At 45.9% G+C, this 57,671-nt stretch carries 42 protein-coding genes, 1 tRNA gene and 1 pseudogene (1 of these 44 running past the window's edge); 22 read left to right on the top strand and 22 right to left on the bottom strand.

The window, feature by feature from the left end:
• The 6 genes from J3491_RS07880 to J3491_RS07855 form a co-directional block, all read left to right on the top strand.
• Window positions 1–422: the 3' portion of an ABC transporter ATP-binding protein gene (locus J3491_RS07880; RefSeq protein WP_100749588.1), read on the top strand. Its footprint begins 466 nt before the window's first position; only the last 422 of its 888 coding nucleotides appear in the window; the start codon falls outside the window, past its left edge; it ends in the stop codon at window positions 420–422.
• Window positions 423–518: 96 nt separating this feature from the next.
• Window positions 519–2,201 (top strand): ABC transporter permease family protein, encoded by a 1,683-nt coding sequence (locus tag J3491_RS07875; protein WP_207969754.1) that lies wholly within the window; start codon window positions 519–521, stop codon window positions 2,199–2,201.
• Window positions 2,202–2,283: 82 nt separating this feature from the next.
• A complete protein-coding gene (locus J3491_RS07870; protein WP_207969753.1) occupies window positions 2,284–3,276 on the top strand; it encodes an ABC transporter substrate-binding protein in 993 nt (330 codons plus the stop codon).
• Window positions 3,277–3,341: 65 nt separating this feature from the next.
• Window positions 3,342–4,490 (top strand): TIGR03364 family FAD-dependent oxidoreductase, encoded by a 1,149-nt coding sequence (locus tag J3491_RS07865; protein ID WP_243456231.1) that lies wholly within the window; start codon window positions 3,342–3,344, stop codon window positions 4,488–4,490.
• Window positions 4,487–5,221 carry an HAD family hydrolase gene (locus tag J3491_RS07860; protein ID WP_207969752.1) on the top strand — a complete coding sequence of 245 codons (735 nt, stop codon included), beginning with the start codon at window positions 4,487–4,489 and terminating at the stop codon, window positions 5,219–5,221. Before J3491_RS07865 ends, J3491_RS07860 begins: the two co-directional genes overlap by 4 nt.
• 146 nt (window positions 5,222–5,367) lie before the next feature.
• On the top strand, window positions 5,368–5,646 hold the full coding sequence (locus tag J3491_RS07855) for a peptidylprolyl isomerase (RefSeq protein WP_207969751.1): 279 nt from the start codon (window positions 5,368–5,370) through the stop codon (window positions 5,644–5,646).
• Between the two features lie 117 nt (window positions 5,647–5,763).
• Here the strand turns inward: J3491_RS07855 and J3491_RS07850 are convergent, their stop codons facing one another.
• Window positions 5,764–7,995: a TonB-dependent receptor family protein gene (locus J3491_RS07850; RefSeq protein ID WP_243456229.1), complete on the bottom strand. Its 2,232-nt coding sequence runs from the start codon at window positions 7,993–7,995 to the stop codon at window positions 5,764–5,766.
• A gap of 295 nt (window positions 7,996–8,290) precedes the next feature.
• On the opposite strand from J3491_RS07850, the gene J3491_RS07845 reads away from it, so the two are divergent.
• The 5 genes from J3491_RS07845 to fecE are packed head-to-tail and all read left to right on the top strand — an operon-like array spanning window position 8,291 to window position 14,496.
• Entirely contained in the window at window positions 8,291–10,393 is a 2,103-nt protein-coding gene (locus tag J3491_RS07845) for a TonB-dependent receptor (RefSeq protein ID WP_207969750.1), read from the top strand.
• Between the two features lie 37 nt (window positions 10,394–10,430).
• The gene (locus J3491_RS07840) at window positions 10,431–11,525 is read left to right on the top strand and encodes an ABC transporter substrate-binding protein (protein WP_207969749.1); all 1,095 of its coding nucleotides are present in this window, start codon (window positions 10,431–10,433) and stop codon (window positions 11,523–11,525) included.
• Window positions 11,526–11,567: 42 nt separating this feature from the next.
• Complete coding sequence (locus tag J3491_RS07835; protein WP_207969748.1) at window positions 11,568–12,644, top strand: FecCD family ABC transporter permease; 1,077 nt, start codon at window positions 11,568–11,570, stop codon at window positions 12,642–12,644.
• 53 nt (window positions 12,645–12,697) lie between these two features.
• Window positions 12,698–13,729, top strand: coding sequence for a FecCD family ABC transporter permease (locus tag J3491_RS07830; protein WP_279380989.1), 1,032 nt, complete (start codon window positions 12,698–12,700; stop codon window positions 13,727–13,729).
• A complete protein-coding gene (gene fecE / locus J3491_RS07825; RefSeq protein WP_207969747.1) occupies window positions 13,729–14,496 on the top strand; it encodes a Fe(3+) dicitrate ABC transporter ATP-binding protein FecE in 768 nt (255 codons plus the stop codon). The genes J3491_RS07830 and fecE overlap by 1 nt, the downstream gene beginning before the upstream one ends.
• Before the next feature lie 233 nt (window positions 14,497–14,729).
• On the opposite strand, the gene J3491_RS07820 is transcribed toward fecE, so the two are convergent.
• The 3 genes from J3491_RS07820 to J3491_RS07810 form a co-directional block, all read right to left on the bottom strand.
• A tRNA-Arg gene (locus J3491_RS07820) sits at window positions 14,730–14,805 on the bottom strand.
• A gap of 71 nt (window positions 14,806–14,876) precedes the next feature.
• Complete coding sequence (locus J3491_RS07815) at window positions 14,877–15,680, bottom strand: hypothetical protein (protein WP_207969746.1); 804 nt, start codon at window positions 15,678–15,680, stop codon at window positions 14,877–14,879.
• A 119-nt stretch (window positions 15,681–15,799) separates the two neighbouring features.
• Window positions 15,800–16,345 carry a hypothetical protein gene (locus tag J3491_RS07810; RefSeq protein WP_207969745.1) on the bottom strand — a complete coding sequence of 182 codons (546 nt, stop codon included), beginning with the start codon at window positions 16,343–16,345 and terminating at the stop codon, window positions 15,800–15,802.
• 372 nt (window positions 16,346–16,717) lie between these two features.
• Between J3491_RS07810 and J3491_RS07805 the strand changes: the two genes are divergently transcribed.
• The 3 genes from J3491_RS07805 to recD all read left to right on the top strand — a co-directional run bounded on the left by J3491_RS07805 (window position 16,718) and on the right by recD (window position 28,185).
• Window positions 16,718–21,172 (top strand): exodeoxyribonuclease V subunit gamma, encoded by a 4,455-nt coding sequence (locus J3491_RS07805; protein ID WP_207969744.1) that lies wholly within the window; start codon window positions 16,718–16,720, stop codon window positions 21,170–21,172.
• A 96-nt stretch (window positions 21,173–21,268) separates the two neighbouring features.
• Window positions 21,269–25,876, top strand: coding sequence for a UvrD-helicase domain-containing protein (locus J3491_RS07800; RefSeq protein WP_207969743.1), 4,608 nt, complete (start codon window positions 21,269–21,271; stop codon window positions 25,874–25,876).
• 101 nt (window positions 25,877–25,977) lie between these two features.
• Window positions 25,978–28,185 carry an exodeoxyribonuclease V subunit alpha gene (gene recD, locus J3491_RS07795; RefSeq protein ID WP_207969742.1) on the top strand — a complete coding sequence of 736 codons (2,208 nt, stop codon included), beginning with the start codon at window positions 25,978–25,980 and terminating at the stop codon, window positions 28,183–28,185.
• A 75-nt stretch (window positions 28,186–28,260) separates the two neighbouring features.
• On the opposite strand, the gene J3491_RS07790 is transcribed toward recD, so the two are convergent.
• Complete coding sequence (locus J3491_RS07790) at window positions 28,261–28,821, bottom strand: hypoxanthine-guanine phosphoribosyltransferase (RefSeq protein WP_075100823.1); 561 nt, start codon at window positions 28,819–28,821, stop codon at window positions 28,261–28,263.
• A gap of 90 nt (window positions 28,822–28,911) precedes the next feature.
• Entirely contained in the window at window positions 28,912–29,580 is a 669-nt protein-coding gene (locus J3491_RS07785; RefSeq protein WP_207969741.1) for a hypothetical protein, read from the bottom strand.
• Between the two features lie 352 nt (window positions 29,581–29,932).
• Here J3491_RS07785 and J3491_RS07780 point away from each other — a divergent pair, with 352 nt between their 5' ends.
• From J3491_RS07780 to J3491_RS07770, 3 genes are all read left to right on the top strand, one after another.
• Window positions 29,933–31,612, top strand: a complete 1,680-nt coding sequence (locus tag J3491_RS07780; RefSeq protein WP_207969740.1) for a carbon starvation CstA family protein — start codon at window positions 29,933–29,935, stop codon at window positions 31,610–31,612.
• A gap of 126 nt (window positions 31,613–31,738) precedes the next feature.
• Window positions 31,739–32,050 (top strand): cory-CC-star protein, encoded by a 312-nt coding sequence (locus J3491_RS07775; RefSeq protein ID WP_207969739.1) that lies wholly within the window; start codon window positions 31,739–31,741, stop codon window positions 32,048–32,050.
• 82 nt (window positions 32,051–32,132) lie between these two features.
• Window positions 32,133–33,191 carry an ArsA family ATPase gene (locus J3491_RS07770; RefSeq protein ID WP_207969738.1) on the top strand — a complete coding sequence of 353 codons (1,059 nt, stop codon included), beginning with the start codon at window positions 32,133–32,135 and terminating at the stop codon, window positions 33,189–33,191.
• Between the two features lie 4 nt (window positions 33,192–33,195).
• Here the strand turns inward: J3491_RS07770 and J3491_RS07765 are convergent, their stop codons facing one another.
• Both J3491_RS07765 and J3491_RS07760 read right to left on the bottom strand, forming a co-directional pair.
• Window positions 33,196–34,809 (bottom strand): DUF3482 domain-containing protein, encoded by a 1,614-nt coding sequence (locus J3491_RS07765; protein ID WP_207969737.1) that lies wholly within the window; start codon window positions 34,807–34,809, stop codon window positions 33,196–33,198.
• 66 nt (window positions 34,810–34,875) lie between these two features.
• Entirely contained in the window at window positions 34,876–36,243 is a 1,368-nt protein-coding gene (locus J3491_RS07760) for a DUF2868 domain-containing protein (RefSeq protein ID WP_207969736.1), read from the bottom strand.
• Window positions 36,244–36,560: 317 nt separating this feature from the next.
• On the opposite strand from J3491_RS07760, the gene J3491_RS07755 reads away from it, so the two are divergent.
• The gene (locus tag J3491_RS07755) at window positions 36,561–37,025 is read left to right on the top strand and encodes a Rossmann-fold NAD(P)-binding domain-containing protein (RefSeq protein ID WP_243456225.1); all 465 of its coding nucleotides are present in this window, start codon (window positions 36,561–36,563) and stop codon (window positions 37,023–37,025) included.
• A 40-nt stretch (window positions 37,026–37,065) separates the two neighbouring features.
• Here J3491_RS07755 and J3491_RS07750 read toward each other — a convergent pair whose 3' ends face one another.
• From J3491_RS07750 to J3491_RS07705, 10 genes are all read right to left on the bottom strand, one after another.
• Window positions 37,066–38,589 (bottom strand): bifunctional 2-methylcitrate dehydratase/aconitate hydratase, encoded by a 1,524-nt coding sequence (locus tag J3491_RS07750; protein WP_207969735.1) that lies wholly within the window; start codon window positions 38,587–38,589, stop codon window positions 37,066–37,068.
• A gap of 150 nt (window positions 38,590–38,739) precedes the next feature.
• A complete protein-coding gene (locus J3491_RS07745) occupies window positions 38,740–39,339 on the bottom strand; it encodes a GNAT family N-acetyltransferase (protein WP_207969734.1) in 600 nt (199 codons plus the stop codon).
• A gap of 152 nt (window positions 39,340–39,491) precedes the next feature.
• A complete protein-coding gene (prpF, locus tag J3491_RS07740) occupies window positions 39,492–40,733 on the bottom strand; it encodes a 2-methylaconitate cis-trans isomerase PrpF (protein ID WP_100749609.1) in 1,242 nt (413 codons plus the stop codon).
• Between the two features lie 250 nt (window positions 40,734–40,983).
• Complete coding sequence (locus J3491_RS07735) at window positions 40,984–41,244, bottom strand: Txe/YoeB family addiction module toxin (protein ID WP_025646994.1); 261 nt, start codon at window positions 41,242–41,244, stop codon at window positions 40,984–40,986.
• A 20-nt stretch (window positions 41,245–41,264) separates the two neighbouring features.
• Complete coding sequence (locus J3491_RS07730) at window positions 41,265–41,576, bottom strand: type II toxin-antitoxin system Phd/YefM family antitoxin (RefSeq protein ID WP_025646995.1); 312 nt, start codon at window positions 41,574–41,576, stop codon at window positions 41,265–41,267.
• Between the two features lie 142 nt (window positions 41,577–41,718).
• On the bottom strand, window positions 41,719–44,364 hold the full coding sequence (gene acnD / locus J3491_RS07725; RefSeq protein WP_207969763.1) for a Fe/S-dependent 2-methylisocitrate dehydratase AcnD: 2,646 nt from the start codon (window positions 44,362–44,364) through the stop codon (window positions 41,719–41,721).
• 99 nt (window positions 44,365–44,463) lie between these two features.
• Window positions 44,464–45,594 (bottom strand): bifunctional 2-methylcitrate synthase/citrate synthase, encoded by a 1,131-nt coding sequence (gene prpC, locus J3491_RS07720; protein WP_100749610.1) that lies wholly within the window; start codon window positions 45,592–45,594, stop codon window positions 44,464–44,466.
• A gap of 112 nt (window positions 45,595–45,706) precedes the next feature.
• The gene (prpB, locus tag J3491_RS07715; protein ID WP_100749611.1) at window positions 45,707–46,600 is read right to left on the bottom strand and encodes a methylisocitrate lyase; all 894 of its coding nucleotides are present in this window, start codon (window positions 46,598–46,600) and stop codon (window positions 45,707–45,709) included.
• Between the two features lie 419 nt (window positions 46,601–47,019).
• Complete coding sequence (locus J3491_RS07710) at window positions 47,020–48,327, bottom strand: NRAMP family divalent metal transporter (protein WP_100749612.1); 1,308 nt, start codon at window positions 48,325–48,327, stop codon at window positions 47,020–47,022.
• A 279-nt stretch (window positions 48,328–48,606) separates the two neighbouring features.
• Window positions 48,607–49,680: a LysR family transcriptional regulator gene (locus tag J3491_RS07705; protein WP_207969733.1), complete on the bottom strand. Its 1,074-nt coding sequence runs from the start codon at window positions 49,678–49,680 to the stop codon at window positions 48,607–48,609.
• A 288-nt stretch (window positions 49,681–49,968) separates the two neighbouring features.
• On the opposite strand from J3491_RS07705, the gene J3491_RS07700 reads away from it, so the two are divergent.
• The 4 genes and pseudogenes from J3491_RS07700 (at window position 49,969) to J3491_RS07685 (ending at window position 53,740) form a co-directional block, all read left to right on the top strand.
• Window positions 49,969–51,015, top strand: a complete 1,047-nt coding sequence (locus J3491_RS07700) for a hypothetical protein (RefSeq protein ID WP_207969732.1) — start codon at window positions 49,969–49,971, stop codon at window positions 51,013–51,015.
• 1,174 nt (window positions 51,016–52,189) lie between these two features.
• Window positions 52,190–52,501, top strand: a complete 312-nt coding sequence (locus J3491_RS07695) for a VOC family protein (RefSeq protein ID WP_207969731.1) — start codon at window positions 52,190–52,192, stop codon at window positions 52,499–52,501.
• A gap of 66 nt (window positions 52,502–52,567) precedes the next feature.
• Window positions 52,568–53,210, top strand: a pseudogene (gene catB, locus J3491_RS12100) (type B chloramphenicol O-acetyltransferase).
• A gap of 65 nt (window positions 53,211–53,275) precedes the next feature.
• A complete protein-coding gene (locus tag J3491_RS07685) occupies window positions 53,276–53,740 on the top strand; it encodes an NUDIX hydrolase (RefSeq protein ID WP_207969730.1) in 465 nt (154 codons plus the stop codon).
• Between the two features lie 44 nt (window positions 53,741–53,784).
• Here the strand turns inward: J3491_RS07685 and J3491_RS07680 are convergent, their stop codons facing one another.
• The 4 genes from J3491_RS07680 to J3491_RS07665 all read right to left on the bottom strand — a co-directional run bounded on the left by J3491_RS07680 (window position 53,785) and on the right by J3491_RS07665 (window position 57,184).
• A complete protein-coding gene (locus J3491_RS07680; RefSeq protein WP_207969729.1) occupies window positions 53,785–54,459 on the bottom strand; it encodes a hypothetical protein in 675 nt (224 codons plus the stop codon).
• Between the two features lie 35 nt (window positions 54,460–54,494).
• Window positions 54,495–55,334, bottom strand: coding sequence for a DUF3658 domain-containing protein (locus tag J3491_RS07675; protein ID WP_207969728.1), 840 nt, complete (start codon window positions 55,332–55,334; stop codon window positions 54,495–54,497).
• A gap of 296 nt (window positions 55,335–55,630) precedes the next feature.
• Window positions 55,631–56,167, bottom strand: a complete 537-nt coding sequence (locus J3491_RS07670) for a hypothetical protein (protein WP_207969727.1) — start codon at window positions 56,165–56,167, stop codon at window positions 55,631–55,633.
• Window positions 56,168–56,197: 30 nt separating this feature from the next.
• Window positions 56,198–57,184, bottom strand: coding sequence for a hypothetical protein (locus J3491_RS07665; protein WP_207969726.1), 987 nt, complete (start codon window positions 57,182–57,184; stop codon window positions 56,198–56,200).
• Window positions 57,185–57,671 lie beyond the last annotated feature (487 nt).

The raw sequence follows: 57,671 nt of genomic DNA, 5'->3' as shown, positions 1-57,671 counted from the left end.
CCTTATCGGCACTAGATGGCGTAATTAAGGAAACCGTCAAAGCGCGTATTCGCGAGATTGCAAAGCGCTATCAGCTGACTACCTTGATCGTCACCCATGACCCAGAAGAGGCGATGACGTTATCGGATCGTATCTTGCTGCTATCAGAAGGCAAAGTGGCGCAGTTCGCTCAGCCCACTGACATCATACATAACCCTGCCAATGATTTTGTCACCAATTTTATTCTCAATCAGCTCAATATCAAACGCCGCAATATCTTAAGCTTATTTGCCGACGGAATCTCTGAAACCGACCCGCTAAGCAAATACACGCAAACTCAAAACTATGGCCATCATGAGGCTGATATTAGCTCCCGTCCTACAGACTCTCATACTCTCACCGCTCATGATAAACAACAGTCAAAAAACGCGGTAAAAGGCTAAGCTGATAAAAGCCTGTAGTAACTGTATTGGTGACTGAAAGACTGACGATAGATGTCATTTAGTAAAAACCTGACCATTTGATTGTTTTGGACGTTTATGAAGCTGAGTAACCCACCCCAAGCAAAAGCCATTTGGCTATTTGTGACGATTTTATTCATCGTTTTTTTATTTGTACCCTTAGGTAAGATGCTGGCGCTGTCACTAAATGTCGGCGATGGTATCGGCTTGGACAATTATACCGCCATCGCAAGTAGTGAGGGCTTTCAGCAAGTGATGCTTAATAGCTTTTTTGTAGCGACGATGAGTGCGATGAGCGCCACCGTGCTTGCTTTTATCTTAGCTTATACCGTGCACTGGACCAATTTACCAAAGGGTTTTAAAAAGGCCATCAAGGTTGCCGCCTTATTGCCCATGTTGTTGCCCACGGTGACTTATGGTTTTGCTATTATTTATACCTTTGGCAAGCAAGGTCTGTTGACTCAAATACTCGGCTTTCAGTTGTTTGAACATATATATGGCTTTCAAGGAATGTGGCTTGGCTATACCATTTATACCTTACCCATCGCCTTTTTATTACTCAATAATACCTTTCAGTATTTAGACAAAAAATTCGTTATCGTCTCAGAATTAATGGGCGACTCGTCTCTGCGCCAGTTTGATATGACGGTGATTCGCCCATTGATTGGTACTTTTGCCGCGGCCATGATTCAGTGTTTCTTTTTAGCCTTTACCGACTTTGGCATTCCGGCGTCCATTGGTGGGCAATATAAAGTCATCGCTACCGAGCTTTATACCCAAATATTAGGCGCGTCGCCTTCGTTTGAAAAAGGGGCAGTGGTTGCATTATTTATGCTTATTCCATCGATATTGAGTATTGCCATACTCTGGTATGTCGCGCGTTTTAATGTGCGTTATGATTCGGTTGAAAATATCGACCTGCCTTCTTCGAAAATCAAAGACCGAGTGTTAGCGCTATTGTCGAGCGCTATCTTGTTCTGCTTACTGATGGTCTTTGCGGTGATATTTATCATTCCGTGGATCAAGACATGGCCTTATCAAATGCAGTTCAGCACAGAAACCGTCAGCAAGGTCTTAGAGTCTGCCAATCTTATGCGCGTCTACAAAAACTCGCTCATCGTCGCGGTGTTGACGGCTGTCTTTGGCACCTTAATCACTTACTTTTCAGCACTGCTGTGCGAACGCTCTGGCTTATTTAACATCGGTAAATTCAGCATCCAGAGCTCAGCATTGGTGACCAATACCGTACCAGGGATGGTGGTGGGTATTGCGTATCTTATGATGTTTTCAGGCTCTGCTGTCGCCAACACTATTTTTATTATCGTGATAAGCAACATCATTCACTACTTTGCCACCCCTTATCTGATGAGTAAAAACGCGCTGGCTAAGATGAATCTAGGCTGGGAGACGACGGCGAGTTTATTGGGTGATTCGTGGTTTGCGACGCTGCGGCGCGTGGTGATTCCCAATTCATTCTTTACCTTAATCGAGGTGGCGTCCTTCTACTTTATCAGCGCCATGGTGACGATTAGCGCGGTTATCTTTATCTCTGGTGCCAAAACCATGGTGCTTACCACCAAAATTGTAGAATTACAGCATTTTGCGCGCTTTGATGAGATTTTTATCTTATCGCTGATGATACTGCTGACCAATATCTGCGCCTTGATCCTGTTTGCCAGCATTCGTCATCTATATAGCAGACGACTCTACGGTACATCGAAAATAATCACCGAAAAAGCTGTTACCGCAAAGGCTGTTTAATCTATCGCTAGTTGTTATGTAAGCCACTTTTAATAACTAAATTCTAATAATTAAACCTTCAATAAAATATATAGGATACACGATGTTTACACTCAAAACGTTAATGGTAGGTCTCACGTGCGGCATGATTTTGACTGGCTGTAGCTCAGCCGCTTCTAAGGACAATAGCGCAGACGAAGTCATCATTTATAGTAACGCCGACGAAGAAGCGGTCGAAGTCATCCAAGCGGTATTAGATCAAGCAGGCTATGAAGGTCAATATATCTTCCAATCCTTTGGCACCGGTGAGCTGGGCGGGCGTTTATTGGCCGAAGGTAAAAACACAGAGGCAGACTTGGTCACCATGAGCTCGTTTTATTTAGAGAGCGCGCAAGCAAAGCATTCGATGTTTAAGGATGTCAGCTTTGAGGTCAACCCGCAGATTGCAGTACCTAGCTACTATGCGCCCATCTTAAGTTTTACTGGCGCGATTATTTTAAATACCAAAGAGATGGCCGCGCAAAACCTGCCTAGACCAACCAGCGCCAAAGATTTGGCAAAGTCCATTTATAAAAACAAAATTGCGATGGTTGATCCCAATGGCTCGTCGACCGGTTGGTTATTTGTGCAAAACATCACCGCCACGTATGGCATGGATGCCGAAGGACAAACACTCATGAATCGTATTCGTGACAACGCCGGACCAAATTTAGAATTATCAGGATCAGGTCCATTGAAGAAAGTCATGGCAGGTGAGGTGCCCATTGGTTTTGGTATGCGTCATCAAGCCGTCGTTAATAAAGCAGAAGGGCTACCCATTGATTATATTGATCCTAGCGAAGGCAACTATACGCTGAGTGAGTCTGTCGCTGTCATCGATAAAGGCGATAAAACCAATCCGAATGCAATGAAAATGGCTGAAATCGTCGTCAAAAATGCGCGGCCTAAGCTGCTAGAGATATACCCAAATATCATCTACGACGGCGAGACGGTGGCATCTGAGAACCAAATCAAAAATGTAAAAACCTATGCTGAGCCGCTTACCGCTGAGCTATTAGATACGCATAGAGCGTTTTTTCACGGTCAAAAGCTATAAGTTAGACGGTGCTCGCTGAATATTAACATTTGTCAAATTATTCAAAGTACAAAGTAGAGAAAGTCATGATGGAATCAATAAAAAAGCTCTCTGAGAAAAAATACGATGTGGTAATCGTCGGTGGCGGCATCATCGGTCTTGCCAGCGCTTATGCTGCGGTGAAAAAAGGGCTGAGTGTGGCACTGGTCGAGCGTGAGTCACAAAACAAAGACGCGTCGGTGCGTAACTTCGGTTTTGTCACCGTCAGTGGGCAGCAGCGCGGGACGCATTGGCAACGAGCCATGCATACGCGTGATGTCTGGGCAGATATAGCCACCAAAGCAGATATCGAGGTGGTACATCGAGGCCTGCATATGCTCATTCAGCGTCCAGAAGCGATGGACGTGGCGGAGGCGTTTTTACAGACAGAGATGGGCACGGATTGTCGGTTACTGACGCAAACTGAAATAGCTAAAAATGCCCCTTATCTGAAAGACGGCTTGGGCGTGCTGTATAGCCCTCATGAGATCAGAGTCGAGTCAAAAACCGCTATCAGTAAATTGGCCAACTGGTTACATCAAGCACACGGCGTGGATTTTTATAATAAAACCACTGTGCAATCGATTGAGCTACCTATGATTTATACCAGCCGAGGTACGTTGCAAGCAGAGCATTGCGTGGTCTGTCCCGGTGCAGATTTTCATAGCTTGTATCCTGAGACGTTAGCGCAGGCGCAGGCCAAGCTTTGCACACTCAATATGATGCGCGTCATGCCAAAAAAACCATTTAAGCTAAATGCCGCGGTGATGTCGGATTTGAGCTTGGCTCGTTATGATGGCTTTGCCCAATTACCTGAAGCAAAAGGGTTGATTGCTTTATTAGACGATGTCCAGTCAGCTGAGCGCAAAGCAGGCATCCATCTGATCGTGGTGCAATCCTCCGACGGCTCTCTCATCATTGGTGATAGCCATGACTATAGCGATAGAGAATTGCCATTTAGGGATGTGCGTCTTGATGATTTAATTATTAATGAGTTCCATCAAGTGATGGCTATTGGTGAGATTGACATCGTCCAGCATTGGCTAGGCGTCTATCCCAGCGCAGACGATGTGGTGTTTAAAGCCACTCCAGAAAAAGGCGTGGTTGTTGGCTCTGTCACTGGCGGCACTGGCGCCTCGACAGGCTTTGCATTTGGTGAAGAGTTAATTGATCTAGTATTGGAGTCAAAACAATGAGTACAGATATAAATAGTATTAAAGAGAAATTCAATCATATTAAACTATGTGTGTTTGACATGGCAGGCACCACGGTCAATGAAGACAATTTGGTGTATAAAACGGTACGTGATGCGATCAATCAAGCGCTTAGCGATGAGGATAAAACTGCTCAAGAAGTGGGTCTGGATATTTGCTTGGCCTTCGGTGCTGGCAAGGAAAAACGCCAAGCCATTACTGACATACTAAATGAATTGAATATCGCGAAAGATGATGTTGAATCACTTACCGATACCGCATTTACGATATTCAAAACCCGATTGTCAAAGGCTTATACCGCAGAGACTTTGGCGCCTTTTGAGGGTATGCTAGAGCTGTTTGATCGGCTAAAAGCAACGGGTAGAAAGGTAGTCTTAAACACCGGCTACGATGCAATTACCGCCAATAACATCTTAGCTATTTTAGGATGGTCGGTGGGTAATGAGATTGATGCGCTGGTGACCGCCGATGATGTGACTAATGGTCGTCCTGCGCCAGATATGATTATGCTGGCGATGGGCAAGTTTGGGGTAAAAGATACCCCGCAAGTACTAAAAGCGGGGGATAGCGGTATCGATATTGAAGAAGGTAAAAATGCCAATTGTGGCTTATGTATAGGCGTATTAACTGGCGCGCAAACTCGTGCCCAGCTTGAGACGTCCTCACCAGATATCGTGTTGGATAAATTGACTGATTTGGCTCAGTTACTATAATAAAGCGCGACTGTCACAAAAAATCGCTCATATTTAGCCTAACATCTAAGTAAATGCTTGAGTGAGAAATGGCCAATGAGGTGATGAGTCCAGATAAGTGGTGATATAATGCCGCCATTATCGATATTTTATAAAGAGGTTGCAGGATGGCTCGTACCGCTAGCGCATTACATATTTTAGTAAAAGACAAAGAGTTGGCCGAAAATATCATTGCCAAGCTTAAAAAAGGCGGCCAGTTTGATGTGCTGGCCAAAAAGCACTCAACCTGTCCTTCAGGCAAAAAAGGTGGCAACTTGGGTGAGTTTAAAAAAGGTCAAATGGTAGGGCCCTTTGATAAAGTGTGTTTCACTGCTGAGCTTTTTACCCCGCATTTGGTAAAAACCAAATTTGGCTGGCATGTGGTGAAAATCCTCTATAGGACATAAATGTTTTGGCTTATAGAGCATGCTGCGCTTCGCTGTTTGGCCGTTACAACAAAAGCAGACCTGCAATAGGTCTGCTTTTATCATTATAAGGTGTGTAAGGATTTAGTTGCTATACGTTTAAAACTGATAGTTAAGACCTAGTTTATACGAGCGTCCTGGCGCAGGATAGCGACCGACAGGACTGGTATCGATACCGCGGAAATAATACTGCTCATCAAATAAGTTATAGATACCAAACTGCACAGACAGCTTTTCGTTGTCGGTATCTTGCAGTGTTTTTTGTAGGCTCAAATTCCACACTTGGTAAGCAGGCGTTTCTCCAGCCGCGCCGTCTGCACTTTCTGCCACTGTGTTGGCATTGTCGGTGTAGGCTTTGTCATAGTAGACCCCAGATAAGGTGGCGCTGTAGTCTTGATAATCGTAACTGGCATGCCAGCCCAACTGGTGCGGCGAGCTGTAGGGCAGCTGATTGCCTTTATTTGCGCCTTCTTGTAGCGTGGCATCGAGATAGTTGTAGCTCAGACCGACACTTAGATTGTCGTATTTTTTCGGGGTGTAGGTGATAGCCGTCTCTATCCCTTGGTGCAGCGTCTCTCCAACATTGTCAAAGCTTTGATCGCGGCTGTTCCATTGCAGCTGGTCTTTAAAGTCTATGCGATACAGTCCCAAGTTGGCTTGCAGATTATCGGTGGTATAGCGCGTGCCGACTTCATAGTTCCATGCAAGCTCACTGCCTTCTTCTCCATTGCCGCGAATATTGGCAATTTGCGGCGTTCTAAGCGACTTTTGCGCATTGGCGTAGACCAGCCAAAGCTTGTCATCAGACTTGGTGAGCGCATATGAGGTGGTCAGCCCAGGCAGCCATTCTGTGATGGTATTGTCTGTTTGTGTGTTATTGCCAGCGTCATTAAACGTCATTTTGGCATTCTCATAACGAATGCCAGGCGTCACCTTTAGGCGCTCATCCAAAAAGCTCAGCTCATCACTTAGATACGCCGCCCATGCATCGGTCTGTAAGTTCCAGTCGCGCGGTGTGCTTGTCGTACCATCCGCCAGCTTGGTTTGGGTGAGTTTATAATCGATGTCTTCATTGACGTAGCGCACGCCACTGATGAGGTGGTGCTTGATATTGTCATCGTCGCCAAGCTTTATAGAAAACTTTGGCTCCACGCCATATACGTCAAACTCACGCGGGGAGGTGCGTAGGCTGTCTGAGGCAACCGCTGGATCTGCCCAGTGCACGCCGTCATTGTTAAATTGTGAGTTAAACCCCCATTCAAAGTTACGCGTGGCATGATGGCCAAAGGTAGTGAGGTCTAACACTGCTTCGTCACCGATATTTAAGTAGTTTTTGTACTTAGCATGCCAGCGTGTTGATTTGCCTTGATAGGCTTCAAATGGACGCTGGCTTTGCTCGACATCTTGCTCGTAGGCGGCGGGCGAGAGTGCGCCTGGCATCTCTGTATCGGCATCATAATATTGCAAAAACCCTTCAAGCTCTTGGTTTTCGTCGATATACCAAAGCGCTTTGGCCTGCAAGTTGGTGACTTCGGTGTCTGAGTGGTCTCTAAAGCTGTCACCTTTGATACCATTGGCCTCTAACTGTACGCCAAAGTCATCATTTAACCAGCGGCTATGGCGGGCATATAAGCTGGTCAATGGCTTACCGTTTTGTTCAAAGACGGTCAAATCAGTACCAATCTCAGTTTGTGTCTCATTGGCAATCGGTTTGGTGACGAGGTTAATCACGCCGCCGACATTGTTGGGGCCATATTGGGTCGCCGCGCCGCCGCGTACCACATCGATACGCTCAATATTGTCGAGGGTCGCTGGAAATATAGACTGACCCGTATGACCATAAGGTGCCAAGGTCAACGGAATGCCATCCATCAAAAACTGCGCCTGCCCACTGCGGCTGGCATGCAGACCACGTATAGAGATGTTAGGTAGCACGCCTGTGCCTGTTTCGTCATCAATCTTAGCACCTGGGATAAACTGCAATGCACCGTCAATGGAGTTGCTCACGGTTTTTTTAATAAAATCGTTATCGATCACTGTGCGATTGCCAGCAAAGGCTTTTACCTGATTGGCACTAGAATCACCAAGCGTTTCTGCTGTGACGATGATGGGCGCTGCGGTAAAAGAGGGGGTCGCAGTTTTTGTTTTGTGATTAATAGTGCTGGCTGTAGGGGAGGCATCCAAATCTGAATTTAAGTCCGAATTTACGTCTAAGTCTGTGGGCGACTCAATACTCGCCTCCTTGTCAGCAGGCGTCATCTGGGCATAACTTTGCTGATAAATACAAAGCATCGCCAAACAAAGTGCCGAACGTTTAAAAAAAATAACCATATTTATTCCAAGTAGTTAGCGTTTATTTGCAGGGATTAAGAATTGACAGTGTTGCTAAAGCGTTGCAATTATAAACAGTAATAGTTATCATTTGCAAAATTATTATCATTAATGTATGCAAAAAACCCAGATTTATTGGCAATGGTTGTTCGCTAAATTGTTGGGGTGTTTTAATAAAAGAGATTAAAGTACCAATTATTGTTTAAAGACCATTATTTTAAAAAGTATGCCCTTACACGCTGCTTGCTAGGCGTTGGCACGCTCATTCATTTTTCACACAGTCTATGGCCTATATATGACGACTAACTCCCCTAAGCGGCTCGTAATCGCAGTTCGTACGCAACCTTGGCTCACCATCACCATGACAGCAGGTTTGACGATGGCGGTCAGCGCGTCATCGCTTGCGCAAGAAACAGCCAATCTGCCAGTAGATACTGAGCCAAACCCCCAGCCCTCTGTAACGCTAGCGCCCATCATGGTCACAGCAAAAAAATATGAAGGCTACGCCGCTTATAACCCCACATCAGGCACCAAAACCAATACCGAGTGGTTGGATGTGCCGCAGTCGGTATCGGTGGTCACCAAGACCGAGCTGGAGGATAGGGGCGCGGTACGGGTTTTGGACGCGGTCAAAGGCGTTGCTGGTCTCAATAACACGCTGGGTGAGGGCAGCCGAGATGAGTTTGTGCTGCGCGGGTTTAATGGCTTAAACGATGTGTATAGCGATGGCATGCGTGATGATGGCAAACTGCAGTCCTATCGTAGCCTCGCCAATGTCGAGCGCGTCGAGGTGGTCAAAGGCCCAGCAGGCGCTTTATATGGTCGCGGCAGTGCTGGCGGCATCATCAATCTTGTCAGCAAAAAGGCAGAAGGCGATGAGTTTGATAAGGTGCAAGCGCAAGTCGGTAGCGATGGTTTGGCCGTGGCGCGTGTCGATAGCTCGCATAAGCTCTCAGATACTCTCAACGCGAGGCTCAATGCTGAGTATCGCCGTAGTGATTCTTTTGTCGATCATGTGGATTCAAACGATGTGTTTATTGCGCCGACAGTTCGCTGGCAGCCAGATGATCAGCAAACGCTAGATTTCTCTTTTGATTTTACGCGTCAGCATCTTGTGCCTTATCGCGGCGTACCCGCCAAAGATGGCAAGCCTGTTGATGTGCCTGTCCATACTTTTTATGGCAGCACCAACGATTACCAAGATTCGGACACTTGGCATGCCAAGGTCAATCACGAGTTTGCGATCAATGATGAGATGACATGGACCAATCGCGCCTCATACAGCCATATTACTTTAGAACAAAAAGGCACTCGTCAGTCGCCAGCGAATGTAACTGACAACCAAGTTGGCCGAACCGTAAATAACTTTGGTTATGACCCACGCACCAGCAAGACGGTGCAATCTGAGCTGGCTTGGAATGCCGGCAATCATGAATTGCTCTTTGGAGCCGATTATAATGATATCGACATTGACTTGACCCTTGCCACGGATAAAAATGTACCGCCCATATCTGCCACCAATCCAAGCGCTGGTGCGACACCCAACCCAGGGTTTCCTAAATTTCGCAAAAACAGCACCCAAAGTGTCGGCGTCTTTGCCCAAGATGTCTATCATATCGGCGACTGGTCGCTGGTCGGCAACGTTCGCTATGACAATATCCAGCTGGATCAACGCTTTCAAGGTCAAGACAGCGAGCTAAACGACGATAAGTTCAGCTACCGCGCAGGTATCGTCTATAACTTTACCGATGCCACATCCGCTTATGCGACCGCCGCGCGCTCGTGGCAGCTGCCTTATTCAGGTATTTATATCAATCCAAAGCTTGCCGCGCTGTATCAGACTGATCTCAAAGAGATAGGTGTTAAGACGTATCTGCACAATGACGATATCATGCTCAACGCTGCCGTCTATCAGATTGATAAAGAAGACCCAAAAACCAATGACAACCGAGAAGTGATTGATAAAGATGAGTTTCGCCATCAAGGCCTAGAGCTGGAAGCGCGCGGCAAAATTCGGGACAACTGGGATATATCGGCAGGCTATAGCTATCTGGATGCAGAAGATAAAAAGACAGGGCTGGTGCCAAACGATGTGCCAGAGCAAACCTTCTCACTATGGAGCGCCTATCAGCCCACTGACCAGTGGCGCGTGGGCGGCGGTGTCAATTATGTCAGTGATCGCTACGCGGGCGACGCCGAGGCTGTCAAGCTGGATGGCTATACCACGGTGGATTTGATGGCCGCCTATAGCGCAGGCCAGCACAATGTACAGCTCAACCTAAACAATGCGCTGGATAAAAAATATGCCTTTGGGGCGACCAATGGCAGCTCAGGCAAAAACCAAATCGGCTTTGGCGCACCCAGAACGTGGCTGTTAACGTATAACTATGAGTTTTAACGCCCAACCCATTTTATGATAGTAAGACAGGTTATTTATGAATCAACGCCCAAAGCTCACGCTTATTCTGCCTTTATTGGTCATTGTATTGATTGTCGTTGGCGGTATTGTTTTTATTATCACTCAAAAAAACAATATGACGACAACGCCATCATTGAGTACTGATAATGACACATCGGTAGCAGCCACTCAGTCAAATGTCAGTAGCAGTAATAGCAGTCGCGCCGATCATGCGGTGCAACTACTAACCGACACAGAGATCAAAGCGCGGTTGCCCAATCTAAGCGACTATCCGAGTGAGCCAAAGCGCATTGTGGTTTTGGAATACTCATTTTTAGGGGATGCGTTAGCCTTAGGTCTGATGCCGGTTGGTATCGCCGATGATAATAAACCGGACAGCATTATTCCTGAGTTTACTCAGCAGCTATCTGGCTATACCTCGGTTGGTTCGCGTTATCAGCCAAGCCTTGAGGCCATTGCGGATTTACAGCCTGATCTTATCATTGCTGATGACGAGCGTCATACCGTCATCGCAGATGAGTTAAATCATATTGCGCCATCGATCGTACTAAAGAGCCGCGGTGAGAGTTATGCAGAAAATATCCAGACGGCGCAATTGGTCGGGCATATCGTTCACCAAGATAAAAAAATGACGCAAGTTATCAATACGCATCTAAAAAAGATGGCAGATCTACAGTCGCAGTTGGCAGCCACTCCGCTTGCTAGTCACAGCGTTCAATTTGCGATTATCAGTGATAAGGGCATGTGGCTGCATGGCCCAAGATCGTATGCTGGCAGCTTGCTTAATTATCTAAATATCAAAAGTCCCATTCCAGAGCAAACGGATGAGGCGTATATCGCAACCAGTCTTGAGCAGTTAATAGCGGCCGATCCCGATTGGTTATTGATTGGGCGTTATAACGAGCACACCATTTATGATGAGTGGAAATCCTCGCCGCTGTTTCATCAGCTAACGGCGGTCAAAAACGATCAAGTCATCGAAGTCGATCCAAACTATTGGGCGCTCAATCGCAGTATGCAGTCCGCTGAGCACATGGTAGCTGAGCTGCTTGAGATTGCGTCAAGCTCAGGCAAAGAGGGTTTAAGCCCTTCTATAAAAGAGTCCAATTAATGCGCCATTACAAGACTGTCTGTTTAAAACAGGGCGGCTTTTATGGTTGAGACAAAACTGAGCCGCTCCTCTTCTAGATCGCCAAAACCCTCTATTGCAAAGCGTCCGATAACACGGGCGCTATTGTGGTGCGGATTGTTCATTATTTTGCTAATAGGCTGTTGGCAAGGGTTGACGGCGTACTCAAAGTTTGACCTATCGCTGACGGATTTATTTTCGTTATTGACGCAGCACAATACTCAAGCCTCATTAGCCGCGCAATTATTAATAGAGATTCGTCTGCCGCGTGTATTGGTAGCGATGATAGTCGGTGCCAATTTAGCGGTGGCGGGGTTACTCATGCAGGTGATGACCCGTAACTCGCTGGCCTCTCCTGCGGTATTGGGTATCAATGCTGGGGCGGCGTGTGTGGTGGCTTTATCTTCCATTGGTTTGGGGTTTAGCTTTTTAACGTCTACCTTTTTACAAGCGCTGGTCGGGTCAGTGCTCTCTTGTGCCCTTGTTGCAGGATTGGCTGGTTACTTCTCCGGTCGTCCGGTGCATCCTGTGCGTCTGATTTTGTCAGGCGTTGCTATCAATGCGCTGCTGGTCGGTATGACGCGAGCGGCGCTGATCACCACCGATGAGCAGGCGTATGGGGTGCTATATTGGCTGGCAGGCTCTATTGCCAATACGCGCTGGGAGTCTATTCCGATGCTCGCGGTGATATCGCTGCTGGCATTAGGTTATGGCTGGTGGCTGTCGCCTAAGCTAAATGTCTTGGTGCTGGGCGATGAGGTGGCAAGTAGCCTTGGGGTAAACTTGCGTGCATTGCAGTGGTCGTGCGGGGCATTGATTACCATACTCACGGCGATCAGTGTGGCAGTCGCAGGCCCCATTGCCTTTGTGGGTTTGATTATCCCGCATGTTGCCAAGCGTCTGTTGAGGTTGGTGTCCAATATGGCTTATGAGCAGCTTTTGCCCTTATGTATGCTACTTGGCAGTATCTTGATGGTATGGGCAGATGTCCTATCAAGGGCTATCGCTTATCCAGCAGAGACGCCAGTGGGGCTATTAACCGCGCTGATTGGTACGCCAGTTTTTATTGCGCTGGCATGCAGGCGACGACTTGATAGCTAATTAAGACCGTGAAATCAGGCAACCCTTTATCTAGAAATAAAAGTAAGCAATAAATGACCATGAAAACCAACGCCTCTGCATCGCTCTTACACTCATTATTTGCTCGTAAATCGGCAAGTAGAGCAGTGATACTCATTATAATGCTGCTATTGATACTAAGTATGAGCAGTGTGTTTTTTGGCGCCAGTGAATTAACGTATGGGCAAATCTGGCAGCATTTACAGCAAGGCTTTAGTGGTGACAAAGATTTTATTGTCTGGCAGCATCGTCTGCCGCGCACGCTATTGGCCATATTGGTGGGCGCAAGCCTTGGTCTATCAGGCTCATTGGTGCAAGGGGTGATCCGTAACCCGCTGGCATCCCCTGACTTGATGGGCATTAGCGCAGGCGCGGGGTTTTGCGCGACGCTTTTACTGGTGATGATTCCTGCGGCCCCTACTTGGTGGCTGTCTGTCGCAGCGCTACTTGGCGGATTATTAGCCTTTTGTATTATCATGCTATTGGCACAGATATCACAGCCTACGCCTGCGCGCTTGGCACTGATAGGTGTCGCCATTAGTGCGTTTTTAGCCAGTGGGATTAACTTTTTATTGGTGCTTTATCCTGTTGAGATTAATACTGCGATGATTTGGTTGACCGGTAGCTTGTGGGGGCGCAGCTGGCAACATATTCCGATGCTAACGATGATATTTGCCGTATTAATGGTCATCAGTATGTATCTGGCATGGCGTTTAGATGTGTTGGGACTGGGTGAGGAGACAGCCTATCATTTGGGTGTGTCCGTCAAACCGTTGGAGTTTAGCGCCTTGCTCATCGCGGTAGTGATTGCAAGCCTAGCGGTCTCGGTGGCAGGGACGGTCAGCTTTATTGGATTGCTTGCGCCGCATATCGCACGATTGCTCTTTGGGTATCAGCACCGTATCTTATTGCCAGCGTCCGCGCTAATAGGTGCCATTATATTGGTTTTGGCTGATGTATTGGCACGCAGTTTATTTGCGCCAATTGAGTTGCCAGCTGGCGTCTTGACCTCAGTGATCGGTGCGCCTTATTTTATCTTTTTGCTATCGCGCTATAAGGGGTGGTAATGCTATCGGTGAATGAACTCCAGCTTGGCTACCATGGTAGTCAACGTATTATTAAAGACTTATCACTTGAGCTGCCAGAAAATAAAGTCATCGGGCTGATTGGTCCAAATGGCTGCGGAAAATCCACGCTATTAAAAGGCTTGTGCCGCTTAATTCAACCGCAGTCAGGCAACATTTTACTTAGACAACAAAACATGGCGCAATTAAACAATCGGCAGATTGCCCGCCAGATATCGGTATTGCCGCAAGTGCAGACCAATCCTGAAGGCTTGAGTGTCAGACAGTTGGTGGAATACGGCAGGACGCCTTATGTATCGCATTGGGGCAAGCTGAGTGCGGCGGATAGCCAGATAGTAGATAGTGCCATGCATGAGATGGCGATTGATTCTTTGGCTGATATGCCCCTTGACGCCTTGTCAGGTGGTCAGCAGCAGCGCGCATGGATTGCGATGATTTTGGCGCAGGATACTGACATTATCATGCTTGATGAGCCTACTACTTATCTAGATATCTCCTATCAAATAGAGCTGATGCGGCTCATTCGAGCACTAAAAGAAAAGGGGAAAAGCATTATCGTTGTGCTGCATGACCTTAACCAAGCAGCGAGGTATTGTGATTTATTGGTGGTGTTAAAATCGGGGGAGCTGCAAATGATGGGCACGCCTTGCGAGGTGATGACAGAGGCGATGCTGGCTGAGATATTTGACGTGCAAGCCAAAGTGATTACCGATCCTGTTGCAGGCTCGCCGATGTGTGTGTATTTGTAGCAGACCAATATTATGATTAAAACGTCTTCGGGTTTAATCGGTCAATGGTTTTATTGTTTTTACGGTATCCTATTTCGCGGTATCGATGAATACCGTTAATAATACTGTAAAAAATTTCGTTTACAAGCGTATAATGCCGTAAGTTATCGGGGTCTATTGTAACTTGTCGGAGATTGAACCCCTTAGTTTTCGGGGTTTGGCGAGGATTATTGAGGGTTGTCGATAGCAATGATTGGCGCGCCCACCAAGACTCGAACTCGGATCGGTCGCTTAGGAGGCAACTGCTCTATCCTGTTGAGCTATAGGCGCGTTGTGGAGAGACATTGTAGAAAAAAGCCGCGCCAAAAGCAATGAGCAATCTACAAATAGGCAGATTATCTTTATTTGCCATTACTGAGCGCGTCGGCGACGTCTACGGGGTTTTCACCTGAGGCTTGTTTGGCGCGTGACGTTGGATTAAATAAATCATCTACGCTGTTTTTATAGCCATCGATATTATCATAATCGTATTTTTTTAATATATCCTGTCCTGCGCTCGATAGCAAAAAGTTACGAAAGCTGATGGCAATGCTATTATCGGACAAAATCACCCCATCTAAGCTTTTTTCATCTGTTAATGCATAGCTAAATGCATTTAAACTGCGCGCTTCTTGATTGTCTGTTTTGGCTTTAGTGGCACTTTGACTCATCTCTGTATCTGCCGCTTGGTCATGAGAGGCGGCACTGGCTTGCTTTTTATTAAACGCATTTTGCATCAGCGTTAGCTGGGCTTGCAAAGGCTCAAGGCGTTTGGCTGTCAAGCTGCTGTGGGCGATGATGATGTCTGTACCGATGTTTGAGGCAGGATGCTCGGCGGTCATGTCGCTATCTGCTAATTGCAAGAGCGCATGAGAGGGCACATAATTGGCCAAAACTTGTACGTGCGGATAGCGAGACTCAAAGCTGACAATCACATCATCCAAAGGCACTTGTAGGCGCTCTTCTGCTTGCACATACAAGGTGGAGGTTGATATATCGTCCTCTTCACTCTCTGCCGTTATGGCTGACGCTTCATTATTGTTTGCCATAATCGGCAAAGGGTCTATGTTTTTACGGTTACTGATCCACAGCCACGTAAAAATGGCGATAAAAACGATGAGCAGTAGTAAAGTTAGCCCAGCCAGTAGCAGCTTGTAGTCTTTCATATATGACTGCTCTTCTTATAATCGGTAGTGAATGGTCAAGGTGGTACTCAGATAACGCAAAAAATCAGACTTCGAGATCAGAGTGCGCCCTAAGAGCTGCTGCTATCAGGTTATTATCCCTAAAGCGACTGATGCAGCACTTCCTCTGCCAAATCTGCCAGCATGTTTGCAAAGATATCCGTCGTGGCAGCGGTATTTACGGCCGAATCGTTGCTGCTTGGACTGTTGGTTTTTAGGCGGCTGGGCGCGCTGGTATCATCATTTTTGCTCGCCGCTGCTGGATGATAGTGTGAAGGGGAAGTGGGTTTGTTGTCAATGGTTTTTACTTGATGAGCGGCAAGCGGCGACTCACCTGTTGATAGCTTGTCTTTGAGCCATTTAAAGCCATGTGCCTGCCACCATGCTTCAAAGCGTGGCAGTGAGCTACCGTGGACGGCGGCGGGGAGGTTTAGAGTACGAAGCTTTTGTGCCAATATCGGATCGCTGATGGCTTGATGAATGCTCAAGTAGAGTCCGCTACTATCGTCGGTATAAGGCTTTCGGTTTTGCCAGGCGTTATCGTTGATTCGCATACGTGGCAGTTGCCAAAGTTCGCCGCGATAATAAACGACGTACAGCCGTTTTTTTGGATGGACGAAAATGGCATCAATAGGGCGCAGGGGCATAGTAGTTGTTTATCTCGTTGACAAAAGAGTTAAGGTAAAAACTTAACGACATCCGTTGTCGCAGGCTGTCTTGCTGAGCAGATGATATACTGGCAAACCGCCATAAACAATGGCACACTGATCGGCAAGTGACGCATTTTGCGCTTTTTATCGTTATCAAGCTGCTTTATCATGCATTCTGATATCGACATTATGCTAGCAGAAATGTAACAAGCGAACGACCATCAAACATGAATTGATGAGTGTCGTCGGCAGCATTGCTATTATGCTCTGCACCATGACAGGCTGTGTTTGCACGTTACCGTACCTTATCGTACCTAGTATGCACCCGTCGCCTCGTTATTTTATTATCACTCCAATTAGATCGCCTTTATGTTTAAAATCATTCAGTCCCACCGTACCGAGCTGTTGGTTGAGCAGTTGTTAGTTGCCTATAAGTCCAAAAACCAACCCGTCTTTGAGAAGTTTGTGGTCATTGTGCCATCCATGGTGCTTGGTGATTGGCTAGATAAGTCTATTGCAAGTCAAGCGGGTATCAGTACCTTAGTGACGACGACGTTTTGGGGTCAGTATCAGTGGACGTTGATGCAAGATGTGTTGAGCCGTCACAATGCCTATTTGCTAGAACAAAACCCTAATGCGGGCACACTGAATGTACCTGAGGTGGCAGTGTTGTCGCCAACGGTGATGCAGTGGCGCTTGTTTGGGTATTTGACTTATTATCAAGAAGCCATTGTCGCTGATGAAAAACATCCCGTTTATCCACTGCTGGCATCTTTGATTGATGAGCCGCAAGAAGAAGTGCAGCAGGATAAGGCACAGCAAGACGCGCGCATTTGGCAGCTGGCAAGTGATTTGGCGAGGGTGTTTAACCGCTATTTAACCCACCGTGAGGACTGGCTAGATCTCTGGTCGCATGATAAACCGCTGACTGTAGAGGCGCTGATCGCTGAAAAGGATGCTCTGTCGCTGCGCTTCGATAAGTATGCGCGAGGCACGCCTGATTGGTTGGTGGCGCATTATGTAGAGCTAGAGATCGCGCAGCGTTTCTTATGGTCGCATTTGTTTGCTGATGTGCATCAGCACCGGGTGGCGCTTGAGGATACCTTTTGGTCAGCCTTAAAAGACAACAAGGCAAATGAACGCGCGCAACTGCCCAAAGTGCTGCGCATTTTTACCATTCAGCAGCTTCCACAGACCGAGCTCGACTTTTTGCAGCGCTTGTCACAATACATGGATATTACGCTACTACACTATAATCCGTCTAAGCTGTTTTGGGCGGATATCGTAGACAAGTCGTGGCTACAGCGTCAGCAGATTATCAACCCTGAAAGCGTGTTTTTGCGTGATTATGGGCACAGTTTGCTATCGCGTTTGGGCAAGCAGTCGCGCGATACTTTTGCGATGCTTGCTAATTTATCGGGTAATGAGCAGTACCAAGACGCACTCGTCGAATGGCAGGATATCTTTGATGAGGGCGATGATAGCAATAAGGGCTTGAGCGATGCGTTTGGTATTGATTTTGATGACAGTGGGCAACAAGTGCAAGACAGCCCAAGCCTATTAAAACGTTTGCAAAATGATGTATTGATGCTAGATGAGCAGTCTACCCAGCAAGCGACCGCAGCCAAAGTCTCGCAAGAAGTCAGTGAGCAAATAGAGCTGTCTTTTGATCAAGTTGATCAAAAGCCGCAAGAATCGGCGTGGTATGACGATGAAGTATTAGAAAACAAGCGCTTTGAGAAGGAGCGTTTGTGGGCGATGTCTGCACAAGACAATAGCCTAAGCATTCACTCATGCCATAGTCTACAGCGTCAGCTAGAAGTGCTGCGCATCATGATTGGGCGCTGGCTCAATGAACCATTAACACCTAATGAGAAAAAACGCCATATATCCGATATTGTCGTGTTGCTGCCCGATGTTGAGCGGCATCATGCGCTGATCAGCTCTATATTTGTCAATGGCAAAGGTCAAGATGGCCTGACGCTACCTGCTAAGGTGACGGGAGTGGTTGATGCCGATATTCGTCAACTATGGGAAGCCATTATTGGTTTTTATAAGTTATTAGGCAGTCATAGCGCCCGCTTTGAAGCGGCTGAGGTGCTTGATTGGCTGATGCTGCCACCGCTGTATGAAAACTTCGGCTTAACCCATGAGCAGATGAGCCGTGGTTGTGATCTGCTGATCGAGGCAGGCTTTATCCGCGGTTTTGATGAGTGGCATCTTAAACAAACCCTAGATAGCCACGACTATGATTACCGATTTACCTTTGCTCAAGCGCTAGATAGATTGACACTCGGTTTGGTGATGCCAGAGGCCAGTTTGAGCGATTGCTTATACCCTTTGGCACAGGAGGACTGGCCAAGCACCGCCTTGCCAGAGATGACTCTGCCGCTGCCACAAGTGAGCCTAAATGATGCGATTATCATTGAAGCGCTTTGCCGTATTTATGCAGGCTTGACTGCGCGCCGTGATGACCATACACAAAAACTCAAAGCCGAGGACTGGCTGGCGCAGATTGAGACACAAGTGATTCATCGCTACTTCGGTGATGTCGATCAAACCCGTACGATGCGCGCCATATATAACGCCATGAATGGCTTTAAATCAAGCCTGAGAGCCAATCGCCACTATCGGCAGTATGCTCGTAGCGATAGTGCCAACAGGGAGGTAGAACACAGGCTGGCAGGTGTCGAGCAGTTGCCGCTTAAGCTGAGCTTTATGCTGGACAGTATCGAGGCGGAGCTTGAGAGTCAGCAGGTCAGTGCCGAGCCGACTGGAGTGATTACTTTTGGTCGATTTGGGGCGCTCAGAAACGTGCCTTTTGATTTGGTAGTGATGCTCAATATGGATCTGTCTGAGTTCCCGGGGCGCGACCGTGATAATCGCTATGATTTGATGAAAGCTGCCAATGCTCGCCGCGGTGATAGAGTCAGTGAAGATGACGATAATGGTGCGTTCTTAGACGCACTACTGTGTGCGCGCAGTGCGTGCTGGATATTTTATAATGGTCAAAGTCTGACAGACACCCACGAGCACCTGCCTGCCAATCCAGTCAGTGAGCTGTTGCAGTTTTTGCAAGGCGAGGTGCAGTGGCAGGTCAACTCGCTTGAAGCCTTAGACACGTTAGACGCATTGCCTGAGAATGTTGATTCTACCACCGAGAGCCTTAAGCGTTATTTACCCAAATTGATTAAGCAATGGCTGGTGACCGAACATCCGGCACTGCCGTTTCACGAGAGCTTGTTTGAAACAGATAGTGAAGAAGCGAATGCTTTACTTCATCCCAACCAGAGCGAGAGCGTCGATAAAGACAAGACAGATGCGCTGGATGCTATTTTGCATACCGCCATGCGCCAAACCAAGCTTGCGCAACAACGCCAATTTCCGCCCGCACCGCTGTGGCAAGCGGTGTTTCATACCTTAAGGGATAGTGTATCTTATGAGCAGACAGAGCTGGTTGGTTTGCCGACTAAGTCCCAGTATGAAGCCATCGCTCAGCTGCTTGGACACTCTCTAGGTCAATTGGGGCAAGTAGACAATCAAACCTTAGCGGCATTGGCTGAGATGCTATCACTAGACGCAGAGTCTGGTATAGACACCATTGATATCGACGCTATGTTTGATACGGTGTTTAATATTGAAGAGATAGACGTTGAAGGCGCATTGGCCTATCAAGTGCGTCATCCTGCCAAGGCGTTTTTGCGTACGCAAAAGGTGCATGTGGTGCAGGGCGAGGAAGCGCTGGCGCAGCAAGAGCCGCTATTTTTAGATAATCTGACAACTTATCAGATCAAAGCGCATTTGCTCCATGAGCTGGCGAGCGATGCCGCTAATAACCCTGTTGATAGCGCATACAAGCAAGACCGCCCAATTTTAATGTACCAAAAAATCATGCCAGCAGGGGTGGCGCGGCAAACGACCTTGCCCAACCAGCAGCAAAAACTGCAGCAGCAATGTCAGGAGTTTAAAGAGCAGCTAGTTGCTAATGGCTTGGACAATGATTTGGATAATGCCCAGCTAGTTGATGGAAATGGTATAAGTGGTTTGCTGCTACTGACCCCAACGATCGAGCATCCCGTTCAGCTAGCGCTAGCATCTGTGCTAACTGGTGCTAGTAATGAGGCTGATGATACGCTATTACTAAAGCTATTACCTAAAGTGGTTAAAATAAAAGGCTCAGTACCAACATCAGTACCGATAGATGCTAATAATCCTCATGCTAATCTACAGGCTGGCGTATCCTATGCCGAGCAATCCCCCAAGCAGTGGTTAAACATACTGCCCAATTCTGCCAGTCCCAAGCATTTAATCAAGTTTTGGTTGTCACATCTGTATTGGCAAGTTGCCAGACGTACCACTGCTGAGCAAGTGGCTCTAAATGATGGCATGAGTATTTGGCGCTTTAATAAGCCAAGCTCACAAGTTAAAAGGTATGAAAAAATAACCGCCTTTCAGCTCAGCCCTATTGTGTATGAAGATGCCGTAGCTGAGCTGATAAAGTGGGCGATATTTGGCAAGCTAGTCGGTCAAGTGCCGATTACCTTATTGCCAGAATATGCGCTCAGTTATCTTGATAAGTGCGCAAAAGCGGCAGAGAGTAAAGACGAAAGCGGCAGTTATTGGCCAAAACGTGCAGATTTCTTAGATTGGCTAAGGCCCAATTATCCCGTAGATACGGTATACGATACCTGCTCGCAGCATGCCATTTGGCAATACGTACTGCGTGATCAGGACGCGTTTAAAGCCCTATCAGCAGCCTTAACGACGTTAGCACAGCCGCTGTATGAGCCAATGTTCACAGCGCTACAAGGTCTAGATAGTTAGCTGGCTAGTTGATTGCTTACTAGTTGTTTACTTATTATTTAACACGGTTCGTTTTTTACCCTTTGGTATGACAAATAATAAAAAGTGTACGCCCCTATGAAAGAATTTACTGCCACTACTCACACAATGGATATTTCTACCCAATCACTTGCATCCGATGCATGGCAGGATATGGATGACCGTGAGGGTACGCATGATGACATGACTAAGCCTAAGAATGAGGCAGAGGTGATACCAGCGATTGAGGTGGCATTGACAGGTCGGCATCTTATCGAAGCATCAGCCGGTACGGGTAAGACTTGGACACTTACGGGCATCGTACTGCGCTTGCTCATTGAAGCACGGCGCGCGCCAGAGCAAATCATTGCAACGACCTTTACTCGCGCTGCGGCAGCCGAGATGCGTCAGCGCATTCATGATCGTTTGGTGGATTTTTATCAACTGCTGCAATGGGTCAATAGCCTGAGTACCAACCCTGCAAATAAAGAGCATTTATATCCATCCATCCTACAAGTGACGCCAGACAGCGATAAAGATAAGGAGAATAGTCAGGTAAGTCAGCACGCAGACACGGATACGACTGCTAAAAAAGACGCTGATGAACTCAACCAAGACATTGCTTATGACTATGGTAAAGCCCATGACAAAAAAGCCGCGGCCAAAAAACGTGTACAAGCAAAACAAACTCGTGAAAAATGGCTAGTCGCGCAGGCAAAAGATGCGCGCTTAGATGACATCATGCAAGATCCTATCAATCTGCATCTGGTTGGCTACTTGCTTGATCATGTATATAGCTATCCGATGACAGAGGCGATTCGCCGCACGGCGCTGGTATTAACCACCTTGGACAAGCTGTTTGTCGGTACCCTCGATAGTTTGGCGCAAAAGTGGCTTACAGAATACAGTAGCGAGACAGGCCACCAACAAGGCATGGCCATTATTGACGACAGTAGTATCGAGCAAGTGACGGACAGTATCATTCATGATGAGCTGCGTCAGTTTCAAAGCCGACTGTACCATGAGCAGCCCAAGCTTTATGCATTGATGCATCAGCAAGGCAAGCTGACGGCGGTGGGCGACCACAAGGGCTTTGTCACGCGTTCGCTGAATTTTATCTCTGCGCCGATTGATGAGGTAAGGCTAGCAGATTTTGATTTTAGTCTATATGAGCAGCTATTGCATGAGTTTTCGACATTGGATTTGGCAGATATTCAGCCGTATTTAAACCCTGATTATCGAAAGTCTCAAGGGTTTAATGGTGGTTCCAATTTATTCAAGCAATTTGATGCCATTATTGAGGTGCATCAAAAAATAGCGGAACATCAGCTGGCGTTTACCAGTTATTTAAATGAACGTGAAAATAAGATTCTTACCTCATTGCAGGATTCTAGATATCCCAATGAAGAAGGTAAAATTAAGAATTTTAATAAGAATAGAGAAAAAGAGCATGAAGCGTTTTTCGCATTAGACACCATTAGCAAGCTCATGGCTATCTTAGATATGGTTGACGGTTTAAATCAGCATATTGTGATGTTGCTGGCCGATCTCAATCGCCATATCGTGCTGGCGGTGCGTGACAGACTGCCGGTTATCTTAGAAGAGCGCGGTGAGACCACCTTTAGCTTGCAGATGGTACGGTTAAACCAAGCATTGACCGGTCGGCAAGGAGAGAAGCTGGCGCGTTATATTCGTCATCACTATCCCGTGGCATTGATTGATGAGTCGCAAGACATCAATGGCGAGCAAGCCATTATGATTGAAAGCATCTATCTGCCGAAGCGTAAACCGTCGGCCAATGATAAGCATGCTGCTAGCAATAAAGCCAACCATGAGTTTTTGCTATTGGTAGGTGATCCTAAGCAGGCCATTTATGGCTTTCGCGGCGGTGATGTCGCCAACTATAACTATATGAAAGCCCAGTTTGACAAAAGCAGCCTATGGACGCTCGATGTTAATCGTCGTTCAAACGCCAGTGTGATTAATGCCCTAAACTGTTGGTTCGGTATGCCTGCGCCAGTGACTCAAGAGAATAGGCTGGCACAGTTAGGTAGTGGTATTTATTACCAGCACATTAAAGCTGAAAAGCAAGAAAACCAGCTGTCTTGGTTTCGTCAGCCAGACATGCCAAACAGCGACCTAAATAGCGATTCGGTAGATGACTTAGTAAATGACGTGCTCTCTGCTCAGCCCGTAAGTGTATTGCACCTGCCTTATGATAAAACGCTTGAGTACGACGAGTTTGAGATCACAGCGCGTCATATTGCCACCTTGCTCAGCAGTGGTCAGACACTTAAAGGTAAGCCTATTCAACCGAGCGATATCGGCGTGCTGGCACGTGCCAAAAAAGACTTAAAGCAAGTCGAAGACGAGCTTGTCAAGCTTGGTGTGCCGACTCTAGCCACCAGTGATGTCAGTATCTTTGAAACTATCATGGCAGAGGATGTGGCAGCGCTGCTAAGTGCCATGCTATACCCGTATCGTCACGATATGATCAATCGGGTGCTGACCAGTCATTTATATGGCCTGAGCATCAGGGATGTCAAAGCCATGATGACGAACCATGAGTCAGGGGTTATAGATTTAAATAGCGCTAATATACAAGCCATTGATAATAAGAAAAGCTATCAAGACTTTATTAGCTATTTAAAAGAAGGCGCCCAGCGTTGGCAGCACTTTGGCATATTATCGGCCATGCATTACTTGTTGGACAAAAGCCCTGTACAGCCACAAGGCGTGTGGCAAGCATTAGCCGCGCATCCAGAAGGCGCACGTCATATCATGGATTTGCGCCATGTGATGGATATCTTGGCGCAGTATGGTATCGGCATGGGTGAGTATGAGCTGCTAGCGTGGTTTAGACAAAACATAGATAGCGCGCCGAGCAGTGATTGGGCTAAGCAATATCCGCTACCGACAGAGTCTGGCGTGCAGCTAATGACCATTCATAAGTCTAAAGGACTAGAGTTTCCCATTGTCTATGTGCTGGGTATGGACGATGCCAGTAGAAAATCAGGTAATAAAGAAGACTATGGATTGTATCTCTATAATGCGCAACAAAACCCTAGCCAGCAATATGCTACTCAACAAGATGCTGTTCAACAAAGTCAGTCAGCGTTGGCGCAGCAATCGACAGGCAATCAGCGCCGATTCTCACCAGTGCAAGACTCTGCGACCACAGACGGCTACTATACCGATATTGAGACGCAGGAGGGCTTTGATGAGCTGCGCCGGCTTGGTTATGTCGCCTTTACGCGCGCCAGTGAACAGCTTTATGTGGTATTAAAAGATGCTTATAGAAATACTGATTGCAACTTCAGGCCAGTGTGTTATTGGTTTGACTCCGAGGAGGCCAAGTTTGAATTGCCAGATAGGCTTAAAGGCACCATAGGCATGATTAGAGGGCATAAGATCGATGCGTTTTATCGCGATAACTGCGCGACAGCAATAAGCTCATTAACGAATAATGGCGCGCTTGCCACGACTAAGCCCAAAACCGAGCCTATTAAGTATGATGATTTTTCAGAGGTTATGAAAATCAATTATTTTTATGGTTGGGCCAAGACCAGTTTTACCGCTTTAGCACGTCAGCTAGATGAGTCGGCGCAGACAATGGCTGTGATGGATGAGCGTATAGATGATGCGGTAGATATTGATGTTGATATCAATATCACCGAAACGTCAGTTTCACCGTCACTGGGTGGTCATGAACCAGATAGTCATGAGTCTGCCGCGCAAGTCGATCAGGCAAGTCTCAAGTTAGAGGATGATATTCGTTTTACCTTTGTCAAAGGTGCCAATGCGGGTACGTTTTTGCATGAGATATTTGAAAAAATTGATTTTAGCAATAAATCGCAGTGGCCACAGGTTATCGATAGGGCTGTCAGTAGCTATCAGCTGCCGCTGGTGTATAGCAGTGCTGAGGCCCAAAGCCGTCGCCTACAAGCAAAGACGCAAGACAAAGGTGGTAGTGCGTCATTAAATACTGATTTATTGGATTCGGAGGCGATCGATGTTAGTAAGCATGAAGCGCTCATTGACTGGATAGAAGAGGTGCTGCATACGCCGCTCTTAGCGTCTGATCAGCCGTTACACGCTATTGATGCAGGTCATAGGTTTGCCGAATTAGAGTTCAATATGGGGCTATCAGAGCGTTTTAAAGCACAGAATATCAATCAGCTCTTTGAGAAACACCTACCAGATGAGACCGACAAACACATCAATCTGGTTCCGCAAAACAAAGCGCATTTATATCGTTATTTACGTGGTGAAATCGATTTGGTGTATGAGCATGCTGGCAAGTATTATGTCGTCGATTATAAAAGTAACTTTTTAGGAAATAGCCTAAGTGATTATGACGAAACCACGCTCAAGCGAGCAATGTCGAAAGCAGGGTATTGGTTACAAGCCGCCATTTATCAAGTGGCATTGCATCGGTTTTTGTCGATGCGAATTGCTGATTATATAGGCAATGAAGCTAAGTATTTGGGCGCGGTGGAGTATGTCTTTTTACGAGGCGTATATGATCCAGCTGCCCCATTAGCTATTGAAGCAGAAGATGTTAATACCCTTGACGGAAGCAACTCAATGCATAGTAATTCAATGAAGCATAAATCAATAAGTAGTGCCCGCTACGGATTGGTGACTTGGGACATACCCATTGATTTTATTAAAGCCCTAGATGCATTGTTTGGCCTGCCCAGTTAGCAGGCTATACAACATGCATGAAATCACGAATTTGATGCAATAAATTACTATAGCGATTAATTCTATAAATATAGAGAAGAACAGACCATGAGTAATAGTCTATGAAGAATAATAAGAGTAGCGCTGCTATTAGCTTACAAGAAAGTTGGGCCAGCAACATCAGTGACTATATTTTGCTACGTCGTCAGCAAACGCAGGTGGCCTATAGCAAGGCCGATGCAACGGCTAAGGACAGTAGTGCAAAAGTAGACTCAGCATCAGATAACGGCTTATTTACCGCTCTATTTACTATGTTGGCTGCGCATTTAGAAGAGGGGCATACTGTACTCACCATTCAGGAAACTGAGAATGAAGCGCCGCATAGTGGTCAGATTGGTGGCGAGACAGTGACACTATATGCGTGGCAACAGCAGCTGTTAGAGATGCTAGCAATGCCGCTTATTGCCTTGATTGACACTCAAATAGCGGTTCAATCAGAGGTTGATATTACGGCTGAGGCATCAATATTTGTGTTGCTGGAGAATTTGTTTGCTAAGCAAGACCAGCTATGGGCGCAGCTGGCACTTAGCAATCATGAAAAAGAGATGTTGGTTAAAAGGTTTCATGCAGCAGCGGCACTCTACCAGTTATTGAAAAATAGTAACTTAACGTTTTTTTCTAAGTTAATCGATGAGCACACTTTGTTCGCTGACGTTAATGCTAACGCAAACCATAATGAAAATAAAAATAGCCTAAGCAAAAGTAATCAACCTATCGTTTATCAGCACATTAACAACAAAGAGGCTGATAAACACAACGCAGCAATCACGTTTTGGTTACACCGAGCGTGGCAAGCAGAATTTAACTTAGCGGCGCGCATCAATACTATTTTAGACCAACAAGTAACGCCGCTTGAGATAGCAATACCTGACAACCTTCACGAAAATCAGATAAAGGCGATTGATATTGCCAATAAAAATGCCTTTAGTATCATTACAGGTGGCCCAGGCACGGGCAAGACTTACACCGTGGCGCAGCTGGTGATGGCATTGCAGCAAGCGACAGAGGGTAGGGGAGCGGCACATGAAAAAATCAAGTTTAGTACAGACAGTGCTAGCCTAGCGTTAGCCGCGCCAACGGGTAAAGCGGCACAGCGTATGCAAGAGTCTTTGCAAGCCGCGTTAGACGCCGCGAACGTCGAGCTACAATTACAAGAAGCCAAAACTATTCATCGCTTGCTGGGCATTGGACGTACGGGCAGACCGCGTTATGATGCCAATAATCCACTGGGCGAAGATATCATTATCGTCGATGAAGCATCGATGCTAGGGGTAGAGCTGGCAAATCACCTTGTCAGTGCAGTAAAGCCTGGGGCGCGACTGATATTGTTGGGTGATGCCAACCAGTTGGCTGCGGTAGATGCAGGGGCAGTATTGGCTGACTTGTGCCGTATTCCGCGCTTGCAGGCGATTCATGCGGAGCTCACAGAGAGTCGCCGATTTACCGCTGACTCTGGTATCGGTAAACTTGCTTATCAAATAAACAAAATAGAGACGGATACGCAGGCTATTTGGCAGTTGCTAAAACATGATGAGGCGCTGGGCTTTGAGTATATAAACAATATCAATAGCTTACCAAATTCATTAGCTAAAGACATTGCTATAATAAATAGCCTAAGCAATAAAGAAAAAATCTCGAAAACAGCTAAGCATTACAACCCATATTTAAATAAAATCAAAACTCTCCTGCAAAACCCAATAGAAAAATCCGTGCCAAAAGCAGTCAAAGCAACTATTAGCTCACTAATGAAAACCTTCAATCAGTTTCGCATACTAACTGCTGGCCACAATGGTGAGTGGGGCGATCACTACATCAATAACTACTTTACCCAGTGGCATCTTGATGAGCTAAAGCTGCCTCTAGGTCAAAACACTTGGTTTCATGGGCGCCCTGTCATGATTCTACAAAACAACTACGAGCTAGGGTTGTTTAATGGCGATATTGGTTTTTGTTTACAGACTGGCGATAATCGCAGCCGACTTGAGGTGTTTTTTGAAAATAAGGAGCAGGGGATTGATGTTAACTTGCTCAATGAAGAGGTTATCGCCACCGCTTATGCGATGACCATTCATAAATCACAAGGATCAGAGTTTGATCATGTAGTCATTACTTTTGACAATAGTAATGCAAGACTGCTGAGTAAAGAGCTGATTTACACCGCTGTGACACGTGCCAAAAAGCAAGTAACCATATACAGTACAAAACACGCACTAGAAAAAGCTGTTCAAACGCCCACTGAGCGCCATACAGGGTTAGCCTTACAGTTTTAGAGTCACTACTAACCTGTAAGCAAAAAAAAGCATCCGATTAGGATGCTTTTAAAAATGCCCGCTTAAATAAAGCGCTTACGCTTCTTCTTTAATGGCATAAATACCTGGCAGATGACGTAGATAACCATGGAAATCCATGCCACAGCCATAGACATAACGGTCTGCAACGTTGATACCGACAAAATCTACATCAAAGTCAGCAACTTTGCGATCATGTTCTTTATTTAGCAGCACGCAGCATTCGATAGACAGCGGTTTTTCTTTACCAAGTTGTTCTACGATGGCTTTTAGGGTGATGCCTTCGTCAAAAATATCATCGATCAGCAGTACGTGCTCACCTTCGATACTGACATCAGGCTTAAATTTCCAGTCTAGCTCATTGGTACCTTCGTTATCACGGTAGCGTGAGGCATGGATATAATGCATACGATGATAAAAAGTCAAATGGGTCAGTAGTTGACCAGCTGGAATCAATCCGCCGTTCATCACGACCATGACGATAGGATTTAGGCCAGCGTAGTGCAGGTTGAGCTGAGCGGCCAGACGCTCATAAGCTGCGGCAACTTCGATACTGCTAATAAGGCACTCTGAGTTGCGTAGGGTTTTTTCGATTTCTTGGTTACTAATTTGGGTCATGGGTTGCGCCTTTGATAAAAGTGCCGCCTATTTTAGCAAATTTTACTAAATTTGCCCAACACTACAGCCTTAATAAAAATATAATATTCGCTATTCTGGCTTTTTTACGATAAAGGGACGGTAATAATTGGCCAAACGGTTTAAGGAAGTATCTGGCAAGTCGGGCAATAGCTTGTTTAATGCCATAGACATGCCTTTGTCGATGGCCGCTTTGGCAACGGGCACAGATTTGCGTTTGATCATGCCAAGCTTTAAGGTTTCAGCATAGCGGCTGACAAAGTGTGTCAACGTCTCCTCGTTCATGGTTTCAAGCGCGGTCTTAAAGGTTTTCATATCTGTATGCTCAGGCGTAATCGCTGCAAAGCCTTTGTCGATGGTCATGGCATCTTTGTCAGACAGCTGAAAACCAATGCGCTTGATACCATCATTATCGATAAACGTCGCTCGATCTCTTAAGAAATGAAAGCTGGGTAGCACTTCTTCGTTGTTTTCTTTACCCAGTAGGATATTTAATAGCGTGTCCGTCGCTTTTTCAACGGTGCCGATCACTTTGCGCATGGCTGCTTGACGCTCAGGGTTTGGAATAGTGTCCACTAAGCCGACGAGTAGGTTGTCAATCAGGTCACGCGCGGTTTGGTGAGTCAATGCGTCGCGATAAGGGTAGTAATCTACTGACTCATTTGATTCAACCACTTGCTCTGCTTCAGTAATAAGCGCTTTTAATTTTTCTGAAGGAACGAATCCAAAATAGTGTGTCATGCTAACTCCTTTATTTGTTGTTTTTAACGTCTTACTACTGTTGTAGCCTTTGTAACCTTAAATAAATCAGTTACTATCTAAGGCATGTCTTCTATCAAAACATACAGGAAGTGAAGACATACTTATAGATAGATAAAGAAAAATTCATCAAAATTTTTATTCATTTATCGAGCGTCTTAATCTTAAAATACCATATGAAAAATCGGTGATTGCAACCAGTAATCAGCTGCTATTTCTTTGATAGCAATGTTCTGAGGCTTTCATCGCTCACTAATTTAGCATACTTTTTGGATTTTGATTTAAAAAGCTTGAACTCATAAGGCTATCTAATACTTGTCTAGGGAGAGATAAGATGAATAGTGCTATTGTACTGCTAATCGCAGTTGCCGCCATGCTCTGCGGTTATGTGTTTTATTCAAAATTTATCGCCACAAAAATTCTGGCATTGGACAACAGTCGTCCCACGCCAGCTCATACCATGAAAGATGGGATTGATTACGTCCCTACCAATAAGTATGTATTGTGGGGCCATCATTTTACCTCAGTGGCAGGGGCGGCACCGATCATCGGTCCAGCTATTGCAGTGATTTGGGGCTGGGTGCCTGCCATCATTTGGGTGGTGTTGGGGACTATTTTTATGGCGGGTGTCCACGATATGTCCGCTATTTGGGCGAGTATGCGCAATCGCGGTCAGTCGATTGGCTCTATCGCTGGTACGGTCATGGGCACACGTGTGCGTAGCTTGATGATGGTCGTGATATTTTTATTGTTATTGATGGTCAATGCGGTGTTTGGTGTTGCTATCGCCAATATGATGATTAAAACGCCGTCTGCTGTACTACCAGTATGGGGCGCGTTAGTCGTGGCCTTTATCATCGGTCAGTGTATCTATCGCTATAAGATGAATCTGGTTTGGGTATCTATCATTGGCGTCACTGCTTTATATGGGCTGATTTATCTTGGCCCGATGTTCCCTGTGGTGTTACCTGAGACCTTTATAGGTCTTCCTGATAATGCCCTGTGGATCATTATCTTATTTACTTATGCGGCGATTGCATCGTTATTGCCGGTGTGGATGCTATTGCAGCCGCGCGATTATATCAATGGCTTGCAGTTATTTGTCGGATTGGTTTTATTGTATGCGGCAGTATTTATCGCGACGCCAAACATCGTCGCGCCAGCCGTCAATACCGCACTGCCAGTTGGTACGCCTTCGCTGCTACCATTATTATTCGTGACCATTGCCTGTGGCGCTATTTCAGGGTTTCATGGATTGGTGGCGACTGGGACGACCTCCAAGCAGATCGATAAAGAAGAAGATGTGCGCTTTGTTGGGTATTTTGGTGCACTGGGTGAGGGGATGCTGGCGCTCGGTGCCATTCTTGCGGCCACTGCCGGTTTTGCCAGCTTAGGAGATTGGCAAGCGGTTTATCAAAAATTTGGTGACGGCTCTGTTGGGGCGTTCATCGATGGCGGTGCCACTATACTCAACGCCGGTGTGGGTATCGATATCGTGCTATCCCAGACCATGCTTACCGTGATGGCAGCTTTGTTTGCTGGTACTACGATGGATACTGGTGTTCGCTTGCAGCGCTATATATTTCAAGAGTTTGGTGAGATTTACAAGCTCCCCGTACTGAGCAAAAGCGTCGTGGCTACCTTGCTCGCCGTAGGAAGCTGCTTGCTATTGGCATTTGGCGCAGGAGGTATCGATGGTGCTGGCGGTATGATTATCTGGCCACTATTTGGTACGACTAACCAGCTCATGGCGGCCTTAACCTTGATGATCGTCACGGTTATCTTACTGCGTAAAGGTAAGCCTGTCTGGTATACCTTAGCGCCTTTGTCATTTTTACTGATCATGACTGTCTTTGCCTTATTAATTCAGCTAAAAACGTTCTTTAATGATGGTAATTGGCTACTCATTATTATGGATATTGTCATTTTAATCGCCACGATTTTAGTGACGTTTGAGAGTCTGTCGGTACTGCGTACAGAATGGACATCGCATAAAGGTAAAACGGACTCCTAGTTGAGGTTAGAACCTATCATTCATATCTTTATAAAAAAACGCTAGCAGCAATTGCTGGCGTTTTTTGTATGAGGTAGGCATGATAGATATGCTAAATAAGCAAAATAAGAAAGAGGTAAGGACATCATGGAAGACAACCCAATAGCAAATCAGCCAAAAGGTACAAGCCAACGAGAAAATAAAGCACCATGGTGGCAACGGTTTGCCGCTGGACTCAATGAGTTTTATCACGCGCCATATCGCCAGACGATGGCACGGGCAGCACGGGACGAAGAGGATTTTTTTATGCTGATGATGTTTGCAGAGAGTCTCGGTATTGATAGTCCTGCCAGCTTTTATACCCTTGAGCTACAGCCTCTATTTTTAGAAAACTTCCATGAATGGCACACCCGTATGGGTATGGATAGATGTCCCTTTGATCATGTTGGCTGCTGTTAGGTGCTGATTTAGGAACTGTTATTGACTGTTATTGTTAGTTATTATGATTAATTGCTCCGTGAAATTTAATTGAGACATAAATATGGCCTTACGTCCTCTGCATAAACTCATAGACCAACTGGCAGATCAGCCGATTATATTCGTCGGTGGTAAGGGCGGTGTGGGTAAGACCACCACTGCCGCAGCGCTCGCCAGCGGTTATGCTCGCCAGCAAAAAAAGACACTGATAATCTCAACCGATCCGGCCCATAGTCTGGGCGATGTGCTCAATGTACGGTTGAGCCATGAGAAAACAGCGGTCACGCCTTATCTTGATGCTATCGAGCTAAACCCTGACATCATCGTCGATGCGCACTTTGCTCAAGTGCAGCGCACCATCAGCGCCTATGCCAACCCCGATATGATGCCCAAAATTCGTGAACACCTGCGTCTATCTAAGTCGGCACCTGGCGCACAAGAAGCGGCCATGCTCGAGTCCATGTGTCAGCACCTCGTCAGCGCCGCAGATGCCAACTCTGATAAGAAGTATGAACATATCATATTTGATACCGCGCCAACTGGCCATACGTTGCGTTTGTTGGTATTGCCTGAGATGATGGGCGCGTGGACAGATGGACTATTGGCACAGCAAAGGCGGCAAGCCAAATTGCGCTCGGTGGCAAACCATTTAGACAGCCCCCATCAAACGCGTGGTAGTGGTGGTCGAAGTGGTCAAAAAAACAGCGATCATGATGTGCCAAATCCATTTGCTGCAAAAAAATCTGATCGCTGGGAGCAAGCAGTATCCGTACTAGAAAAGCGCAAAGCACTGTTTCGTCAGGCAGGCCTACTGCTGCATGACCGCGGCCAAACGGCGATTGTCTTGGTAATGACCGCTGACGTGTTACCACTGGCTGAAACCAAACGCGCTGTCTCACAATTAGAGGACAGTAAACTGCCGCCTACGGCGATAGTGGTCAATCAGCTGATCACACCGACGCAGGCAGATGCGTTTTGGCAGCATCGCGCCGAGCGCCAGCAGCAGCTACTGCAAGACATTGAAAGTAGTTTTCCCCATTATCCGCTATACCCAATCCATTTGCAAAAAACAGACGTACGCGGTACGGATGCATTAAGTACCTTGCTAGAGGCTTCATGCTAGCTGGTCACTCAGGCTCACGTGATTGTAATTTACTCGCCAGCGACCATGCCATATCGGCACGTAATAGCTGAGCCTGCTCGGATTTACCGCTACTGAGCGATGACCACTGCGGTTTGCCGCGCGCTTTTTTGAGCTCGCTTGGTAGTTTGTGTGTCGGCCATGGTGTGACGGTATGGTCGTCGTCATCTAACGCTGGCTCTATATTGGGTTTTTCACCTTTATATAGCAATTGCGTGGCATCGGTTGCTGCATGACCGCGATGGCGCAGGGCGGTGAGCAAATCTATCGCGCGCGTGGCGAGTAAGGTTAGAGTGGCAGGGTCGATATATAAGCGCTTTACCCCAGTGATTTTATCAGCAATGCTACTGGTATTAGACAATAACCCACCTGCGATACCACCGATAGCAGCGCCCAATCCCAACGTCGTGCCAAGGGCCGCCGCATCAATACCCAAGCCTAATAGTGCACCTGCTGCCGCGCCCGATGTGGTGCGGATACCATAGCTTTTGAGTAGCTCAGGATCAAAAGGATCTTGCTGATAGGCTTGTAATTCAAGCGGGGTGGCTGCTACCGCATTATCATAAAACTTATATAAATTGAGCAAATTGTGCTGCATCGCCCGTTCGCTTTGTCTCACCGCTTCTTGCATTTGTGCAAGTATGGGCATTGGGTCATCATCTTCATTAATCTCATGGACAAAAGCGGCAACATTTAATAAAAAGTCGGCAATGATGATATTGGCTTCATCATACAGCTGCGCCCAGTTCTCCGTACGGCGCGCCATTAGTTGCTCAAGCATCTCTGAGTGAGTGAGCATGGTGGCGAGATTTTGCCATAAGCGCATCTCGTCTTCAAATTCAAAGGCGACGGAATCAAAGCGCGTCGAGATATGCAGATTGCGTCTTGCCAGCATCGTTTGCCAGTCATCGATATTGGCATCCTGACTGTCGGTAAAATTAAATACTGGCATCACCGGTATCGCCGCCCAAGATAAAATAGCCAACTCGTCTTTGTATTTACCGAGTACTGGCTCACGCGCATCGACGACATAAATGGCCATATCACTTGCCAGCAACTGCCGAATCACTTTGGCTTCTTGGCTATAGTCGTCATTGCCGCCACTGCTTGTTAGCGCATCACCACCTTGGGCGATATCTGCGGCCAAAAATTGCTGCAAACGCTCAATACCATCACGGCGACTGGCCGTATTGTCTTCTAGCCAATCCATCAGCCCTGAAGCGTCTTCTAGGCCAGGGGTGTCATATAGTATGACCAAGTCTTCACCGGTTTGGCTGTCTGTGAGTTTGGCTTGCTCCACATGACGCGTGGTGGCCGCCTCATTTTTGACTTCACCAAAATAAACATCACGTAATAGTGTGCGCAGGATAGAGGTTTTACCTGTATTGGTATGGCCAACGACTGCCAGTTTCAGCGCTTCGCCACTGGCGATGGTTGTTTTTTTGCCAGCGTGCGCTGTCAAGTTGTTTGATTCTTCAGTGGCGTGAGTCTGCGTAGATGCTGTTGGCGCGGCCTCTACATACCCTACACGAGGCTCGTCTTTTAGGGCTTTGTCGGCAAATAGGCCGACGGGCTGACCATTGGTTTTATTATTATCCATTTTATGTTTCCGTATTATTCATATGTATAAACGCTAGAGCTTTTGTGCAAATACCAAAAAACGTGACTAACTATCCACTAGGCCAATGTTTCGCGCCGCAAGGGCGGTTTGCCACTGTTGATAGCGAGTGTCTTGGTTTGCTATGGTCTGCCCCGAGTTTTTTGCCAAAATGCCATCACCAAGCAGCTGGATAATAAGCCCGTCTGCCGCATGCTCTGCGATACGATCGAGTTTACGCAGTGTGCCGCGATCAGGCAGCGCATTACTATGAACGCCTAATAATACTTGCACGGGGTACTTATCAAGATAGCTTATCAAGCGCTCCATATCATCGCGATCATCAACGATACCGAAATCCTCTATCTCACTATTATCATTAATCTTGACATCCAGACCGGATTGCCACCAGTTGTCTTGCTTTGCTGGATACTCGAGCAGGGCCACCAGTTTTTTACCAGTGCTGACCGTCGCTTTTGGCGCGACAGGAGCGGGTGCTTCTTTAAAATCATCAACATCAACCACATGACGCTGCCAAAAATTCAAAATCTTTTGATAATAAGGCTGCTTGATATCTAGGCGCATTTTTTTGCGGCGAAACATCAACGCACAAAACGCCCAAGCGAGTGCTCTGGGTACGATACCATACATCAGCAAGCTTCCTACCAACAGCCCCGCCCATTGCCGCGCGGCAGACAGCGGCATCACCTCAGTCACCAGACGGCTTTGGGCGATAGCAGTACTGTCTGGCACATCAAACCCCACCATACTTGGCAGCCAGCCGAGTATCTGAGTCAACGTGATAAGCGCCTGATCAGACAGTAAGGTCGACTCCCAGCTAAAGCTGTACTGACGCACGATCAATAAAAACACAATGGCCAGCAGCATACCCGTCAAGGTAGCGAGCCATAATTGATGGCTAAAACCCCCCAAATACCAGCGCATACCGCTGTGCTGTAGTTGACGCTCGTACAAGTCAACGGCTGCTTTGGTCACATCGTCTTTACCACGAATAAGATAGCTGGGACTGACAAAACTGGCAAACCAATTGGACGATTGTTTGCCTTGATTGATGAGCGTCATCGCAAGCCAGCCTAAGAGCATAATCGTATGAAAGCCAAGCAAACAGACCAGTACATAAAAGAAATTAACCACACTGGTCTGAAGTAGGGCAAACAGTCCTAGAAACCCTGAGATGCACCACACCACACTCATGACTACCATGATGCCTTTTATGCGGCCATCAATCTTACCGAGCACCCCTGCCAGCGCACCGTTACTGTCAATACGTGAGGCGCGGCGGTGCAATTTTTGGATAGGTTTTCCATCCTCACCTTGCAGTTTCTCAGTAATCAGTAGCGGGTCAGTAGCAAAGACATGCTGCTGCGTCTCAAGCGTGCGCACCAGCTCAGTCAGTTGGTCTTGGGGTGATAGCATAAGATATCCGTATAAAAGCGTTGGTCAACAATCATCAGTTTGATTGTGTGAATGATTATTGTAGCTTATATCGTATGGCGGTGACTTCGGTTATTTTTAGCGTTTTTTCATAGTAAATGTAAAATAAATGCGCCAAAATAAATAATGAAGATAAGCAGCATCCTATAATACAGATAACCATAAGGCCGATATTATGAAACAAAAAAATTATTTGGTCATTGGCGGCACCGGTGGTATCGGTCAGGCGATTGTGAAAGAGCTATTACAACGGACTGCTAATGAACAAAGTGATGGAAATATAGGAAATACAAGGGTATATGCCACTTATCACAAAAGTCAGCCTGACTTTGCCGCAGAGCACGCAGATAAATGCCTTAGCCAGTCTACTGATTGCCAAGCATATCAAGCCATTACTCGCAAAATCTAAACGTAGTGCGGATAAGCCTGCTATTTTTGCGACCATATCGGCGCGTGTGGGCAGTATCAGTGATAATAGGCTTGGCGGTTGGTACAGCTACCGTATGAGTAAAGCGGCACTGAATATGGGTATGAAGAATTTGAGCATTGAATGGAGTCGGTCGCTAAAGGATGTCTGCGTGGTCGTCATGCAGCCAGGTACGGTTGATACCCAGTTATCTTCACCGTTTCAAGGTAATGTGGCGGACGAAAAGCTGTTCTCGCCAGCCTATAGTGCGGCGCGTTTACTGGAAGTGCTCGATAGTATGAGCGCTGCCCAATCTGGCAGTTTTGTCGATTGGGCAGGTGAGTCGATACCTTGGTAAAAGATAGGTAAAACGGGTGATTGATAAAATCGTCAAATCATTAATTGGCGACAAATAAATCCATAAATTCATTGACCGGTGTTTGCTCTAAGCGGCTTTGGTCATCACATAGCGCAAAGATATCGGCACAGCGACTGTCAATAAAACGTGTGGCCAAACTGGCGCGAAACTTGGCTTTTAGTACTGGAATGCCTTCTTTGCGGCGACGTTTATGGCCGATAGGATACTCAACGGCGACTTTTTCAGTGTGACTGCCGTCTTTAAAAAACACCTGAATGGCATTGGCAATCGAGCGCTTACTAGAGTCATGATAGTCCGCTGAATATTGTGCATCTTCTACGACCACCATTTTGCTACGCAGCTCATCGATAGATAAATGCTGCTCGTGATAGTCGTCTTCGTAGTTTTCTGCCATCAAGTCGCCCGTCAATAGAGGCACCGCGACCATGTACTGTAAGCAGTGATCGCGATCGGCGGGATTATCAAGTGCACCTTCTTTAGAGATAATGCGAATGGCTGAATCATGGGTGGTTAGGACAATTTTTTCGATATTATCGATGTTGTCTTTGACATGAGGGTGTAGTATCACGGCCGCCTCGCACGCGGTCTGGGCATGGAACTCGGCAGGGAAGCTTATCTTAAACAAGATGTTTTCCATCACATAGCTGCCAAACTCGCGCTGGAAGGTAAACCGTCGCTCGCCTGTAGGCTTGAGTGCCAAGTCTCTATTGGTATGGCTAAATAGCACATCATAAAATCCCCATTGCGGCGCGGTTAGGGCGCTTGGGATACCCATCTCACCGCGGCGAGTGATATCGACCAAGCGTACGGCGCGGCTGGTTGCATCACCTGCCGCCCAAGACTTACGGCTACCAGCATTTGGCGCATGGCGATAGGTACGCAGTGCTTGGCCATCGACAATCGCTTGCGAGATGGCTGCCATAATGCGTTCGCGTGGTAATTTATAGAGTTTGGCAACGACAGCGGTTGAGGCAAGTTTGACCAAAAATACGTGGTCAAGACCCACACGGTTGAATGAGTTGTCTAAGGCAAGCACCCCTTGTATCTCATGCGCCATGATCATCGCCTCTAGCACGTCACGCATGAGCAGCGGTGCTTTATTTTGGCGGATATTTTGCTGACTGATATAGTCCGCCACCGCCAAGATACCGCCTAAATTGTCGGAAGGATGACCCCATTCGGCCGCAAGCCACGTATCATTATAATCAAGCCAGCGCACCATACAGCCGATATCAAACGCAGCTTTTATAGGATCAAGTCGATGGGAGGTGCCGGGCACGCGCGCACCGTGGGGAGTGATTTGCTCGCGGCACTCAGGCCCTAGGTGCTTGGTACATTCAGGAAAACGAAGTGCCAGTAGTCCGCAGCCGAGTGTATCCATCAGACAGTAACGAGCCGTATCCCATGCCTCAGCACTATTTGGCGAGTCATCATCAATCGAGTAGCTCAGCACATAGTCGGCGATTTTTTGGATCTCATCGTCGTATTCTGGACGGATATTACTCTCGACGGTAGCGTTTTGAGTATTAGATATAGTAGACATAACCGTTACCTCTTCCTTGAGTCAGATACTTGTATTCTCACAAAGTAACATACTCAATCTAGCAGCACAGTGACGTCATGTAAAAACACAAGGCCGATACTTCTATTTAAAAGCCTATATTCTTAAGCTTAGATTCAACAAATGACTATCTTATGTCATCAAATAAATCAGCCCTGCGACAAACATCAGGCTAAAAAGTAAAAGCAGCACACCCAACACCTTACTTGCCACCCCCGAGCCTGCTGACGGTGGTTTTTTGACTTTGACTTTTTTGAGTAGCGGCAACACCATGGTGGCGTGTTCGATATTGTCTGTCAGATAGCGCTCGCCTTCGGTGACAAACCCCAACGACTCATAAAAGCTGAGCAAGTAGGTCTGCGCGGAGATAATAATGGGCTTTTTGCCGTACTTTTTGCGGCAGTATTTGATAGCATGCGTCATGATTTGCCGCGCCAGCCCTTGATTGCGATACTCACTGAGTACCAGCACCCTGCCGATAGCAGGCATAGAATACGCCGGATTTTCTAGCGATTTTTTGGGATTAAAGGCAGGTGGGATAATACGGCAATAGCCAACCAGCGCGGCGTTTTGATGCGCGATAAGATGTAAGCAATCAAAATCCACCTCATCCATGTCTTGATAAGCGCAGTTTTGCTCGACGACAAACACCTGCGAGCGGGCTTTTAAAATATGATAAATATCAACCGAGGTTAGCTCATCAAAGGTTTTTATAGAAAATTCACACGTCATAATTTACAGGCTTTTGGCAGTAGGCTAAAAAACAAGAGAAACATCATAAAGCAGTGGCATTATAACGATTTAGCCCTTTATCAACCATGGATAGTTTGACAGATTTTATCTGCATTCAAACGATCAAACTATCCGGTATGGCGTTAAATATCTCAAAAACTATCCGCTGGTACAAATACCTCGCCTGTCATAATACGGCGCGCAGAGCGGCTCATCGAGACTTTTTTGGCTTGCCAGCGGCCGTCGACTTGTTCGGTCTTACCACCGACCAGTAGCGTCCCTGATGGATGACCAAAACGCACCTCGGTCAGCTCGCCGCCGCCAGCCGCCTCATTGACCAATGTCCCTTGTGTGGTGGCCGCTGCCGCAATGGCGACCGCTGCGGTGCCCATCATCGCATGATGCAGCTGTCCCATGCTCATAGCGCGTACCACTAAATCGATATCGTTGGCATCAACTTCTTTACCACTCGACGCGGTATAACTTTGTGCAGGAGCGACCCAAGCGATCTTAGGAATATGTTGGCTCGCTTGTGCCTCAGACTCCTCTTTAAATAGTCCCATAGCGACGCCGCCACGAGCGCGAATTTTTTCTAGTTTTACTAACGTTTCGCTATCACTATTAATATCGCCTTGTAATTCTGTACCGCTAAAGCCTAAATCTTCCGCTTTCATGAAGATAGTGGGAATACCCGCGCTAATGAAAGTCGCCTTAACGTTATCTTTATCCAACCCACAATCTGAGACATCAAAGTCATCGACGAGGTTATTGGTCGGGAACATATCACTGGAGGAGTCTACTGGGTCAATGAACTCAATCTTGACCTCAGCAGCGGGGAAGGTCACGCCATCAAGCTCAAAGTCTCCTGTTTCTTGCACTTGCACCTGACCATTCTCATCCTTGTATACAGGCACATGGGCGATAATGGTTTTGCTGATATTCTCCTGCCAGATACGCACTTCGCAAACACCGCTGTCCGCGTCTTTATCAATACTACTAGCAATTTTGTCTGCATCGACCAAGCCCATATTAATCGCACAAGCACCCACGGCGGCGGTTAGGTTACCGCAGTTACCCGCCCAATCAATCATCGGCTTTGCGATATTAACTTGTCCAAATAGATAATTAACATCGTGGTCTGCTTGCCTTGCTTCAGACAATATCACCGTTTTTGACGTACTAGAGCTACCATTACCCAGGCCGTCGATTTGCTTGCCATACGGGTCTGGGCTACCAATGACACGCAGTAAGAAATTATCAAGGGCTTGGCCTGGTTCTTGGCAACGCTCAGGTAGGTCAGATAATTTAAAGAATGTGCCCTTTGAGGTACCGCCACGCATGTAAGTGGCGGGGACAGAGAGTTGCGGGGCGAAAGTAGGTTGGTTTTGGGTCATTGTTGGAGTCCTTTATATATTTATGACTTGTTTATAGTTTTATTGGTAGTATAGAGTGATCAAGACTAATTGAAATAGAGGTTGTTATGCATTTAGGAAAAGAACAAAGTGATAATTCGGCAAAAATTAATCAGATAATGCAAGATAACCCTGATTTGTCTTATGAGTTCATACGTCAATTATTAATCGCTCAAACAGAGATTGAAATAGGTCAGGTTACACCTTTTTAAGTTTGGATAGATTTAAAAAGTTAATAATGATAGCGACAAGAAATAATAGTCAGATAGTTATCATCAACTGCGTATACTAGACGGTTAGAATCATCGATACGCCTAGACCAAAATCCTGATAGATTTTCTTTTAAAGGTTCGGGCTTGCCGATGCCCTCAAATGGATTGCGTTTACACTCTGTGATTAACTTATTGATGCGTTTAAGGGTTTTTTTATCTTGCGTTTGCCAATATAGATAATCTTTCCAAGCGGCATCCGTCCATGCTAGCTGTTCATTCATAGCTTTTACTCGCAGTAGTATTAAGCATCTTCAGCATCGGTTTCATCGCTTGAATAACTATCAGCGTCCTCTACATCTTCATTATCTATTAAATCACGCACTGCCGTCTTGCCAGCTTGATACTGCGCAATTGATTTTGCTAAATGAGCGGCATTAGCAGGAGATTTTAATAAATAGACGGTTTCCATCAGGCTGTTGTAGTAATCAAGGGACATGACCACAGCATCATCTGCATCACGGCGAGTCACAATAGTGGCATTGGCATCGTCATTAACGGTGTCTAAAACCGACTTTAAATGCTTTCTCGCTTCTGAAAAACTAATTACTCTCATAACAGTCTCCAATACTTGTACAGTTAATAGTACATGTTACGCTATTTATAAAAGTATATCAATAATTATAAAAAAGCCGATGCCATATAGACACTCTATACAACATCGGCTTATTTATTACTTATACGCTATGTCTTAACGCTTACGCAATATCTAGCGTGCCTTCGATAAACTCTTTGGCAAAACGCTGGAGCATACCGCCAGAGTTGTACATTTTTACTTCATCCGCCGTGTCTAAGCGGCAGATAACAGGCGCTTTATCAACCGTGCCGTCTGTGCGATGAATGACCAGAGTCATATCACCGCCAGCGGAGACGTCCCCTTCGATATCAAAAATCTCAGACCCGTCAATGTTTAGCGTCTCACGGTTGGTGCCTTCTTTAAACTGCACGGGAAGAGCGCCCATGCCGACGAGGTTTTGGCGGTGGATACGCTCAAAGTCTTCGGCGACAACGACTTCCACGCCAGCCAGACGCACGCCCTTTGCCGCCCAATCACGGCTTGAGCCTTGACCATAACCGTCACCGGCGATGATGATCAGCGGCTGCTCACGATTCATATATGTCTCAATCGCTTCCCACATGCGCATGACCGTACCTTCTGGCTCTACGCGAGCGAGTGAGCCTTGGATAACGTTGCCTTTCTCATCACGTACCATCTCATTAAGCAACTTCGGGTTGGCAAAGGTGGCACGCTGCGCAGTCAAGTGATCGCCGCGGTGGGTGGCGTATGAGTTATAGTCTTCCTCAGGCAAGCCCATGGTATCGAGATACTCGCCAGCGGCGCTATCACCCATGATGGCATTAGACGGCGACATGTGATCGGTTGTGATGTTATCACCAAGCACAGCGAGTGGACGCAGACCTTTTAACTTATTCATTGCCGCCATCTTACCTTCCCAATACGGTGGACGGCGAATATAGGTACTCATTTCGCGCCAGTCGTATTGCGGGTCGATGACCGACGCTTCATTACGGCCTGCCTGCGCTTTGGCTTCATCAAACATCGGGATGTACACTTGGTTAAACTGCTCAGGCTTGACCGCTGATTTGACAATAGCGTCAACCTCCGCATCATCAAACCAGATATCTTTTAGATACACATCGTTGCCGTCTTGGTCTTTACCCAGTGAGTCTTTTTCGATATCGAAGCGGATGTTGCCTGCGATAGCATAAGCGACCACAAGCGGCGGCGAGGCGAGGAACGCTTGCTTGGCATACGGATGGATACGACCATCAAAGTTACGGTTGCCCGATAGCACAGCGGTACTAAATAAGTCGCGATCGATGATTTCTTGCTGGATATCTGGGTCCAGCGCGCCGCTCATACCGTTACAAGTGGTACAGGCAAAGGCCACAACATCAAAGCCTAGCTTTTGTAGCTCAGGTAGCAACCCTGCTTCCTCTAAATACAGCTTAACGGTTTTTGAGCCTGGCGCTAGTGAGGACTTCACCCAAGGCTTACGAATGAGGCCTTTTTCGACGGCGTTACGGGCGACGATACCAGCGGCCACCATGTTGCGCGGGTTTGAGGTGTTGGTACAGCTGGTGATCGCAGCGATAATGACGGCACCATCTGGCATCTGGCCATCTTTTGGCTCAGGCAACTTATTATCAGCGCCGTGAGCGATGCCCTCGGCCACAAGGTCGGTCGTCGATACGCGAGCATGGGGACGTGACGGCCCTGCGATGTTGCGTACGACTTTTGATAAATCAAAGCGTAGTACGCGCTCATACTCAGCCTCTTTTAAGCCATCAGCCCAGAGGCCAACTTGCTTGGCATAAGCTTCTACGGTTTTAATTTGTTGCTCGCTGCGACCGGTGAGGCGCAAGTAATCAATGGTCTGCTCATCGATAGAGAACATCGCAGCAGTAGCACCATATTCAGGGGTCATATTAGAGATGGAGGCGCGGTCACCAACCGTTAGGTTTCGTGCACCTTCACCAAAGAACTCTAAATAAGATGACACCACGCCCTCAGTGCGTAAAAACTCGGTCATCGCCAGTACTAAATCGGTACCAGTGATGCCTTCTTGTAGTTTACCTGTCAGCTCGACACCGATGATATCTGGCAAGCGCATGTATGAGGGATTGCCCAGCATCACGCTTTCGGCCTCTAGCCCGCCGACACCGATAGAGATAATGCCAAGCGCATCGACCATCGGCGTGTGGCTATCGGTGCCGACTAGGGTGTCAGGGAAGGCGATAGCATCGCCGTCTTGGTCGGCGACCACTTGTACGACAGGCGACATTTTTTCTAGGTTGATTTGGTGCATGATGCCATTACCAGGCGGGACGACGTTGACGTTATCAAAGGCGTACTGGCACCAGTTGATAAAGTGAAAACGGTCTTCGTTACGGCGTTCCTCGATGGCACGGTTTTTTTCAAACGCATCTTCTTCAAAACCGGCATGCTCTACGGCTAATGAGTGGTCAACGATCAGCTGCGTCGGTACGATGGGATTTACTTTGGCAGGATCACCACCTTTTTCGGCGATGGCATCACGTAGCCCTGCCAAATCGACAAACGCGGTCTGACCTAAGATATCGTGGCATACCACGCGGGCAGGATACCAAGGAAAGTCGACCTCTTGCTTACGGTAGATATGCTGCGCTAGCGCCTCGGTCAAATCCTCAGGTGGGCAGCGGCGCACGAGGTTTTCGCATAATACCTTTGAGCTAAAAGGTAGCTTGGCATAAGCACCAGGCTCGATCTCATTGACCGCTTGCTCGACATCAAAGTAATGTAACTCGGTGCCGGGCAATGGCTTTTTGTACTTATCGTTCATGGTTTGCGGGTTAACTTGCGTTAACGGCTGTTTGTTGTCTGTCATGACGGATCATCCTTACTAAGAAGGGTTATTAAAAATAGCTGTTATTTAAAAAAATTAACCGCGCGCGCCGATGTCCGGTACTGGGCGCAGCTCTTCACCCGTATATTCCGCGCTTGGGCGAATGATACGGTTGTTGGCGCGCTGCTCAAACACGTGCGCCGCCCAGCCAGTTAAACGTGAACAGACAAAGATGGGCGTAAACAGCTTGGTCGGGATGCCCATAAAGTGATAGGCTGAGGCATGAAAAAAGTCAGCATTACAAAACAGTTTTTTCTCGCGCCACATGACTTCCTCACAGCGTACCGATACTGGGTATAGCACCTCATCACCGACGTCAGCTGCCAGCTTTTCAGACCAGCCTTTGATGACGACGTTACGCGGATCCGACTCGCTATAGATCGCATGACCAAAGCCCATGATTTTATCTTTACGTGCCAGCATGGCCATCATCTCTTTTTCGGCCTCATCCGGTGAGCCAAAGCCTTCGATCATGTCCATCGCAGCCTCATTGGCACCGCCATGCAAATGCCCACGTAGTGAGCCGATCGCACCTGTGACACAAGAATGAATGTCCGATAACGTAGATGCACAGACGCGGGCGGTAAAGGTCGAGGCGTTGAACTCATGCTCAGCGTACAAGATCAATGAGACGTTCATCACGCGCTCGTGTAGCTCGTTTGGCTTCTCACCTTTGAGCAAATGCAAGAAATGCCCACCGATAGTAGCATCGTCCGTTTCGGTCTCGATACGCACGTTGTCATGGCTAAAGCGATACCAGTAGTTGATGATAGATGGGAACACCGCCAACATACGATCGGTTTTATCATTTTGCTGATCAAAGTCGGTTTCCATCTCAAGGTTACCTAGCATCGAGCAGCCCGTACGCAGTACGTCCATAGGATGCGCGTCCGCTGGAATGCGCTCGAGTACGTCTTTTAGCGCTTGCGGTAGGCCTCGCATTTTTTTGAGTTTGGCTTGATACGCATCAAGCTCGCTTTGGGTAGGCAAGTTGCCATACAGTAGCAAATACGCCACTTCTTCAAAAATGCACTTGTCCGCCAGCTCAGAGACATCGTAGCCGCGATAGGTCAGGCCTGAGCCTGACTTGCCAACTGTCGATAGCGAGGTCTTGCCTGCGACTTGACCACGTAGGCCTGCGCCTGATAATTCTTTTTGTGCTGCCATGGTTGAATTCCTTTTTTTAGGTGGCTTGTTTGGGTAATTGACGAAAAGGGTGATGTCATAGTGATAAGCATTTACAATAGATACTTGTTGATTGACACTTATCAATAGATGCTTACTTGTTATCTGCAAACAGTTTGTCTAGCGTTTGCTCAAACTCATGATAGTTTAAGAAATCATATAGCTCCATGCGGGTCTGCATGGTATCGACGACGTTTTCTTGTGTGCCGTCATCTAATAGATGCTGATAGACATTGAGGGCGGCTTTGTTCATCGCGCGAAAAGCAGATAAGGGGTACAGCACCATATCGACACCCACTCCATATAGCTGATCGGTGGTGTATAGATCGGTCTGACCAAACTCTGTCATGTTGGCCAGTACCGGGATATCGAGCACATCGGTAAACTTGCGATACATCTCAATATCGGTTAGCGCTTCTGCAAAGATCATATCGGCACCTGCTTCTTGGAAGGCTACCGCACGCTCAACCGCCGCGTCCAACCCTTCGACCGATAACGCATCTGTACGTGCCATGACCACAAAATCAGGGTCGGTTTTGGCATCTAAGGCCGCTTTTAGGCGATCGACCATCTCTGAGATACTGACGATTTCTTTGTTTGGGCGATGACCACAGCGTTTTTGTGCCACTTGGTCTTCGATATGTACGGCAGCCACGCCCGCTTTTTCCATTTTTTTGATGGTTTGGGCAATATTAAAAGCGCCACCAAAACCAGTATCGATATCGACCAATAGCGGCGTATCCACCGCGTCAGTGATACGGCGCGCATCCTCTAGCACATTATCAAGGCTGGTCATGCCCAGATCAGGTAAGCCAAAAGACGCATTGGCCACGCCGCCGCCTGATAGGTAGATGGCCTGATGACCGACTTGGGTCGCCATCATCGCGGTATAGGCGTTGATAGTACCGACGATCTGTAAGGGTTGGTTTTGGTCGTTTTTTTGAGCCAAAGCTTGGCGAAAACGTGCGCCAGCGGATAAAGAAGTCATGTGGTGGTCCTTGTTATCGTTTTATGCAAAACACTGAGTATAAACAGTGAGGTTGATCGTATTGGTTTTTGATTATACCCAAATATCTACCGATGCGAAGACCCTACCGAGCTGGGTTTGTAAACTTAATATAACTTATCAGTTAATTTTTATTAAAAGTATTTATATTTCAAATAGCACTATCCAAAAAATCATTATTTCTTCGATTTATTATTCATATCCTTTAAGTCATTAAAGTACCGGCGAGGTTTTATTTACATTTATTTACAATTACATCTACGCTGGCAGGTTTTGACAAAGCAAAGGAGCAGGGGCGTTATCTAGTCGCCAAAAAAAAGCCCTAATAGCAATACTAAAAATGCTAAAAGGGCTTTTATCGCTTGAGCCTTATTCGTTTAACAAAGAGGTGCTTTTATGCTCTAGCCAAACATGCCAGTTAGGTTGGCTAAGAACAATAAAGCAAAGCTGGCTAAGAAAATAAGCCCAGCGATCGACCAAGCATTCATGCCAGCTGAGAGCTTTTTATGCTTTTTCACCAGTGAGTAGTTGAGCCAGCCAAAGATGGGTGCCGAGACAAAGGCGGAAATCATAGCAAACTTAAGCATCGCGCCGAGCTGACCTGTAAAGAAGGTAATGATTACCAAACCACCACCGATGGCATAAGTTGTCCAGAACGCGACTTGTTTTTTGTTGATTTCCTTTTCGCCTTTGAGCAAACGCCAGCACTCTGCGTTGGCACGGCCATAACCGTCGGCACAGGTGATGGTGGTGCCAAACATACACATAAAGGCGACGAAGGCGACCAGCAGCCGTGACCATTCACCGATGGTCGCTGTGTACATATTGATCAACTGATTGATATAAGCGCCGCCAACCAGCTCAATCTCTTGTCCTGAGCCGTACTGCACAAACACGCCAAGTGATAAGAAAAACAGTGCTAGTATCGCAGATACTGAGTAGCCGACATTAAAATCTAGCAAGCCCTGACGGTGGGTCGTATGATCGGTTTTAACCTTGGCAGAGGTCCACATAGAGGTAATGGCAGCAAACTCTAATGGCGCGGGCATCCAGCCCATCAGCGCCACAATAAAGCCTAGTGTCGCCAAATTCCATGGCGAGGCGGCAACAAAGTCAGCCGCCATCACGGTCGGCTTGCCAGCAGCGATGATGACCGCCGCAACGGTAGCCGTCGTGAGAGCAATCATGATCCATTTGGTCACGCCATCGAGTAACTTATAGTGACCTGCAATCAAAAAGAACCAAGACACGGCCACAATGATGAGCGATAACGTCATCGTCGATAGACCAATAGAGGCGGGCAGCATAAAGCTTAATATCACCGCAGCAATCAGTGACACAGCGCCGGTACTGATGACGGCAGACAAGACAGATAGGATAAAGTACACCCAAAGATAGACCCTTGAGCGCTTGGCATAGCCAGCAATCAGACTCTCACCTGTGTCATAGACATAATCAGTACCAAAGCGAAAAAACGGATACTTAACGACGTTGGCCAAAATAATCATGATCGCAAGCTGCCAGCCATATATCGCGCCAGCCTGCGTTGATGAGATCAGATGCGAGCCGCCGATAGCGGCCGTCGCCATCAAAATCCCTGGACCAAAGATACGCCAGCTAAAGCCCTTGGGCTGCTGCGCCTCATCGGTTGCGCTGTCGGTTGCGTCGGTGCTTGCAATGCGAGAGTTGTTGAGTGGTTGTGTGGACATGAATACCTCGAGATGTTTGAACGGCAAATCATCACTTACCTGTGTCAGTCTGCCAATGAACGGTCATGAACGTTTTATTACCTTTAAATAAAACGATTCATATTGTATCGACTTTAGCACACCGAAGCTGTTCAGGAGAATGATTATTCTAATAATTATTACTAATTGTTTGCATGCCCATTCTCGATAGTTAGCATAATTGCATGTAAATATCAAGAGTTTGGACGAATTTTTTTTGGCCGTTCTTTATAACATAATAATCGTTCGATATCTGATAATTTAAGACATCGAGGCAAATTTTTGTGGTCGATAGGTGATACCGCGCTGCTCATATACTTGATAAGTCGCGGTGAGTAGGTCGGGGATGCTTGGATGAACGCAGTCTTTGAGCGTATGTAAATAAATCGGGGAGGTGGCGTTTTCGTGAATGAGGCGCTGATAGCTGATCTGCTCGGTACGGACCGTGCTTAGGCTGGCTGGCACCAGCGTGATTCCTTCGCCTGCCGCCACTAGGCCCAGTGCCACTTGTAAGTCACTCACTGTGGTGGTCATAAATGGTGATACACCGTATTGGGCAAATAAATGCAGCAGCGGCTCGGTGATCGGCTCGTTTTGTCCTAGCGGCGCTTGAGCATCCGATGACGTACGCTGTTGGGCTGCAAAATCGGTATCGATTGGAGAAGAGGCCGAAGAGGCCGGCAACTTAGGTTTTGATGACGAAAAATCCGTCGATACTTTCGATACGGTTGTGGCTATCGGTAGATGCGTTTGATGGTATAAAATCAGGCGGTTATTTGCCAAATCTATTAAACGCTGCGCGCGCACCTGTGCGAGCGGATGCGCCTTGGGCAAGGCCACCACGTAGCGCTCATGACGCAGGAGTATCTGCTGAATCCAAGGATCTTGGTGAGCAAAGCGCCCAAAACCGATGTCAATCTCGCCAGATTTTAGCGCATCGATCTGCTGATAAGAGCTGATGTCTTTAAGATTGACATCGATATCAGGGTTTGACTGCTTTAGGGTGGCGATAATGTCGGGTAGTAGCCCATATAGCACCGATGGCACAAAGCCGATATTGAGTGTGCTACTGGGCATAGATAAGCGCTGAGTCATGCTGGTGACTGTCTCAATCTCTGTCAGTACGGCACTGATTTTTTCATAAAAAAACGCCCCCGCATCTGTCAAATGCAGCGGCCGATGGTAACGATCAATGAGCACCACACCCATCTCTGTCTCAAGCTGTTTGAGCAGGCGACTCAGACTTGGCTGCGACAAACCTGTCTGGGTTGCCGCTGCGCTAAAGCTGCGTAGATCTGCAATCGCAATGAACGCCTTCAGTTGTTTTAAATCCATATCTGGGTGCCTGTTATATCTATTGTTGTCTTTATACTGTATTTTAGCCGTTTGATTTAAAACGTTGGCAACGCGCCTGATATGATGAAAGAACCATCATACGTTTGAGACGTACGTTTGAAAAAATCAAGCGCGCCCTGTAAAGGTAAATAGGTAAAGCCTACAAATTGTGCTTGAAGATAGAGCAGTAGGCAATTATATTGGCCGTAACGGTGCTGTTACATTTGGCAAATAAACTGTATTATCCTTTATCTGATGGTAATAGTATAACTGGCTCGGTATCATTCTATGAACGATATAAATAATGACAGTAGTATTGATCTTGAAGCAAAGCTTGACACAAAGTTGGCAAAAAAGATTGCCAATGCTAAAAATCGTAGAGACAAGCGCAATGGTGATATCTACAAGCGTTTTTTGAAACGTGTGCAGCACCCTGAGTCTCATAAAAAACTAGAGCCGCTAAACAGCGCACGTCATCTGCCTACTTATGAGCCGCTGACCGACGAAGAACTGCAATTTTTTGCCAGTCAAGATAAGCATGATACCCAGCCAACAAAGCTGCCAAAAGAAGCGACAGCTGCGGCACCAGATACTGAGCGCGACAACGACACGCTTGATTTTACGCTGGACTTTTCTGAGCCAGATAGAACGACCACGACCTCTCACAGTGTATCAACGCCTGAGGGTGAGCTAGATACCGACAAAGGGACGGGCAGTGTCTTTAGCGCAGATATCGTAGAGGTGGATAGCGGCGTAGCGCCAAAGCATCACATCGACGACCATGAACCACAGGATCGTCAAGCGGCTGCCAGCACAGAGATTGAGGCTAGCAGCTCTCAACATACCGACTCTCAAAGTATCGATCCTCAAGCCGAGCAAACGCTGGCAAGTAAACGCAAACCGTCAACACTCATTATCGGTATCGGCTCAGTACTTTTGGCAGCGGCTGTGCTGGGTTATGCCGCCATCACTTATTTCTCTAACGATACAAAAGACAACCCTACACAAAGTACAGAAGCCACAACCCCTGATAATGACAATGCAGCAGCCACGGGCACTGTGGCTGTAGCGACTCAGCAAGAGCAAGATGCGATGACAGACACCAGTGCAACTGCTGATCATACAGCGTCAAACGACTCTGATGCAGCACTTAGCTCGGATGAATCAGACGCAATTGCCACAACCGAGCAGCCAGCGGATGAAAGTCAAGACAATGCTGCCTCAACCAGCGAGGATAAGGATTTGGATACTGAGTTGGATGCTGAGCCTGTGATTACTTACGAAGAATTTAAAGATGAGTCACAAACCACATTGTATCGCGAGACCAATGATTGATGATGTTCTTTGTAGGGTGGACTGACCAAGCAGTGCTTGGCGAAGCAATGTCTAATAAGCGCTAATATAATCACTGATCTAGTATTTTATAGACCTTATTTAACTTATGCGTACCTAAAGTTAGGTTCACGAGTTAAAAGAGGTAATTTCGTAGTAAAAACAATACCCTATAATGCAGAGAAAATTAAATGGTTCATGAACCTTAATGTGTAACATATTCTGAGTACAACAACCCTTATTTAAACTGTTGGGATTCTTAACTGAGACACCTATAAGCTTTAGCATTAAAAGTCAAGTCATCAAGTTACTACGACTGGACAAATCGTCACATTAGTGAGCAGTAGTTCCATCGCAATTAGGTTGAATTAATTATTAGAGTAGCTCATGATGAGACGAGTCAGTGCTATGGTGCATATTCATAATTAGTCCGATATTTTTACATATTAGAGATATTAACGATAGTCAGCACCTTCGATATTCTGTAAATAGGGTCTGGACTAAAACTTTTTTACCTTACTATTCATAGGGACTTCATTCAGTTTTCTTGTATTCAAGCTATATTAAGCCAAATATATGACGAACTGAACCACTAATGAGAAGGTTTAGACTTTATACATGATTGATCGTAGGGCTCCTATACTTTCAAGTCTTAAATTCTACAATATGTAAAGCATCCATATACATTACATATTAAATCGAATGAGTCCGCCATCCTTACATGTTGCATATATTAATTTAAATAAATTCAAATACTTAGAGAGTAACCCGTAATTATTTTAGGGTTTTTAGTACAAGCTATTAGTTAGCTTTGTAATAAATATCACATAGTTCTATGATGCGTAGCGCAATAGATAAGCTAGTTCAGCAGTTTGTTATAAGTAGTTTCATTATATCAGTCTGTTTTAAGTGATCTGTTAATAGGTTTAAGGGCTGAAATAGATAGTTCCGCTAGGGTATACCTCAGCACAACCAGCCAGGTGCTTTTACTGGTTCGGTTCCCTAGTGAGGACTTGAATCTTTGGTTGTGTGCTAATAATATCAACGGTTTTCCTACCTCAAATAGTCTCAGTGTGCTTCATAGTGTGCTTCATGGTGTACTTACCATTCATACTCTACTTGTAACTGGTGCGCTATACAGACACTGAACTAGCAAATGTATAAGGATGGTTTAGTCATGAAATTTAATCATATTGGTATTCCAACGCAAGATAATTTTGAAGGTGAAATTGATTTGCCTCACCTAAAAATGACAGTTTCGGACCACGAAAATAATCCATATGGTATCCAATGGCAACGCTACTGGCAGGGAGCGCCTTATCCTGATGTGGTTAAAACCATACCCCACGTAGCGTTTGTAGTAGATGATCTAAATAAAGAGTTAGAGGGTAAAAAAGTGATCATTGAACCCAACTCACCAAGTGAGGGGCTAATAGTGGCTTTTATCGAAGTAAATGGCGCACCTATCGAACTTATGCAATATTTATGAGCTGATCCGAGTTTGTCAGAGTTAGGCTGGTTACTGAAGTGAAAGCATTAAAAAGGTGTTGATAGAATGAATAATTACTTTGAAAGTCCCTTTAAAGGCAAATCCCTTAAAGAGCAAGTCACTAACCCTAATATTATCGTGGGTAAGCACAGTTACTATTCAGGGTACTATCATGGACATAGTTTTGATGATTGCGCCCGATATTTATCACCAGATCGAACGGACGTAGATAAATTAATTATTGGGCGTTATTGCTCCATAGGTTCAGGTGCCGTGTTTATGATGGCAGGTAATCAGGGGCATCAAAATTCTTGGATAAGCTCTTTTCCGTTTTTTATCAAAGTGAGGATAAGTTTTTTGGAGCGAAGGATGGGTTTGAGCGTTCAGGAGATACTGTTATTGGAATGATGTTTGGATTGGTTCAGAGGCCATGATTATGAGTGGCGTTACTATTGGTGATGGCGCTGTTATTGCTAGTCGTGCTGTCGTTACTAAAGATGTCGAGCCGTATTCAATTGTAGGTTCAAACCCAGCTAAACATATCCGCTATCGTTTTACAGAGGTTGAAATAGCTCAATTGTTAGAAATGCAGTAGTGGCTATGGAGTACAGATCAATTAAAGTCAGCTATGAAACTATTATGTTCTTCACAAGTCAATGCTCTTTACGATTATTGGAAAAGCCTACCGAAAGATGACTATTTAAAATAGTTCACTGCGGTGATCATTTAAAAAGTATGCTCTATACTCTATGTCCTATTCTCGATTGAGTCTTTATGTCTAATAAACTATGTAATGAACCTATAATACAATACGATCTACAGAACCTACGTCCAATAGTAGCTACTATTGGAGTACTTTTTAAAGATGGAAAGGTGCTTTTAGTCCGCCGTGCTAACCCACCCGATGTAGGTCGATGGGGTTTTCCCGGTGGTAAAATTGAACGTGGGGAAACGGTTAAAGATGCGGCTATTCGTGAACTTTATGAAGAGACAAGCATTGTATCAAATGCCTTCAATACATTTAACGCTGTAGACGCGTTTGACTTTGATAGTAGTGGTAAGCTTCGTCACCATTTTGTTCTGGTAGCCGCACTTTGTATTTGGGTTTCTGGTGATCCTCTAGCAGGTGATGACGCCCTAGAAGCTAGATTTTTCGATATTGAAGATTTGATCAATACAGATTTAGCCCTTAGCTTAGATGTTAAAGAGATAGCATTACAAGCAGCTGAGTTACTCTAAAAAGTAAGAATGTTCGATATCCTATACCCAAAGCCAATAAATAATTATTCTACAATCACATTTTCAATCAGGGTCATCTCTTCGCCCACTTTAAACGTCAGGTCGTGAAAACTGGATCTGACATTTTTATTTTGGTCAGTCTCTGTTGGGTACTGACGTATGTTGATATTAACAGTATCTTGTCCATCATAGCTTATCGCAGTCAGAGTGCTGTACTTGCCTAGGAGCTGTTGATCGTATTGAGTAATATTATTGGTAATATAATCTAGCTCGAAAAATCCTAAATACAGTGAGTTGCTGGGTAGGTTTGGATTATCTAGAGTAGACAGTGTTTCATCTGACACAGCGTTACTATTGGTTAATGTATAAGGAACGATGAACTTAACAATATTTTGATTTTTTGAGCCATTTAATGCGGTGATATTTCTATAGTCCAGTGACACTGAATAATTTTTATTATCTGCTAATACACCTCTCACATACGGTTTGCTATCTTGGCTGTCATTGGCACTGACAAACTCAGTTAACGCCACTTGATTCTTGTGGTCAGGAAAAGTGATATAAAACTGTCTATCAGTTTCGATACTAAACAGTTTCTGCATGACTTCAGATGGCTCTTTCTTTAATGGATTCTCTAGTCTTGTGTCAGCATACTGGCAGCCACTTAGCGTGATTAATGTCACTAACGCGATGATTGAGCTAGATTTCAAAACATGCATGATATTTTCCTAGAATTTAGGGCTGGTGATTATGATTAATCTCTGACTCGAACTTGTAACTGACGCGGCTGATCCAAATCTCCTTGATACTCAAGACTGGTATTTTGGATTAAATAGTAGACTCGAGCGATGATGAAAGTGTCTGTAATAAGCTGCTCGCTTAACCCCAGAACACGGCCAACTAGTGCCATCATTAATACAAAATTTCCTTGACCTTGTTCTTGGCATTGCGTCAGTATTTGTTTATCAAAATAATCTTCACTAACAGATTTGACTTCGTTGCTCTCAAAAACTCGTAATAAGCTATCAGGTCGCTTCGAGGACTTAACGAGCGTTTGCCATAATTGTGCATATTGCACGCAATCTACGGGATTGATCTTTTTTTCTTGATTATGCAGGAAGTCTAACATTTCAAGAGAACAGGCACCCACTCCACGTAGCATATGAGTGGAGAGGTTATAGTCGTTAATACTGATATGGTAGAGTTTATGCTCATCAATTATATGGCAACACAAATAGAGTAACGACCGTTCAGGCGCATTATCTCCATGCCATATAACCACTTTGTGGTAAGGAGTAAAGTCAAAGTGAAATAATTTACTGATGTCTTCAGTAATATCTACCAACCATTGATCTTCAACATTTACGTCAGCGAATTCTTCGAGATGCGCTATTTGTAGCATATCAAATAGATAGTTGGCTCGTTGGTTTAACAATTGATGATCATTGACTTTATTACCGTCATATAAAGGGCCAATGGCCAAATAGTCATCAAAGCACAATACTTCGTTTGTACCATCAAGCTTATTTTGTTCGAAATAATGTTTTAAAGTGCCAGAAGCTGATGCGCCGTTAGCAATATGAAGGGTAAGCATGACGTATGTCCTGTTTGCAAAAATAAGTGTCGAAAAGAAAAGCTTAATTTTTCATCGAGCACTGTTCTTAAGCTTCTTTATCTATGATTGCTTCGCTTATTCTTTATATATTGTTTGACTGAAATAATAATTAGAGCGATCAAAATTGGATAAATAATGAATATATCTACTCTTATTATCGCTCCAACTTGTGTTCTAGACCATATACCTATATAAATTTCCCATACAATACAAAAGACTATGGCGATTATCGTTGCCATTTGCACTTTGGTAATTTTTTTCACATGTCTTCTCTCTTATTTACTCTCAAGATAGGTTGGAAGTGCAGAAATATGTGCAAATACTTTAGATTGCTCATCCCATTTCCAGTATTTTTGCGTTTCTTCAGTATCGCCTGTTGGGGTCGGAATTACCCATACTGACGTTAGAATATTGCTTTCCTGTTCAAATGTAACATATGTGCCATTACCACCCCATTCTTTATCTTCTGGTAAAGGGTAAACCGTTCCATTTCGGCTATCGACCATCGCACCACTGACACAGCCTGAACCACAGCCCCATGTTATTACTACGTAATGGTTTGCAAAATTCACGTCCTGTTTCGCATATTCCCCACTAATCACAGTTCTATAACGTTTTGCAATTGGATGACTGTCGAAATTTATATTCGATTTTTCAATAGCTATTGGTTTAGCTTTTACCAGCGCCGTCTCTTCAAGTACAGTATCAATAGCGGTAGTATGCATAAGATCCGTATTTGCACAGGAAGTCGTGAATACAGTTAATGCTAAAACTAACTGTATTTCAAAGTTTTTGTGTAGCACTTGCTTCATTCTATTATCCAGTAAACTTTTAAGAGGGGTTTAAAACTCATTAACCGTGTCAACCACAAACTGACGAGAAGCTTCCCCATCCTTCATATCATACTGAATTTGGCGTGTTTTACCTTGTGGATTGGCATTGCTATCGTTTTCTAAATAGAGTGGGAAACGTCTAACCAATACATTCTCAACCAATGCAAACGCATCGTGCCCCATATAACCTTGTTTGAGTTTATCAGTCAGCTCTGGATAAGAGACTTGACTCCACGACAGCCCTTTATTGCTCGAATAAGCAATCACATCACCATATGAGCCACTACCCACACTTTGAGTGAATACTAGAATTTCAGGATATCCATCGCCATTCATATCACCCACATCGGCACTAACAACAGGATCGCTAATTGGTCGCTCGATAATGTCTTCGCCCATTGACTGAATCTGCAAGATATAGCCACCATTACCGTCAGAGGTGCTGGTCACTTGAGTAGAAAAATCACCATAGTTGAGTGAGGTAGCGTATTGCGAATTGTCCAATTGTCGAGTATCCAGCGTATCGCTTAATTTTTGATATACGCCACCAAGCGTTGCACCGCCGCTACAATAAAAAGCTGTTTTTTGTAGATGGGATGTTTCGCCTTCAATGGATAAGCTATTGTCATTAAAGCGCAAATAAACGGGGTTATTATCTACCCAAAACTGATACCGTCCATCATGAGCTTTATGAAGTACGGTGTCTAATGTACAAGTAGGTTTCTTTTTGTCTATGCGAGAACGAATAGACACACTAATAGCATCTTGACCAGCATCACGTACGCTGATCGCAAACCAGTCATAACCCTCGTTACGCTTTGTATAGCCATCTGTGACGTAATCGCCCGTTATATTGTTAGTATACTTATCGGTTACGGTTGTTGTAGGTAGGTCGTTATGTAAAACCGTTGTTGTCTCAAGGTCCTGTGTATTAGTGTTCTGGCACGCAGTCAGACTTAATAACAGCATGCTGGGCAGTAACGTTTTTCTCATCATAATTTTTATTCCTTCAGAAGATCGTTATATGGGCCATTCATAACAGCCCACATCATTTAGCAATTTAAAAAAACATTATCCATTCTTGGCGTGGAATATTGGTTTGTACCTATTTCTATCAATGAGGTCTAAGTCAGGGCACTAGGATAGTGGAGTTCAAAGCCTGTGACCATGTGTATTCAGTAATTTTTTTACTTGTTTATGAAAATTTGATGCTTACGCATAAGCCGCGATTTATGCTTGGGAAAAGCAGTGCTTTTGCATATAAAATGACAATAACGTTGCATTCTTTTTTGCTTTCCCGTTGCTAGAATAGAGTAGTACTAGATGCTTTCAAAACGATTCAAATTATCATTCGTAATACACCAGTTTTATCTTTACAATCTCACATCATTTACACTATCAGATAGATTTAAGGTGAGTATTCCATGCTTTTGAGTATAGTTTACATTATTGGTATTACAGCAGAGGCAATGACGGGGGCACT

Origin of the sequence: Psychrobacter halodurans (assembly GCF_017498075.1) — a bacterium.
GTDB lineage: Bacteria > Pseudomonadota > Gammaproteobacteria > Pseudomonadales > Moraxellaceae > Psychrobacter > Psychrobacter celer.
The sequence above is the reverse complement of the archived record's forward strand: the minus strand, read 5'-3'. Positions and strand labels throughout refer to the sequence as shown.

Excerpts from the sequence above, each read along its gene's own strand:
- J3491_RS07685 (WP_207969730.1), top strand. The coding sequence starts at position 53,276 with ATGTCTAATAAACTATGTAATGAACCTATAATACAATACGATCTACAG.
- J3491_RS07785 (WP_207969741.1), bottom strand. The coding sequence starts at position 29,580 with ATGACACACTATTTTGGATTCGTTCCTTCAGAAAAATTAAAAGCGCTT.
- J3491_RS07760 (WP_207969736.1), bottom strand. The coding sequence starts at position 36,243 with ATGCTATCACCCCAAGACCAACTGACTGAGCTGGTGCGCACGCTTGAG.
- J3491_RS07810 (WP_207969745.1), bottom strand. The coding sequence starts at position 16,345 with ATGCCCCTGCGCCCTATTGATGCCATTTTCGTCCATCCAAAAAAACGG.
- J3491_RS07805 (WP_207969744.1), top strand. The coding sequence starts at position 16,718 with ATGTTTAAAATCATTCAGTCCCACCGTACCGAGCTGTTGGTTGAGCAG.
- J3491_RS07675 (WP_207969728.1), bottom strand. The coding sequence starts at position 55,334 with ATGCTTACCCTTCATATTGCTAACGGCGCATCAGCTTCTGGCACTTTA.
- J3491_RS07695 (WP_207969731.1), top strand. The coding sequence starts at position 52,190 with ATGAAATTTAATCATATTGGTATTCCAACGCAAGATAATTTTGAAGGT.
- J3491_RS07765 (WP_207969737.1), bottom strand. The coding sequence starts at position 34,809 with ATGGATAATAATAAAACCAATGGTCAGCCCGTCGGCCTATTTGCCGAC.
- J3491_RS07665 (WP_207969726.1), bottom strand. The coding sequence starts at position 57,184 with ATGATGAGAAAAACGTTACTGCCCAGCATGCTGTTATTAAGTCTGACT.
- J3491_RS07845 (WP_207969750.1), top strand. The coding sequence starts at position 8,291 with ATGACGACTAACTCCCCTAAGCGGCTCGTAATCGCAGTTCGTACGCAA.
- prpC (WP_100749610.1), bottom strand. The coding sequence starts at position 45,594 with ATGGCAGCACAAAAAGAATTATCAGGCGCAGGCCTACGTGGTCAAGTC.
- fecE (WP_207969747.1), top strand. The coding sequence starts at position 13,729 with ATGCTATCGGTGAATGAACTCCAGCTTGGCTACCATGGTAGTCAACGT.
- J3491_RS07865 (WP_243456231.1), top strand. The coding sequence starts at position 3,342 with ATGATGGAATCAATAAAAAAGCTCTCTGAGAAAAAATACGATGTGGTA.
- J3491_RS07870 (WP_207969753.1), top strand. The coding sequence starts at position 2,284 with ATGTTTACACTCAAAACGTTAATGGTAGGTCTCACGTGCGGCATGATT.
- J3491_RS07855 (WP_207969751.1), top strand. The coding sequence starts at position 5,368 with ATGGCTCGTACCGCTAGCGCATTACATATTTTAGTAAAAGACAAAGAG.
- J3491_RS07755 (WP_243456225.1), top strand. The coding sequence starts at position 36,561 with ATGCCACTTATCACAAAAGTCAGCCTGACTTTGCCGCAGAGCACGCAG.
- J3491_RS07800 (WP_207969743.1), top strand. The coding sequence starts at position 21,269 with ATGAAAGAATTTACTGCCACTACTCACACAATGGATATTTCTACCCAA.
- J3491_RS07775 (WP_207969739.1), top strand. The coding sequence starts at position 31,739 with ATGGAAGACAACCCAATAGCAAATCAGCCAAAAGGTACAAGCCAACGA.
- prpB (WP_100749611.1), bottom strand. The coding sequence starts at position 46,600 with ATGACTTCTTTATCCGCTGGCGCACGTTTTCGCCAAGCTTTGGCTCAA.
- prpF (WP_100749609.1), bottom strand. The coding sequence starts at position 40,733 with ATGACCCAAAACCAACCTACTTTCGCCCCGCAACTCTCTGTCCCCGCC.
- J3491_RS07730 (WP_025646995.1), bottom strand. The coding sequence starts at position 41,576 with ATGAGAGTAATTAGTTTTTCAGAAGCGAGAAAGCATTTAAAGTCGGTT.
- J3491_RS07815 (WP_207969746.1), bottom strand. The coding sequence starts at position 15,680 with ATGAAAGACTACAAGCTGCTACTGGCTGGGCTAACTTTACTACTGCTC.
- J3491_RS07680 (WP_207969729.1), bottom strand. The coding sequence starts at position 54,459 with ATGCATGTTTTGAAATCTAGCTCAATCATCGCGTTAGTGACATTAATC.
- J3491_RS07670 (WP_207969727.1), bottom strand. The coding sequence starts at position 56,167 with ATGAAGCAAGTGCTACACAAAAACTTTGAAATACAGTTAGTTTTAGCA.
- J3491_RS07770 (WP_207969738.1), top strand. The coding sequence starts at position 32,133 with ATGGCCTTACGTCCTCTGCATAAACTCATAGACCAACTGGCAGATCAG.
- J3491_RS07705 (WP_207969733.1), bottom strand. The coding sequence starts at position 49,680 with ATGGATTTAAAACAACTGAAGGCGTTCATTGCGATTGCAGATCTACGC.
- acnD (WP_207969763.1), bottom strand. The coding sequence starts at position 44,364 with ATGAACGATAAGTACAAAAAGCCATTGCCCGGCACCGAGTTACATTAC.
- J3491_RS07745 (WP_207969734.1), bottom strand. The coding sequence starts at position 39,339 with ATGACGTGTGAATTTTCTATAAAAACCTTTGATGAGCTAACCTCGGTT.
- J3491_RS07835 (WP_207969748.1), top strand. The coding sequence starts at position 11,568 with ATGGTTGAGACAAAACTGAGCCGCTCCTCTTCTAGATCGCCAAAACCC.
- J3491_RS07710 (WP_100749612.1), bottom strand. The coding sequence starts at position 48,327 with ATGTCCACACAACCACTCAACAACTCTCGCATTGCAAGCACCGACGCA.
- recD (WP_207969742.1), top strand. The coding sequence starts at position 25,978 with ATGAAGAATAATAAGAGTAGCGCTGCTATTAGCTTACAAGAAAGTTGG.
- J3491_RS07790 (WP_075100823.1), bottom strand. The coding sequence starts at position 28,821 with ATGACCCAAATTAGTAACCAAGAAATCGAAAAAACCCTACGCAACTCA.
- J3491_RS07830 (WP_279380989.1), top strand. The coding sequence starts at position 12,698 with ATGACCATGAAAACCAACGCCTCTGCATCGCTCTTACACTCATTATTT.
- J3491_RS07700 (WP_207969732.1), top strand. The coding sequence starts at position 49,969 with ATGAACGATATAAATAATGACAGTAGTATTGATCTTGAAGCAAAGCTT.
- J3491_RS07850 (WP_243456229.1), bottom strand. The coding sequence starts at position 7,995 with ATGGTTATTTTTTTTAAACGTTCGGCACTTTGTTTGGCGATGCTTTGT.
- J3491_RS07840 (WP_207969749.1), top strand. The coding sequence starts at position 10,431 with ATGAATCAACGCCCAAAGCTCACGCTTATTCTGCCTTTATTGGTCATT.
- J3491_RS07750 (WP_207969735.1), bottom strand. The coding sequence starts at position 38,589 with ATGTCTACTATATCTAATACTCAAAACGCTACCGTCGAGAGTAATATC.
- J3491_RS07875 (WP_207969754.1), top strand. The coding sequence starts at position 519 with ATGAAGCTGAGTAACCCACCCCAAGCAAAAGCCATTTGGCTATTTGTG.
- J3491_RS07735 (WP_025646994.1), bottom strand. The coding sequence starts at position 41,244 with ATGAATGAACAGCTAGCATGGACGGATGCCGCTTGGAAAGATTATCTA.
- J3491_RS07780 (WP_207969740.1), top strand. The coding sequence starts at position 29,933 with ATGAATAGTGCTATTGTACTGCTAATCGCAGTTGCCGCCATGCTCTGC.
- J3491_RS07860 (WP_207969752.1), top strand. The coding sequence starts at position 4,487 with ATGAGTACAGATATAAATAGTATTAAAGAGAAATTCAATCATATTAAA.